Source organism: Deltaproteobacteria bacterium (genome assembly GCA_020848745.1).
Lineage (GTDB): Bacteria > Desulfobacterota > Binatia > UTPRO1 > UTPRO1 > UTPRO1.
On the sequence record JADLHM010000056.1, the window covers coordinates 1 to 57,671 of the forward strand.

Below are 57,671 nucleotides of genomic sequence, written 5' to 3' on the forward strand. Positions count from 1 at the left end.
AATCCGGCGCGGCTCCCGCCACTGTGAGTCGGAACGAACGCGCACGCAGGCCACTGCCCCTTCGGGTGGGAAGGCGGCGCAAGTAGGTCGCCGACGAGCCAGGAGACCTAGCCCTCGAGGCAGCTCGTTCAACCGTCCCTCGGGAAAGTGGGGCCGGGAGCCATGACCGACGAACGAACGCACATCCACTGGACGATCGGGCACGACGCCCGCTCGTCGACCGCGCGCCGGCCCGCCGCCGCGCCCCGCGCTCCGTTCTCGGCTCCGCGTTCCGCGCCCCCGTCGCGAGGGCCCAATGCGACGTCACGGGTAGTGGCGTCGAGGAGGACCTCATGCGTCGCTTCTCCCTCGTCTTGTCCGCTCTCCTGGCCGTTGCGATCGCGCGCTCGGCGCCGGCGGCGATCGTAGCCGATCCGGCCTACGTCGTCGGTACGATTCCGCTCCCGATCGTGAACGCGGCCGACGTCGCCGTCGTCGGCGCGTCGATCGCCATCGGGCAGGGCTCGTTCGGCGCGGGTGGCCAGTCGATCATCCGACTCGACCCGAACGGGGGGGTGTTCACGATCGTCTCGAACCTGAACGCGATCGGCGCGATCGTGTACGATGCCGCGAACGATCGCCTGCTCTTCACCGACAACGCGGGCGAGCTCCCGGGCGCGACCAACGGCGACACGATCTATGCGTTGGCGGATCCGCGCTCGGTCGTGTCGCCGATCGACGCCGCCACGCTGACGCTGCTGCCGAGCGGATCGATCCCGGCGGCACAGGCCGTGCTGCCCCTCCCGGGCGGCGACGTGCTCGTCGGGGACGCCGCCGGGCCGGGTAGCGGGCGGGTGGTGCGGATCTCCTCCGGGGTGCCGAGCGACCTCGTCACCGGGCTCGACTACACCTCCGGCGTTTCGTTGAGCCTCTCGGGCGGCGAGCTCCTGATCGGCAACGTCGACGCGTTCTTCAGCGGCAACGTCATCCGCTACTCGCTCGCCGGGGTCGCCATCGCGCCGCTTGCGACCGGGCTCAGCGGATCGTACGACCAGGCGGTCGACGCGGACGGCGACCTGCTCCTGACGGGCGGATTCACCGGCGATTTCTCGAGCTCGACCGTGATCGCCATCGCGCCGAACGGCGCCGTCGACGAGATCGCGTCGGGGTTCGGCTTCTCGAGCGGCCTCACGATCGATGGGCCGAGCCGCCAAGTGATGGTCCTCGACTTCGGCACGACCCGCATCGACACCCTGACGCCGGTCGACGCGCTGACGCCGGGGGGCGGCGGCTCCAAGGAATGTCACGTCGAGACGTTCGGCGGCGCGCCGGTCCGCTCGTCGTCCGGGAAGCCCAAGAATCGCTGGGAGTGTACCGACGGAGATCCGGCGTGCGACCGCGACGGGGTTGCGAACGGCGCCTGCGTCTTCTGGGTCGGCGCGTGCCTCGCGATCGCCGACGCGCGCGCGCCCAAGTGCGCGCCGGTCGGGATCGACGCGGTCACCGTGACCAGCAAGCGTCTCGCGACCGCCGCCGCTGCGATCGCGTCGGCCGTGTCGGCGGCGCTTCCGGCCGCCGGCCCGACGTGCAGCGGCACGACGATCGTGCCGGTCACGGCCGACGGCAAGGGGCGGACGATCGTGTTCGACGCGTCCTGGGCGGGGAAGCGCCGCGACAAGGACGTGCTGTCGTTGCGGTGCCGGCCGTAAGCGCGGCCCGCCCGGCGATGATCCGGAGGAGGGCGAGAGCCATGACGACATCGATCGCCGTCTCGGCGCGGCTGCGGAGCGGAATGGTGGGAATGGCTCTCGCTCTCGCGTGCCTCGCGCCGGCGCCGGCGGCCGCCGATCCCTGCCTCGACGACGTGGTGTCCTACACCATGGGGCAGAACGGGGGCTTCAACGCGGGTGAGGGCGGCACCGAGAACCTCCTTCCCGACGTCGTGCTCGGCGCGCCGCGCGGGCTCGGGCAGAGCGCCGGTTCGCTCGACGTGGTCTCGCTCGGGAACGGTGGCGGCATCACGGTCGCCTTCACGGACAACCGCATCGTCGACGGTCCCGGCCCCGACGTCACGATCTTCGAGAACGCCTTCAACTCGCCGGGGCTCGGCATCTTCACCGAGGTGGCGGTGGTGGCGGCGAGCGCGGACGGTGTGACCTTCGTCGAGTTCCCGCACGGCGCGGGCGGACAGGATCTCTCCGGGATGGCGGGACGCACGCCGGTGTACGCCAACGTGGACACGAACGTGATCGATCCGCGCGATCCCGCGGTCTCGGGCGGCGACCAGTTCGACCTCGCGACGATCGGGCTCGCGAGCGCGCGCTGGCTCCGCATCACCGACCCGGGCGCCGCAATCGACGACGTCGGCAACCACTTCCCCACGCCGGGCGTCGGCAAGTCGGGATTCGACCTCGACGCGGCGATCGCGATCCATTCGGAAGGCACCTGTGCGGCGTGCTGCGACGCCGACGGCAACGGCAGCGTGAAGCCGAACGACGTCCTGCTGCTCCTCCGCGAGGTGTCCGAGTTGCCGAACGCGGTGAACCTCTGCGGGCCGGCGTCCTGCGGCGGCCGCTCGTGCGGGGACGCGAACGGCGATTGCCGGCTCGCCGCCGCCGACGTGTTGCTCTGCCTGCGCCTCGCGTCGGGGCTCACGGCGCCGTTTACGCTCTGCGAGTGATCGCGATCCTCCATGGACGTGCGGGTCTCGCGGCCATGCTCTCCCTCTCGGCGATGATCGCCGCGACGGCCTTCGCGGAGGACCCGCTACTCGGCACGATCGAGGTACGGAGCGCGTCCGAGGCCGCGCCCGCGCCGAGGGACGAGAGCGCCTTCGCGACGGTCGTGCCGATCGCCGACCAGCCCGCCGAGATCGACACGCTCGCCGACGTGCTCGACGAGACGGTCGGCGTGTCGGTGCGGCGCTTCGGGGGCCTCGGCGACTTCGCGACGGTCTCGATCCGCGGCAGCACGCCGGGGCAGGTCGGCGTCTTCTTCGACGGCGTCGCGCTCACGCGCGCCCGCAGCGAGACCGTGAACCTCGCCGACTTGCCGCTCGACCAGCTCGGCGCCGTCGAGGTGTACCGCGGGGTGTCGCCGCTCGCGCTCTCGGCGTCCGCGCTCGCGGGCGCGGTGAACCTCGTCTCGCGCGCCCCCGACGGCGTGCCGCGCTTCTCGCTCCTCGCGGGGGGCGGTTCGTTCGGGACGCGCAAGGCGAGCGTCGCCGGCTCGACGGTGCGCGGGCCGGTGTCGGGTTTCCTCTCCGCCACGTATCTCGGCAGCGACGGCGATTTCACGTTCGAGGACGACAACGGCACGCTCCAGAACCCCGACGACGACCGTGAGGCGAAGCGCCGCAACAATGCCTTCGATTCCGCCGAGGTGCTCGCCAAGGTGCGCTGGGCGCTCGCGTCGGGGGGCGCCGTCACCGGTCTCACGGAATTCTTCGCGAACCACCAGGGCGTGCCGGGGATCGGCGCGTTCCAGGCGGACGACGCGTCGCTCCGTGATCTCCGGAGCCTGAGCTACGTGCGCTTCGAGCGGCCCGGCCTCGCGGGGCTCCCCGTCGACCTCAGCAGCACGGGGTCCTTCGTCTTCGAGCGCGAGCGCTTCCGCGACGCCGAGGGCGAGATCGGGCTCGGCAACGTCGCGACCGACAACCGCACGTATACCGGCGCGCTCGACAACCTCCTCTCGACCCGGATCGGCCGGCATGCGCTCGAGGCGCGCGCCGACGTCGGCGGCCAGGTCTTCACGCCCGCGGACACGCTCGCCGCCGATCCGAACGGCCCCGACCAGAGTCGGATCCGCTTCGATCTCGCGGCCGGCGACACGATCGGCTTCTTCGACGACCGCCTGCTCGTGCAGCCGACGTTCCGCTGGGAGCACCTGCACGACGACTTCAGCGATCCGGGCGAGGCGTCCGGGCGGATCACGCGCGCGAGCCGGGGCGGCAGCCACGACCTGCTGACGCCGCGTCTCGGCCTGCGGTTCGACGCCGCGGATGGCGTCGCGTTCAAGGCGAACGTCGCCCGCGTCGAGCGCGCGCCGAACTTCACCGAGCTCTTCGGCAACCGCGGCTCGATCCTCGGCAACCCGAACCTCGACCCCGAGCGCGGCCTGAACGCCGACCTCGGTGTCGTGCTGACGCGCGACCGCCTCGGGTGGGCGCGGCGTCTCCGCCTCGAGGCCGTCGGCTTCGTCGCCGTCGTCGACGACCTGATCGTGCTCGTGCAGAACTCGCAACGGACGTCGATCTTCCGGAATGTCGACCGCGCGCGCACGGTCGGCTGCGAGCTCGCCGCCGGCGCCGACGTCTCCGAGCACCTGCGGCTCGGGCTCAACTACACCTACCAGGACGCGCGCGACGAGAGCGGCATCCCGGCCCGCGACGGGAACCAGCTTCCCGGCCGGCCGCGCCACGAGCTCTACCACCGCACCGAGTACCGGCGTGACGAAGGACGGCTGTTCTACGAGCTCGGCTTCGTCGCCGAGAACTTCCTCGACCAGGCGAACTTCCTGGTCGTGAACGCGCGCGCGATCCATACGGTCGGCGTCGAGGCCGACCTCGCGGCGCTCGGCCGCCGCTTTCGGAGGGGCGCGCTCGCGCGCATCCCGCTCCTCGTGACCTTCGAGGTCCGGAACTTCACCGACAACCAGGTCGAGGACGTCGCCGGTTATCCGCTGCCGGGACGCGCGTTCTTTGGGACGGTGCGCTGGGCGTGGGAAGGGCAGGGGCCGCGTGGCTGACGGGTACCGGTGCGCGTGCGCCCTCCTGCTGCTCGCGGCCGCGCTCGCGGCGTGCAGCTCGGGCGGGGTCGAAGACCGCACGCCGGGCGACACGCCGCCGCCGCTCGCGGGCACGAGCGCGTTCGTCGTGACGACCGATTTCCAGACCGGCTCCTTCGCGGTCTTCCCGGTCCTCCAGCCCGACGCCGTCGCGAAGAACGTCGAGCGCATCCACTCCGACGCGGTGGCGCGCGTCCACGACGGCCTCGTGTACGTCGTGAACCGGCTCGGCGGCGACAACATCCAGGCGATCGACCCGGCGGCGGGCTACGCGACCCGCTGGCAGTGCTCGGTCGACAACGGCGCGAACCCGCACGACATCGCCTTCGCCGCGCCCGACAAGGCCTACGTGACGCGCTACGAGCGGACGACGCTCCTGATCGTCGATCCGACCACGGGGGCCGACTGCGCCCGCTTCGCGCGCGGCACGATCGACCTCGCGGCGCTCGCCGACGGCGACGGCCTTCCCGAGATGGACCAGGCCGTCGTGATCGGGGGCACGCTCTACGTGACCCTCCAGCGCCTCGACCGCCGGAACTTCTTCCGTCCGAGCGACCGCAGCACGATCGCCGTGATCGACGTCGCGACCGACAGGCTGGTCGGCGCGATCGACCTCACCGGGACGAACCCGTTCACGGAATCGGCCGGGCTCACGCCCGATCCGGCGACGGGGAAGCTCGTGCTGAACGAGGTCGGCGAGCTCGGCCGGCTCGACGACGGCGGCGTCGAGCGCGTCGACCCGACGACCATGCGCGCCGAGGGCTTCTTCGTCACCGAGCAGGACCTCGGCGGCAACGTGACCGACGTCGTGCTGATCGACGACCACCACGCCTACGCGATCCTTCTCGACGAGACGGCGCGGAGCCGGGTCGTGCGTTTCGACCCGACGACGCGCCAGGTCATCCGGACCCTCGCGGCGGGCGACGAGTTCCTGGTCGACGTCGCGCTCGGGCCGGACCGCGCGACCCTCTACCTCACCGACCGGACCTTGAAGCGGCCCGGCGTGCGGCGCTTCGCGATCGCCGACGACGCGGAGCTGGCGCCGTCGCCGATCGACACCGGGCTCGCCCCCTTCGACGTCGTGTTCGTGACGGGACCATGAACGGGACCATGAGAAGGAGGGGAGGGATGCGAGGCACGGAAGGGCGTGGGGCGCGGCTGCGGCGCTGGGTCGGGGTGCTCGTCGTGGCCGGTGTCGTCGCTGCGCCGCTCGCGGCGGCAGCGGGAGCCGACCCCGTGCTCGCGTGCCGGCGGGCGATCGTGCGCGACGCCGCGAAGCTCGCGCGGGCGCGGCTCGCCGCGCTCCGCAAGTGCGAGGACGCGAAGCGCAAGGGGAAGCTTCCGGCGCTCACCGCCTGCCGCGACGAGCCGGCGATCGGCGCGGCGTTCGCGACTGCGACCGGGAAGCTCGCGGCGGTGGTCGCTCGCGCCTGCGGCGGCGCCGACGGACGCTGCGGCACCGCCGACGACCCGTCGCTCGCGGCGATCGCGTGGCCGGGCGCGTGCCCGGAGCTCGAGGGCAGCGGCTGCACGGCGGCGCTCGCGGGCTGCGGCGACGTCCCGGCTTGCGTCGCCTGCCTCGCCGACGCCGCGATCGGCCGCGGCGTCGCGCTCGCATACGCGCCGTTCGCCGCCGCCGACGCGAAGACGCAGAAGGCGGTCGTGCGCTGTCAGAAGGCGGTGGCCGGCGCCGCGACGGCGCTCGCGGCCGCCCGGCTCGCGGCCGGCGCGCGTTGCCTCGACGGCCGCCTCGCCGGCACGCATTCGGCGCCGTGCCCGCTTCCGGGCAACGGCAAGGCGGCGGCGAAGCTCGCGAAGGCGCGGGCCAAGGCGGAGGCCGCCGTCTGCAAGGCGTGCGGCGGCGTCGACAAGCGCTGCGGCGGCGGCGACGATCTCGCGCGTGAGCTCGTCGGCACCGCGCCCGCGTGTCCGGAGGTCGGTCTCTGCGACACCGCGATCGCGAGCTTCGTCGACGTGGTCGCGTGCTTCGACTGCAGCGCGGCAGCCCGCATCGATTGCGCGCTCGCGGGCGCTGCGCCGGGCGTCGCCGACTATCCGGCGGCGTGCGCCGCCGTGCCGCCGACGCCGACGCCCACCTCGACCCCGACCCCGACCGCCACGCCGAGCGCCTCGCCGACCTTCACGCCGTCGCCGACTCCGACCGCGACGCCGGTCTTCTGCCCGCGCGACGCGGCGCGCGTCTCGCGGGTGACGATCGGGCTCGTGACCGGCGGCCCGCTGCTCGGGGCCGCGAGCGCCGTGCTCGACTACGATCCCGAACGGGTGCGGCTCGACGGCGCCGGCGACGATCCCGCCGTGCGTGCCGCCGTGACCGATCTCACCGGCGGCGCGCTGCTCGGCAGGGGCGCCCCCAACAACCAGGACCACGACGGCGACCTGGCGCCCGATCGGCTGCGCTTCACGCTGGTCGCCGCGAGCGGGGTCGCGGGCGACGTGCTGCGCGTGGCGTTCGCGCTCTGCGCGGACGCGCCGCTGCCGGCGATCGGCGACTACGCGTGCACGCTCGTTCCGGGAAGCGCGATTGCCGCGGACGCGGTGACGCCGCTGCCGAACGCCGCCTGCGTGATCGCCGTCGAGAACGTGACCCCAGGAGGAGATCCATGACGACGATGCGGACGGCGATTGCCATGACGATGCTGGTGCTCGGCGCGACGGCGGCGTCCGCCGCCGACCTCTGCGGCGACGCCGACGGCAGCGGCGCGATCAGCGTGACCGACGGTGTGCAAACGCTGCGTGCCGCGGCCGGCCTCGGCAGCAGCTGCACGCCCGGGCGCTGCGATCTCGACGGCAGCGGCAGCGTTTCGGTGAGCGACGGGGTGAACGTGCTGCGTGCCGCCGCGGGCCTCACGGTGAAGCTCGCGTGCCCGGGCGGAGTGCCGGCCTGCGCGAGCGCCGACGTCACGGTGACGCTCGTGACCCCGGCGCCGATCGGCGCCGCGACGCTCGATCTGGCGTATGCCGCGGAGGCGGTCGTCCTGCCCGGGAGCGGCGACGCCGCGGCCGAGCGGGTGACGATCCTGACGGCGGCGTCGCTCCTCGCGAACGGGGCGCCGAACGACCTCGACGACCGGCTGCGCTTCACGCTCGTTGCCGGGGACGGGCTCGAGGGCGGCGCGCTCCTGCGAGTGCGCTTCGATTGTCTCGGCCCGGCGCCGAGCGCGGGTGCGTTCGCGTGCACGCTCGCCGACGTCACCGGCACTGACGGCCTCACGGAGATCGACGGTGCGACCTGCGGCGTCGCGGTCGCGACCGAATAGATAGATAGGGAGGCGCATTGGCGGCGACGGCGGACGGCTGGAGCGAGCGGATCGGAGACGACGGTCGGCGCACGCGCGTGCTCGTCGCCTTCGCGCTCTCACTCGCGTGCCACGCGCTCGTGCTCGCGCTCGCGCGCGGCTGGCGCGCTGCCGATCCGGCGCCGGCGCGCCTGCTCGTGGTGACGGTGATGGGGCGCGGCGGCGGTGCGTCGGATCCCGGTGCGGCAGGTGCCGTGGGAGGAGCTGCCGTCGCGGACGCCGCGAGTCCGGTCGCGCCGGCAGCGCCGGGCGCGGTCGCGGCGGCGCCGCCGGCGGCCGTTGCCGAGCGCCCGCGTCCGGCGCTGCCTCGCCGGGCCGCGCGCGTCGCGGCGCGGCCGCCGCCCCGGATCGCCGAGCGTCGCCCGGCCGCCGGCGCCGACGCGCCTCCCGGCGTGATCGACGTGAGCTCCGCCACGACCGGCGCACCGCCCGCGGCAAGGGAGGCAGCGCCTTCCGCCGCCGATGCGGCTCTCGTCGCGACCGGTCTCGCGGCGGCCGCGCTGGGGCCGGGAGCCGCGCGCGGCGACGACCCGGCGGCGCCGGGCGGCGCGGGCGCGGCCGGCGGCGGTTCGGATCGCGGTTCGGGTCACGGTGCGGGTGGCGGGGAGGGCGAAAGGGGCGACGGCCTCCGTGCCTTCTGCGCCAGTTGTCCCATTCCCGACTATCCACCGCGCGCGCGGCGGCAGGGCTGGCAGGGCACCGTCGACGTGGCGCTCGCGATCGGCGGCGACGGCAGCGTCACCGAGGCGCGCGTCGGCCGCTCCTCGGGGTATCCCGCGCTCGACGAGGTCGCGCTCGGCGTCGCGCGCCGCAGCCGTTTCCGCGTGCCGGGGGGCGGCCGGGAGCTCCGCGGCCAGCTCCGCTACCGCTTCGTGCTCGACGCCAGCGCGGCGCGGCGGTAGGACCGGCGCGCCCATGACCCCGCATCGCCTCGCGGCGGCCGCCGCGCTCGTGGTGTCGCTCGCGACGCGCGCAGCGGCCGTCGATCCGGCCCCGGGCGCGCCGCGTCCGTCGTCCGCCCCGCCGCCCGCGCGCATCGTCTCGCTCGCTCCCTCGGTGACCGAGACGCTCTTCGCGCTTGGCGTCGGCGCGCGGCTCGTCGCGGTGTCGGATCATTGCGACTACCCGCCCGAGGCGGCGGCGCTGCCGCGCGTCGGCACGTTCAACGCGCCGAGCGTCGAAGCGGTGATCGCGGCGCGGCCGGATGTCGTGATCGGTCTCCCGAGCCCCGGCAACCACGAGAACGTGCTCACGATGGAGCGGCTCGGCGTGCGGGTCGAACTCGTCGATCCCGAGCGTCTCGCGGACCTTCCCGCCGTCACGCGCAGGATCGCCGCCGTCGCCGGCGTCCCGGAGGCGGGCGAGCGCCTCGTCGCCGCCATGCAGCGCGACATGGACGCCGTCCGCCGCAAGATCGCCGGCGCCCCGACGCCGCGGACGCTCATGCTGGTCGGGCGGGAGCCGCTGATCGCGGTCGGTCCCGAGAGCTTCCTCGGCGAGATGCTGGTCGCGGCGGGCGCCGTGAACGTCGCGCCCGCGCAGGGCGCGTGGCCACGCCTCAACCTCGAGGTCGTGATCGCCGCGGACCCGGAGGTGATCGTCGATTGCAGCATGGGGACGGAGGCTTCGACCGCCGCGCTCGCCTTCTGGGAACGCTTTCCGTCGCTTGCCGCCGTGCGGAACGGGCGCGTGCACCCGTTCCGCTCCTTCGAGGCGCTGCGACCGGGTCCGCGCCTCGCGCTCGCACTCGCGGAGCTCGCGCGCGTGCTCCATCCCGACCGGTTCTGACGTGTCGGTTCCGCATCTCACCTGGGCGCGGCTCGCGCGCGTGAACGGACTCCTGCTGGCGCTCCTCGTCGCGAGCCTCGTCGTGGCGGTGACGCTCGGCCCCGTCGCGCTCTCGTGGAGCCGCGTGTTCGCCGCCGGCGGTGGTCCGAACCCCGACGCGGTGATCCTCTTCCGGACGCGCCTCCCGCGCGTGCTGCTCGCGGCGATCGTCGGCGGCGCGCTCGGGATCTCGGGCGCGGCGCTCCAGGCGCTGCTGCGCAATCCGCTCGCCGAGCCGCATCTGGTCGGCATCTCGAGCGGCGCCGCGCTCGCGGCGGCGCTCGCGCTCGTGACGATGCCGGTCGTGCTCGGGCAGGCGATCGTCGCGCCGGTTGCGGCCTTCGCCGGCGCGCTCGTGAGCATCTGGATCGTCGTGCGGCTCGCGTTCGTCGGCGCGCGCGTCGAGCCGACGACGCTGCTCCTCATCGGCGTCATCTACAACGCCTTTACCGGCGCCCTCCTGATGTTCCTGAACAGCATCGCCGACCTCTACCAGGTCCACGGCGTGCTCTTCTGGCTGATGGGACACCTCGGGGCGCGCGATTACCCGACGCTGGCGGCGCTCGCGCTCTACAGTCTCGCCGGCCTCGGCTTGCTGCTCCGGCACGCCCGCGACCTCGACTGTCTGAGCCTCGGCGACGAGCGGGCCGCCGAGCTCGGCGTCGACGTCGAGCGCGCGCGCCGCATGGTGTTCGTCGCGGCGGCGCTCCTGGTCGGCGCCGTCGTGTCGGTGAGCGGCCTCATCGGCTTCGTCGGGCTCGTCGTGCCGCATCTCGTGCGGCTCGTGTTCGGCGCCGACCATCGCCTGTTGCTGCCGGCGTCGTATCTCGCCGGCGCGATCTTCCTCGTGTGGGCGGACACCGTGGCGCGGACGGTGCTCGGCGTCACCGAGATCCCGGTCGGCGTGGTGACCGCGCTCTGCGGGGCTCCGGTGTTCGCGTATCTGCTGCGCCGCGAGCGCACGCTGGTGGGGTGGTGAGCACCGCGCCGCCGGTCGCGCCGGAGGGGGGCGCCGCCGGGTCCCGCGTGCCCGCGCGGAGGGGAGCGTCCGACGTGCCCGCGCTCGCCGTCGAGCACGTCGCGTTCGCGTACGGCGCGCGCCCGGTGCTCCGCGACGTCGGCCTCGTGGTCGCGCGCGGTGCCATGGTGGCGCTCGCCGGGCCGAACGGCTCGGGGAAGTCGACGCTCCTGGCGCTCCTCGCCGGGACGCGCCGCGCCGCCGCCGGCACGATCACCATCGCCGGCCGCCCGATCGGCGAGTGGGAGCGACGCGCGCTCGCGCGCACGGTCGCCGTCGTGCCGCAGGAGACGAGCGTGACGTTCCCGTACAGCGTCGCCGAGATGGTGCTCATGGGACGCGCCCCGCACCGGCCGCCGCTCGGCCTCGAGGGCGCGCGCGACGTCGCGATCGCGGAGCGCGTGATGGGCGAGACCGGCATCTTCCACCTCGCCGGCCGCCGCATGACCGAGCTCTCGGGTGGCGAGCGGCAGCGGGTGGTCGTCGCGCGCGCGCTCGCGCAGGAGCCCGAGATCCTCCTCCTCGACGAGCCGACGACGCACCTCGACGTGCGCCACGCGATCGAGATCCTCGACCTGGTGGCCGCCGTGAACCGCACACGCGGCGTGACCGTGGTCGCCGTCCTGCACGACCTCACGAGCGCCGCGCTCTACTTCGAGCGAATCGCGTTCCTGCGCGACGGCGCGCTCGTCGCCGACGGCGCCCCCGCCGCGATCGTCACCGCCACGACCATCGCCCGCGTCTTCGACGCCGACGTGCGGGTCGACGTCGACGCCGAGGGCATCCCGGCGATCCGTCCGCGCCGCCGGTCGTGACCGGCGCCACGGCGCCGGCGCGTCATCCCGGGATCGGGAGGGGAATCGTCACCCGCACCACGACGTCGGCTCGGACGCGTAGCGTCCCGAGCATCGCGCTGTACGGCCGGATGCCGAAATCCGGCTGATGGAGGCGGGCCTCGGCGACCCAGCTGGGGCTCTCGCGGTGCGCCATCACGGTGACGTCGCGGGTGTGGCCGTGGAGATCGAGCCGGCCGCGGACCGCCAGCACGTCGCCGCGCCCCGTCGCCGCTTCCGACACGAAGCGGATCTCGGGGTAGCGGCTCGCGTCGAGCACGTCGCGGACGATGGTGCCCTCGATCGTCCGCTGGTCGCTCGCGGAGAGCTCACGCGGGTCGACGACCCCGTCCCGCACCGCGCCGACCACCCGCAGCGACGTCGCGTCGAAGCGGGCCTCGACCCGCCACGCCGTCTCGTCGATCGTGATCGTGAAGGCCGTGACGCGGATCTCGAGGTCGTGCGCCACCGCCGAGAGCAGGCCCTCCTTGTACGTGAGGACCCGGCACTCGGCGGTGGTCGCGTCGACGCGCATGCTGCGACGCCGACCATGGCGCTTCTCGCGGCGGAGGGATAGTCCCGGATCACTTCACGACGACCCGGCGCGATGCCGGGACCGGCGGGGTTTTCGCCCCGAGCCGCGGGACCAGCATCGGGACGCGGCGGCGGTACTCGGCGTACGGAGCGCCGTGCAGATCTTCGAGGTCGCGTTCCTCGAAGCGGATCGCGATCAGGATGTAGGCGGTCGTCGCCGCCGCGAAGAAGAGGTGAGCGGCGGTCATCGTCGGCGTCGCCCAGAAGGCGAGGAGCCACCCGACGTAGAGAGGATGGCGAACGTGGCGGTAGGGGCCGGGCGTCGCGAAGCGCAGGTGCGTGTAGGCGCGGCCGTTCAGGAAGAGCCAGACCTGACGCAGACCGAAGAGGTCGAAGTGGTTGATGAGGAAGGTCGTCGCGAGGACGGTCGCCCAGCCGGTCGCGAATACCACCTCCATCGCCGTGCGGGCCGCCGGGCTCTCGAGCGCCCACACCGTGCCGCCGATCGGCCGCCATTGCCAGAAGAGGAGGAGCAGGGCGACGCTCGACGCGAGGACGTAGAGGCTCCGTTCGGCGGCGCTCGGGACGACGCGCGTGACGAGCACCTTGAACCGTGGCCGCGCCATGACGCTGTGCTGGAGTGCGAAGATCGCCAGCAGGAGGCCGTCGACGACGAGCGCCGCCACGACGCCGTCCGTCGCCGGTCCGTCGAGCACGGTCGGGACGCCGAAGCCGCCGACGAAGCCGATCGCGTAGAGGAAGCTCACCAGGAAGAGCGCGTAGGAGACGCACCCGAAGAGGAAGACTACCCATCGCTTGATCATGAGATGCTCCTTTCAGTGGTTGTCATGCCAACCGAGGATTCCGGCGGCGCGCGGTACCGACAAGGCGCCGCCGCGCCGGATCTCTTGTCCGAGCGGCCGGAACTTGTCCGTGACGCCGACCTGCTTGCTCGAGCGTCGCCGGAGTGGTGGAACGGAGCCGGATGGACGTCGTCGCCGACGTGTTGCGGGCGGTCCGCCTCTCGGGGCTCGTCATCTTCCACACCGAGCTCACCGCGCCGTGGGGGCTCGCCGTCCCGCCGGCTGCCGTGCTCGCCGGGCTCTTCGGCCTCGGGACGCGGCGGTTGATCCCGTTCCACGCCGTCGCGAAGGGGCGCTGCGTGTCGGTGCTCGACGGCGTCGAGGCGCTCGGCGAGGGCGACGTCGTCATGTACCCGCACGGCGACGCCCACGTGCTCGCGAGCGACGCGGCGGTCGTGCCGACGCCGGTCGGCGGCCTGCTCCCGCCGCTCAAGCCCGAGCAGCTCGCCGTCGTCCGCTACGGCGGTGGCGGCGCGCTCACCCGCCTCGTCTGCGGCTTCGCCCATTGCGACGAGGCCGTCTTCAACCCGCTGGCGGCCTGCCTCCCGAGGGTGCTCTGCGGTCGCGGGAACGGCGGCGCCGGCGCCACGGCGCTGCACGGCTTGCTGCAGCTCGCGCTCTCCGAGGCCGCGACGCCGCGTGCCGGCACCACGACGCTCCTCACGCGCCTCACCGAACTCATGTTCGTCGAGGTGCTGCGGACGCACATAGAGGCACTACCCGCCGAACAGACCGGGTGGTTCGCGGGCCTCCGCGATCCCCTCGTTGGCCGCGCCCTGCAACACCTGCACGCCGAGCCCGCGCGCGACTGGAGCGTCGACGAGCTCGGCCGCACCGTCGGCCTGTCGCGCTCGGCGCTCGTCGACCGCTTCAACGCGCTCGTCGGCCAACCGCCGATGACCTACCTCACCCACTGGCGCATCCAGCTCGCGACCCAGCTGCTCCGCGACTCGCACGCGAGCGTCGCGACCATCGCGGAGCAGGTCGGCTACGCGAGCGAGGCCGCGTTCAATCGCGCCTTCCGCCGCGTCGTGGGGAAGCCGCCCGCGGCGTGGCGGCGCGCGGCGGCGCTCGGGTAAACGCCGCGGACCCGCGGCAAGGCGGACAGGATTTCCGCGCTCGGCGCCGAGTTCCGACTTGAAAGGAGATATTGTCAAAAGGTGTGGATCGTGTGAGGGGGGACTTGAGGGGAAATCGGAGCACCCCGGATTCCGTTGCTTGCATCGACGCGGCGGTGTGAGGCACGTTGAGTCTCGGTTCCCGCCCTCAGTGTCGTAACCACACGGGACAGCCGATCGGATGCCCGACAGCACACTCCTCACCGCCGCCCAGGCTCGCCATTTGCTGCGCCACACCGGATTCGGCGCACGTGTCGATGAGGTCGCGACCTTCGCATCGCTGACGCGGGGCGCCGCCGCCGACCGGCTTCTGGCGTTCAAGCCGCAGGGGTTCAAGCCCGGTGGTGTCGAGCCCGATATCATCCACAACAAGTGGATCAGCTTCATGGTGAGGACCAAGCAGCCGCTGCAGGAGAAGCTCGTGCTCTTCTGGCACGATCACTTCGCGACCGCCTTTTCCAAGGTGCAGGACGCGCGGCTCATGACCAAGCAGAACCAGCTGCTGCGCCGCAACTGCAAGGGCAACTTCCGCGATCTCGTGAAGGCTATCAACAAGGACCCCGCGATGATGCGGTTTCTCGATACGACGCGAAACCAGAAGGAGAGCCCGAACGAGAACTACGCCCGCGAGCTATTGGAGCTCTTCACGCTCGGTCCCAAGGACAACGCGGGCAACGACAACTACGCCCAAGCGGACATCGTCCAGATCGCTCGTGCCTTCACTGGCTGGGAGTTCGACGCTGGCAAGGACGCCGCGCTCGCCACGTCGTTGCACGATTTCACGGCCGCGTTCCCCGCTCGCGGAGCGAAAGTGATCTTCGCGTCTACCGGAGGCTTTCTCCCACCAGGCAGCGGGCGCTCGTTCACGGTCGGCGGGGAAGGCGCGAACGAGATCGACGAGGTGATCGACATCGTTCTTCAGCACACCGACAGCGACGGCAAGAACACTGTGGCGCGTCGGATCGCGCGCCGGCTGATCGAGTATTTCGCCCACCCGAGCCCGGATCTGTCCTTCGTAGACGATGTCGTGGGGACGGGGCCGAGTGCCTTCGATGCGACGTGGGACATCGCCGCGCTCCTACGACGGCTATTCGTTCACGACGCGTTCTACGACACAGCGGAACCTCTCGGCCCGACCAGCAAGCGGTCGGTCAAGTGGCCCGTCGACTACGTCGTCGGCACGCTCCGCGTGCTGCGCATGCGGCTGAAGGGCACCCAGCAGTTCGTCGACGGCGGGAGCTACGAACCGATCATGAATCAGCTCGCCAACATGGGACAGGTGCTCTTCAATCCCCCGAGCGTCTTCGGCTGGGACTGGGAAATGAATTGGATTAGCAGCTCGACGCTCCTTGCTCGCTACGCCTTTGCCCGTGACCTCACGGCCGCGCGCGGCGGCGGCGCCAAGGGGTTCCACCCCGAGTACTTCGTCGACTCAGCCCTGACGGACGCAGCCGCCATCGTCGACGCGGTGACCCATGTCCTCGGGATCACGGACGAGCTGACGTCACCCGAGCGCGACACCCTGGTGGCCTACCTGACCAAGGACGGCACTCTCACCCCTGATCTCACCAACTACGACTACCGCGACGAGAAGCTCAGGGGACTCTTCGCGCTCGCCCTGCAGTTGCCGGCGTACCAGCTGCACTAGGACGAGGAGCCCGGGTGGCGATCACGCGACGACAGTTTCTCGAGCTCGCGAGCGGCGCCGCGGCCGGCAGCCTCCTCGGGCCAGGGGTGTTCGGCAGTCCGTTCGTCCGTCGCGCCTTGGCCGAGACGATCGGCGATCGCTATCTGGTGGTGCTCTTCCTCGATGGGGGCAACGATGGTCTCAACACCGTCGTTCCCGTCGACAACGCTGGCGGGCTGCGCGCCCTCTATGACGTCGCCCGTCCGAGCCTTGGCCTGGCACCCGACGCGCTTGCGATGACCCTGCTCGGGAGTGATCCGGGCACGGGCGAGCAGCTCGCGTTCCATCCGGGCCTGCGGGGGTTCGGTCCGGGCACGCCGGGTTTCGGAGGACTGAAAAGCCTCTACGACCTCGGCAAGGTCGCCGTCATCCAGGGCTGCGGCTATCCCGAGCACGACCTCTCGCACGAGATCTCGCGGGTCGCCTGGCAGACGGGCGATCCGCTCGGCAGCGGATCCGGGGCGGGCTGGGTCGCGCGCCACCTCGCGCTGGAGTACGCAGGCTCCGCCATCCCTGCCGTGAACATCGCCGACGCGATCGTGGGCGAGTTCCGGCAGAGCGGGACGGGCGTGCTCACCCTGCGGAGTCTCGCCGATTTCGACTTTCCCTACGACCCGACGCACGCCGGGGACGACGTTCGGCGTCGCGACGCTTTTCTTGCACTCCATGCCGCAGCGAGCGGGTCGACGCAGCCGTTCCTGCGTGCGGTCGCCGACACCGGAACAGCCACGCTGCTCAGCAGCGAAAAGTACCCGCTCGTGGCGCAGGCGTACGACGCCGATCCGGATCGCGCCGTCTTCGCGGATCTGTACGAGGGCGTCGGACGCGACCTGGCGAGGAGCCTTCGCGAAGTTTCCAAGGTCATCTACGGCGTGAGCAACGGTCTCTATCCCGGCACCGTCGCGGCGCGCTTCTTTCAAGTGAACAACAACGGCTACGACACGCACGCGGACCAAGGTGGCGCTGAGCCGACGGGACAACACTTTACCCTGCATGCCGAGGTCGGGGCCGCCCTCAAGATCTTCTACGATGATCTCGACGACATGGGCGTCGCGGACAAGGTCTGTGTGCTGGTGTGGAGCGAGTTCGGCCGCCGGATCCCGCAAAATGACAACGGGACCGATCACGGCTCGCAGGGGCCGATGTTCGTCATCGGTGGTGCGGTGAACGGCGGGTTATACGGCAACCATCCCAACATCAGCCCGCTCGCGCTCGACGGTGAGGGGAACACGGTCTACTCGCAAGATGCCAACGCGTTCCGCTCGACGGATTTTCGCGACGTCTACGGCACCGTCTTCAAGCACTGGCTCAACATGCCGGCGGCAGCGATTACCGGAGTCGGCGGAATACTGCCTCCCGATGGCGGCGATCCAGCGTCCTATTGGACCGCGCCCGATCTCGACCTCGCCTTCCTCCCGTAGCTGCCACGGGGTGGTTCTTTGCCATCCCGCCGCCTTTTGTCCGAATCCGATGTTCAGCCGCGTGCACCGTCTTCCAGCTTTCGGCGCTTTCGCGGTAGCCATCCTCGACGGCGATCAGCTCCTTCGTGCCGTCGGCCCGCGCGCCGATCATCACGAGCGTGCAGAGGCGGTCGTCTTCCAGGCGGACGTTGAAGTGGACGCCATCGACCCAGACGTACACGTAGTCGCAGTCGGCGAGGCTCCGCTGCTGGAAGGCGCGGTACTCCGTCTCCCATTCGTTGGTGAGCCGCGCGATGTTCGTGGCGGACAACCCGGCGGCATCGTCCCCGAGCAGCGCCGCGAGCGCCTCGCGGAAGTCGCCCGTGGAGAGGCCGCGCAAGTAGAGCACCGCCAACACCTCGGCGACCTTCGGGGAACGGCGCATGTACGGCGGCAGGATGCGGCTCGTGAAGCGGCGCCGTTCACCATGGTAATCGGTCCGCCGGTCGTTCACACGGGGCGCGCTCACGGGGATCGTCCCAGCTCCGAGCGTGATCTTTCGGGTACGACCCTTGCCGTTCCGGACCACCAAGGCGTGGCCCTCGTCGTCGCGTTCGTCGCGGTGCGCGTCCAGATAGGCGGCGACCTCGGTCTCCAGCGCCGCCACGAGCATCCGCCGGGCTCCCTCGCGGGCAATCTCGTCGAGCAGGGATCGCCCGTCCACCTCGTCATGCGCCGACTCGCTTCCCGCGACCCTCAGCATGGATGCCGCCTCCTTCCCGCCGCGTGCGAGAGAGCGGCGGCCGGTCAGGTGGGAAGATCCGCCGCCGGGGTCAAGGGCTCCACGATCCACAACTTCCGGGCATATCTCACTTGAAAGTCTCTGCCTTACTATGATTGTTTTTGGGTAAGGAGCTAGGCGCGCATGATCGTGAAGATCACCAGCAAGCGGCAAGTCACCTTTCCGGCCCGCGTCCTGAAGGCGTTGGGGGTCGGCCCCGGCGACCGTTTGGAGCTCGAAGAGGCGGCTCAGGGCTTCGTGCTGCGAGCACGCCGTATCGACCCGTCGCGGTTGGCGCCGCTCCGTTCGAAGCTGCGCACCCGAAGGCCCCCATTCGATCTGAAGACGTTCCGCGAGGAGAAGCGTGACCCCGCACTTCGGGATTGATACCTCGATTCTCGTGCGGTTGCTGACGGGTGATCCACCGAAGGCCTTCGAGCGCTGTGTTCGGGTGCTCATGCGGCTCATCGAGCAAGAGGAAGCAGAGATCGTTGCTTCGAATCAGGTCATCGGAGAGGCGTACGTCGCACTCCAGCATCACTACGGAGTCTCGAAGGGCGATGCGCGGCTCGCACTAGAGACCGTCCTACGCAGCGGTATGGTCGCGCCGTTGAACGGTGCCGAAGTGTTCGCCGCCCTCAGAACGCAGGGCGGCTGCGGCCTCGTCGATCGTCTGATCGCCGACGACTATCAGCGTCGAGACGTCGAGACGCTGACGGTCGATGCTCGGATGGCTCGCTTGCTGCACGCCCGCAGGCTGTAAGCGCGCGGGCGCGCACGCTCGGCACGGAGCGCCGGTCGCTCGCGACGGCGCTCGGCGCGTGCGCCGCACTCGATCCTCCGGCCGTCCGCATCCGGTAGCGTCCAACCGGCGGCCTGGCCGCGGCTGCCCCCCTCGTGCTACAGCCGCGCCCGGGGGGTGGTGCATGGCGCAGGTTCCGGCGACCGTCGCGGGCGGAGCGAACGTCACGCGGCTGATCTGGCTCGGGGTGGTCGTGGCGGCCTTCGGGGTCGCCTACAGCTCGTGCACGACCTACGTCGCGCCGAACGAGGTCGGCATCCTCGAGAGCCGGCTCGTCGGGCCGACGGGCATTCGCGAGAAGATGTACCCGGGCGGACGGCTCTATTTCCTGATGATCGGGCAGACGATGCACCGCTTCCCGACCGATCTGCAGGTGCTCGAGCTCACGAGCTACCGTGACGAGTCGAACGCGCGCAACGCGCGGGTCGAGGCGCCGGTCGAGGTCAACACGTCCGACGGCTCGAAGGTCGTCCTCGACGTGACCGTGCTCTACCGCATCGAGGACCCGTTCTCGGTGATGCAGCAAGCGGGGCCGGGCCGCCTCTTCGAGTCGACGGCCGTCATCCCGAAGACGATCGCCGCCCTCAAGAAGAACCTCGGCGAGATGGTGGCGGAGGATTTCTACAACGTGAAGGTGCGCTCGCAGCGGGCCGAGAAGGCGCTCGCGCAGGTGCACATGGAGCTCAAGGAGAAGGGCATCGCCGTCGACCATGTGCTTCTGCGCCAGTACTACTACAACCACGACTACCAGCAGCAGATCGAGGAGAAGAAGGTCCAGGACCAGCTGAAGTTCACGCGCGCGTCCGAGGCCGAAGCGGCAAAGGAGCTCGCGAAGAAGCAGGAGATCGAAGCGACCGGCCGCGCCAAGGTCGAGGTCGAGACCCAGCGCGGCAACGCCGAGGTGACCAAGATCCAGGCCGAGGCCGACGCCTATCGGCGCAAGCGGGTCGCCGACGCCGACCTCCTGGTGCAGCTCGCCAACGCGCAGGGCGCGGAGCTCGAGAACCGCGCCTATCAGGGCGGCGGCTCCGAGAACCTGGTCGGCATGAAGATGGCGGAGGTGCTGGAGGGCGTCGAGACGGTGCTGGTGCCGTCGGGAGGGAAGGGCGGCATGAACCCGCTCGATCTGAACCAGGCGCTCCGGCTCTTCGACGTCGCGCCGGAGGCCGGCGCGCAGGGGGTGAAGCCGTGAGCGGCCGCACGCACGGTACGGACGCGGGCGTCGCGCGCGCTCCGGCCACGTGCCGGCGGCAGGGCGCTTCCCCCCGGGCGCGGGCGCTGGCGCTCGGCGTGGTCGCGCTCGTCGCGAGCGGCTGCTACCGCTCGACGGGCTCGACCGAGGTCGGCATCAAGATCGGCAAGCTCTTCGGCGCCGACGAGGTCGTGGCGCCGGGCCGTACGGTGATCGTCATCCCGGTCGTCCACGACTGGTACGTCTTCGACACCAAGACGCAGACGGTCCAGATGAAGGAGCAGGGCAAGGGCAGCGGGGAAGACGACGCCCTCGACTTCAAGACCCGCGACGGCAACGACGTGAGCGTCGACGTGACGGTGCTCTATCACGTCGATCCGGTGAAGGCGCCGCACGTCCTGCGGCACGTCGCCTATGACGTCGACGAGGTGCGGACCGTGCTCGTGCGCCCGCTCGCGCGCTCGATCCCGCGCGACTCGCTGAACGAGCTCTCGTCCGAGGAGTTCTACGATTCCGACCTCCGCGCCGCGAAAGAAGAACAAGCCCTCGCCAATCTCAGGCGCGCGCTCGAGCCGTACGGGCTCATCTGCGAGCGGGTGGTCCTCGGCAACTATCGCTTCCACAAGAACTACCAGGCGGCCATCGACCAGAAGAAGGTCGCCGACCAGACCGTCAACAAGAACCGCTCCGCCGCCGAAGCGGCGGTGAAGGAGTGGGAGCGCGAGCTCGAGACGACCAAAGGGCTGGTGGGGCAGCTGCTCGCGACCGAGCGCGGCAAGGCACAGCAAGTGACGTTGCAGACCGATGCCTACTACGAGGCGAAGAAGCTCGAGGCCGAGGCCATCGTCGCCGAGAAGGCCGCGAAAGCACAGGGCATCACCAAGATGAAGGAGGCGATGGCCGGGGCCGGCGGCCGGACGATGGTGAAGCTCCGCATCGCCGACGCGCTCAAGGGGAAGCGCATCGTCCAGTTCCCGACCTCGGACTCGGCGATCAACCTCCAGCAGACCGACGTGAACCGTTTCCTCGAATCGGCGGGGATGCGTCCGGGGCAGTAGGGCACGTCGGCGAGGACGGGGCGCGCATCGGCGGGCCGCGGCCGCCGCCGCGTGAAAGTTCCGTGACGCGGCGCATTCCGGCTTCACGGCCCACCGGCGTTCCTGTAGGCATCTGGAGCCATGGACGCCGTCGACCGCCTCTGTCTCGGACGCATGCAGAACCCCGTCCGCGGCTTTCTGCACGGGTCGGCGGCGATGCTTTCGATGGCCGGTGGCGCGGTCCTGTGGCGCGCCTCCGAGGGCGACGTCGCGATGCGGCTGGCGCTCCTCGTCTTCGCGGCGAGCCTCGTCGGGCTCTACACCGTGAGCAGCCTCTACCATTCGTTTCCGTGGCGGGCGGAGTGGAAGCGGCGCATGCAGCGGCTCGACCATTCGATGATCTACGTGCTCGTCGCCGGCACCTACACGCCGATCGCGCTCGCCATCCTCGACGGGTGGCTGCTCGCGGCGGCGCTCGCGGCGACCTGGGGCATCACGATCGTCGGCGTTGCGCAGAAGGTCTTCTGGCCGCAGGTGCCGCACGGTGTGTCGATTACGCTGCAGATCGTCCAGGGCTGGCTCGCGCTCCCCTTCATCGGCGAGGTCGCCCGGACGCTGCCGCCGGGCGCCCTCTGGCTCGTGGTGCTCGGCGGCCTCTCGTACACCGTGGGCGCGGTTTTCTTCGTGACGCGCCGGCCGCGCCTCTGGCCGCACGTGTTCTCGTACCACGAGGTCTTCCACGTCTGCGTCGTCGCCGGGAGCGCGCTCCACTACGCGGCGATCCTCGGCTACGTGGCGCGCTTTCCGGGCGCGTGAGCCGTCGTCGGCGCGGACGTGCGGCGGCGGTGCCGGGTGCGAGTAGCGGCTGACCGGAAGGTGCTGGCCGTGCTAGACCTCCGGCCGTGAAGCCCGCCCGCAAGCCGGCCCGCTACGACGACCTCCTCGACGTTCCCGACACCAAGGTCGGGGAGATCATCGACGGCGAGCTGATCGTGTCGCCGCGGCCGGCGTCGCCTCACGCGCGCGCGGCGTCCGTGATGGGCGGGGACCTGAGCGGGGCGTTCGACCGGCCCCCGGGCGATCGGGGAAATCCGGGGGGATGGTGGCTCCTGGACGAGCCGGAGCTGCATTTCGGAGACGACGTGCTCGTGCCCGACCAGGCGGGCTGGCGCCGCGAGCGCATGCCGAAGCTGCCGAACGTCGCGGCCTTCACCGAGGCTCCCGACTGGGTCTGCGAAGTGATTTCGCCGAGCACGGGCAGGATCGACCGTGGCCACAAGATGCGCGTCTACGCGCGCGAGGGCGTCGGGCACCTCTGGCTCGTCGATCCCTTGCTCCGCTCGATCGAGGTCTATCGCCTGCGCGACGGCGGGTGGGTGATCGCCACCGTCCACGCGGGTGACGCGCCGGCGCGCCTCGCGCCCTTCGACGCGATCGAGCTCGACGTCTCCCGCTGGTGGCTCGAGACCGCGTGAGCACGGCTCGAGCCCTTTTCCTCGCCGCCGCCCTTTCGTGCGTGAGCGGAGCGGCGGCCGCCTTCCGGTGCGCCGGCGGCGTCGCGTGGGCCGAGCCGCGCGCCTACGGCTCGCTCAGCCGCGACGAGCAGGCGCTCTGCGACCAGTACGCGATCCAGGCGGAGCGCATCGCGCGCGGTCGCGAGGCCGGGTTCTCGGTGTACTCGCCGTTGAACGCGCTCCGCGACGCGTGCGGCGAGCACCCCTCGGACGAGAAGGTCTGCAAGGGATTCCCGCCGCTCGCGCGCACGATCCATCGCGAGAAATGGACCGCCGCCGAGGCCGGAGCGAAGGTCCGCGGCGACTGCCTGCGCTGGATCTATCCCTGAGTTGCCTCGTCGGCGGGTCTCTTGTTAGATCGCGCGAGCCGTGTACTTCCACTTCGCGAACGTCCTCGTCTTCCTCGCGCTCGGCTTCGTCCTCGCGGCGATGATGCTCGGACTCGGGTGGCTCGTACGCCCGCAGAACCCCGGAGCGGCGAAGCTCTCGAGCTACGAGTGCGGCGAGCCGGCGACCGGTAGCGCCTGGATCAACTTCAACATCCGCTTCTATCTCGTGGCGCTCGTGTTCGTGGTCTTCGACGTGGAGCTGGCGTTCATGTACCCCGTCATGGCCGTCTTCAAGCGCTGGGTCGCCGACGGGCGCGGTCTCGCGGCGCTCGGCGAGATTCTCCTCTTCGTCGGGGTCCTCGCGGTCGGTCTCGTCTACGTCTGGGCCAAGCGCGACCTCGAGTGGGTGAAGGGGTCGCCCGCCGAGCCGGGCTCCGGCACGGACTTCCGGCGCGCGGCTTGAGCAGGTAAGGATCGACCGATGTCGCTGATGAACACGATGCCCGAGTTCATGGTCACGACGCAGGTCGACGCCATGCTCAACTGGACCCGGAAATCGTCGCTCTGGTACATGCTCTTCGGGCTCGCCTGTTGCGCGATCGAGCTGATGCAGACGGGTGGCCCGCGCGCCGACCTCGACCGCTTCGGCGCCGTGCCGCGCGCGACCCCGCGGCAATCGGATCTCATGATCATCGCCGGCACGCTCACCTTGAAGATGGCGCTCCGCACGAAGCTCCTCTACGACCAGATGCCCGATCCGAAGTACGTCATCTCGATGGGCAGCTGCTCGAATTGCGGCGGCCTCTTCCAGCTCGCGTACTCCGTGTGCGACGGCGTGGACAAGGTGTTGCCGGTCGATGTCTACGTGCCGGGCTGCCCGCCGCGCCCCGAGGCTCTCACGCAGGGCATCCTGCTCCTGCAGGAGAAGATGATGGGCGAGAAGTGGCTCGTCCGCGGCGAAGCCCTCGGGACCCGGGCCTGAATCCGAGCGTCGTGGACGCGACCGCGATACACGAGGCGCTCGTCGCCTGCTTTCCGGGCGCCATCGGGGGGCTCGAGACGGCCGGCGACCCCGCGGTGCGGGTGCGACCGGCCGACGTCCTCGCCGTTGCGACCCACCTCAAGGCCGATCCGGCCCTCGCGTTCGACTGCCTCTCGAACCAGAGCGGCGTCGATCAGCCCAAGCGCGACCAGATCGAGATCGTGTACCACCTCTTTTCGTACGCGCACGGCCACGCGCTCGCGATGAAAGTCGGGGTGCCGCGCGACAACCCGCGGCTCGCCACGGTCTCGACGGTCTGGCGCGCGGCGATCTGGCAGGAGCGCGAGATCTTCGACCTCCTCGGCGTCGACTTCCTCGGCCATCCCGACCTCCGCCGCATCCTGCTGCCGGAGGACTGGGTGGGCCACCCGCTCCGCAAGGACTACGTCGAGCCGACCGAGTACCACGGCATCAGCACCAAGCGGGAGAGCCTCCTGTGAGCACCGGGATCGGCGGCGTCGAGGTCGACGTCGAGCGTGAGGGCGTCGCGACCGAGGAGATGACGCTCAACATGGGGCCGCAGCACCCGAGCACGCACGGCGTGCTGCGCTTCGTGGTGAAGGCCGACGGCGAGGTGATGCGGCAGGCGATCCCCGACGTCGGGTACCTGCACCGCTCGATCGAGAAGATCGCGGAGAAAGTCGGCTACCACGGCTTCATGCCGTACACCGATCGCGTCGACTACGTCGCCGCCATGGCGTGCAACCAGGGCTGGGCGATGGTGTGCGAGAAGCTCGCCGGCATCGAGGTGCCGAAGCGCGGCGAGTACTGCCGCGTGATTGCGGTCGAGCTGAACCGCATCGCGAGCCACCTCGTCGCGGTCGGCACGATGGGCATGGACATCGGCGCCTTCACGCCGTTCACTCACGCGCTCCGCGAGCGCGAGCACATCAACAACCTGCTCGAAGAGCTGTGCGGCGCGCGCCTCACGTTCACCTACATGCGGATCGGCGGCGTCGCCTACGATTTGCCGCCGGGCTGGGCCGCGAAGCTCACGCGCTTCCTCGACCGCTTCGAGCCGCTGATCGAGGAGTACAACGACCTCATCTCCTTCAACAAGATCTACGTCGAGCGGCTCGTGCACGTGGCGGTGATCTCGCGCGAGGATGCGATCGACTACAACCTCACGGGTCCGAACCTGCGCGGGTCGGGCGTGCGCTTCGACGTCCGGAAGGATCTGCCGTACGCGATCTACCCGGAGCTCGACTTCGACGTGCCGGTCGGCACCGGTGAGCGCGGCACGCTCGGCGACTGCTTCGACCGTTACATGGTCCGCATCCGCGAGATGCAGGAGGCGTGTCGCATGCTGCGCCAGTGCCTCGACCGGATGCCCGAGGGGCCCGTGCTCGGGAAGGTGCCGCGCAAGTTCAAGCCGCCCGCGGGCGATGCGTACGTGCGCGTCGAGGGCGCGCGCGGCGACATGGGCTGGTACTGCGTGAGCGACGGCACCGACTACCCGTACCGATTGAAGATCCGGACGGGCTCGTTCTCGGCGATGGCGATCGTCGACCACGTGAGTCGGGGCCTCATGATCGCCGACCTGGTCGCGGTGATCGCGAGCTTCGACGTGGTGGCGCCGGAGGTGGACCGCTAGGGCCGTCTCGGGTGCGCGCAGCGTGCCCTCCTACGAGACGCCCTCCCCGTCGTCGACGTCGGGCTCGGCGGCGGTGCTCATTTATTTGGTTGATGGCATTGCGATCAGACGCTCGGATCGAGCACCCGAAGGTCCGTGAAGTAGTCGCGGTAGAAGCCGCGGTCGCGGGTGAGGAGAGCGTCGCATTGGAGGATCGCATGGGCTCCGACGAGAAAGTCGGGCACGACGCGGAGACGGTCGGCACGGTTCCGGCCGCGCTGCATCTGCCAGAGCGTTCCTGCGAGGGTGGCGCTCGCAGGCGAGACGGGATCGAACTGGACCCCGAGCGTGGTGAGCGCGTCGGCGAACGACCGGTCGTCGCCAAAGGCGGCGCGGACTTCGCTCCACACGATGTCGCACGCGACGAGAGCGCCGCGCCGATAGACGTCGCGGAGCGCTTCGCGTGACCGTTCGCCGAACACGGGATCGGCGGCGAGGACGTCGAGGAGAACCGAGGTGTCGATGGCGGTCTTCATCGTCGCCGCGCTCGACGCTTCGCAATGCGCGCCGGCCGCGGCCCCCGCAGCTCGTCGACCAGCGCGTCGACGCTCTTGGGAAGGGTGAGCGTCCCGAAGACGCGATCGACGGGTTCCCGCGTCTGGCGGTCCTTCCGCAGCACCACTTCACCTTCGCGGACCAGGAATTCGACGGCGGTGCCGGACACGAGGCCGAACCGCTCGCGGATCTCGGCGGGCACGGTGACCTGTCCTTTGGGGGATATCCTACTCCGCATGGTAAACCGCTTTACGTATTACCGATTGAGTAGTCAATCGCAGGTTCCGGGCCCTGCGCGCGGTTGACGCACGCGGTCGCGCGGCTATGCTCCGCGCCCGATGCGGGATCTCGTGCTGCGCCTCACCGACGTCGCGGGGCCGCTCCGCTTCGCGCCCTACGAGCTGGTGGCGCTGGTCGCCATGCTGCTCTTCGGCGCGGTCGTGGTGTTCGGGTTCGTGCTGCCGGTCGCCGGCATCACGAGCTGGCTCGAGCGCCGGGTGTGGGCGCGCATCCAGTCGCGCGTCGGGCCGAACCGCGTCGGACCGCAGGGTTTCCTCCAGTGGCTCGCCGACGGCCTCAAGAACCTCCTGAAGGAAGACATCATCCCGAGCGCGGCCGATCCGTGGCTCTTCGCGGTCGCGCCGTATCTCGTGGTGATCGGCTTCGTCGCGACCTTCGCGGTCGTGCCGTTCGGCGACGTGCTCGTGATCGCCGACCTGAACATCGGCATCCTCTACATCACCGCCGTGACGGGTCTCGTCGTGGTCGGCGTGCTCATGGCCGGCTGGGCGTCCAACAACAAATGGTCGCTCCTCGGCGGCATCCGCTCCGCGGCGCAGATCGTGAGCTACGAGATCCCGTCCGGCCTCTCGATCTTTCCGGTCGTGCTGCTCACGGGGACGCTCAGCATGCAGGAGATCATCCGCGCGCAGGGCTGGGCGCCGTGGCAGTGGTTCCTGTTCGCGAATCCGTTCACCTTCGTTGCCTTCTTTCTCTTCTTCGTGGCGGCGCTGGCGGAGGGGAACCGCACGCCCTTCGACCTCCCGGAGGCCGAGTCCGAGCTCGTCGCCGGCTTCTGCACCGAGTACAGCGGCATGCGGTATCTGCTCTTCTTCCTCGCCGAGTGGGGGAACCTCTACGTGATTGGCGCCATCGTCGCGACGCTCTTCCTCGGGGGCTGGCAGGTGCCGCCGGTGACGGAGCACCCGGTCGCGCTCGCGCTGCTGCAGCTCGCGACGTTCTTCGCCAAGGCCTACTTCTTCGTCTTCGTCGCCATGTGGGTGCGCGCGACGCTGCCGCGCGTCCGCGTCGATCAACTCATGGTCATCTGCTGGAAGTACATGGTGCCGATCGCGCTCGTGAACGTCGTCGGAACGGCGATCTGGATGGTGGTCGTGCCCGCGAGCCTCGGCCGGGTGGTGGCGATCGCCATGACGGTCGGGGGTGCGGGGCTGGTCGTCCTCTTCGTGCGCCGCGTGCGGTTCCACCTCCGACGCGCGCGTCTCGAGCCGGCGGACTACTATTACAGCCCGTTCATCTAGCCCGCATTTCTCACCAGGTCCCTGCTGCGAGCGTCAATCGCACGCCACCTCGGACCGTACTCGCGCCTCGCTCCTCAACGGACTGTCCAGTCCGCCTGCGTCGCTCGGCGCTCCGTTCGGCCCGATCTGGCGCACGCTTGACGCTCTCGCGACGTGGACCCGGTGAGAAATGCGGGCTAGAGCAGGTTGCTGAAGGGCGATCTGCTTCGTTGCCTCGCATCTCATCCTTTGTGAGCAACCTGCCAGGGGTGCCTCGTGCGCATGGTGGGGCGTCGTTTCGCTCGCCCCATCATTTCAGACCGAGCGGGTCAGGTCCTCCGCGCGCCGTGGCGATCGTCGTACCGTCGCGGATGCCCGGCCGGCGCCGCCGGTCGCCGCACCGAGCCGGTCAGTACGGCTCGTGCAGCTTCACCGGCGGTTCGTGCGCGGCGCGCATACGGAGGTTCAGCATCTCGACGAACACCGAGAACGCCATCGCGAAGTAGACGTAGCCCTTCGGGAAGTGCTGGTCGAAGCCCTCCGCGATCAGCGTGACGCCGATGAGCAGCAGGAAGCTCAGCGCCAGCATCTTGATCGTCGGGTGGCGCTCGACGAACGCGCTGATCGAGCCCGCGAACACCATCATGAACGCGACGGCGGAGACGACCGCGGCGATCATGATCGCGATCTCATCGACCATACCGACCGCCGTGATGACCGAATCGAGCGAGAACACGATGTCGAGCAGCATGATCTGCACGAGCGCGCTCCCGTAGGAGGGGTGCGTCGCCTTCCCGGCGTGTCCCGCATCGCCCTCGAGCTTCTGATGGATCTCATGGGTGCTCTTGGCGAGGAGGAAGAGGCCGCCGACGAGCAGGATCAGATCGCGGCCGGAAATGTCGTTCCGGAGCACCGTGAAGAGCGGCGCCGTGAGTCGGATGATCCACGACAGCGACAAGAGCAGCAGGATGCGCGTGATCATCGCGAGCGAGAGGCCGATGAGCCGCGCGCTCCGTTGCTGCGCCGGCGGCAGCTTTCCGGCCAGGATGGAGATGAAGATGATGTTGTCGATGCCGAGGACGATCTCGAGCGACGTCAACGTGACGAAGGCGATCCAGCTCTCGGGGCTCGCGAGGAAGTCGAGGGTCATGGGGCAGGCTCTCTACGCGCCGTCCCTGCCGCGGGCAAACGGGGGCGGGCGCGGGCGTCGTCAGTTGCCGTACTTCACGCCGCAGCCATACGGCGCGGTCGACGCGGTCGAGACGGGCTTGCCGGCGCTCGCCTCCTCGTGGGCCGCGCGCACGTAGTTCTTGGCGGTGGCCGCGTCGGCGGCATCGGCCGACGGGTTGTCGTCGATCGCGCCCGCGTAGACGAGCACGCCCTTGTCGTCGATCACGAACATGTGCGGCGTCGTCTTGGCGCCGTACGCGCGTCCGACGATGCCTTCGGGGTCGAAGAGGACCGTCGTCGGCGCGGCGTGCTTGGCGGCGAGGTACTGCTTTTCCTCGGCCGCCGTCACGTAGCCCTGCTTGCCGGGCGCCGACGAGATGATCGAGAGCCATACGGCGCCCTTGCCGGTCAGCTCCTTCTGGAGGCGCTGCATGTTGCCGCTGTCGTAGTGCTTCTTCACGAAGGGGCAGCCCCGGTTGTGCCACTCGAGGACGACGTACCTGCCTTTGAACTCCGAGAGGGTGCGCGTCTTGCCGTCGAGGTCGGTCGCGCTGAAGGCCGGTGCGGGCTCGCCGACCTTCGGGGCCCCGGCGCCGGCGGCGCCGGCCCCGGCCAGCCACATGGCCGCCGCGAGCGCCGCGACCAGCGGGGTCCGCTTCCGGACGGACGTCTTCATGTGCTCCTCCTCGGCGGCATCGGTTCGAGCTTTTCGAGCTCGGCGATGACGATCGTGGGTGTCAAGATCTGCGGCAGGATGCGCGGCGGATCGCTTTCGCGGCCGCTGTACAGGACGTAGAGCGGGACGCCGTCGCGCCCGAACTCCTGGAGCGCGCGGGTGATCGCGGCGTCGGGGCGCGTCCAGTCGGCGCGGACGGCGACCACGCCGAGTTGCTTCATCTTGGCGATCACCTCGGCGGTCTCGAGCGCGACCTTCTTGTTCACCTGACAGGTGACGCACCAGGCGGCGGTGAAGTCGACGAAGACCGGACGGCCCTGGGCGCGGAGCTCGGCGATGCGCGCGGTCGAGAAGGGCTCCCACGCGAAGTCGGCGGCGCCGGGCGTCGCCGGCGCCGGCGCGTCGAGCGTCCGGATCGTGACGGCGAGCGCCAGCGCGCTCACGACGGCGGCGGCGGCGATCAGGCGTCCGCCGGCACCGCGCCAGTGCGCGCTGACCCAGGCCGCGAAGCCGACCAGCACGAGCCCCATCAGGATCGCGCCGACCGCGGGCGGTCCCGCCTGGAAGCTCGCCACCCACACGAGCCACACGACGGTCGCGAGCAGCGGAAAGGCGAGGAGCTGCTTCAGCGTCTGCATCCACGCGCCCGGGCGTGGCAGGCGCGACGCGAGGGCGGGGACCCAGGTCACGAGCACGTAGGGGAAGGCGAGGCCGAGCCCGAGGCTCGTGAAGACCGCGAACGCGACCACGGCGGGCTGGCCGAGCGCGTAGCCGACCGCGGTGCCCATGAAGGGCGCCGTGCACGGAGTCGCGACGACGGTTGCGAGCACGCCCGTGAAGAACGCGGCGCGATCCCCCCCGCCGGCGGTCAGGTGCTGGCCGACGCCCATGATCGAGCCGCCGACCGAGACCACGTCGAGCAGCACGAGCGCCATCCAGAAGAAGAGCATCGCGAGCGCCGCGATGACGGCCGGATGCTGGAGCTGGAAGCCCCAGCCGAGCTCGGCGCCGCCGGCGCGCGCCGCGATGAGAACGCCCGCGAGCAGCCAGAACGACGCGACGATGCCCGCCAGGTAGACGATGCCGTGCCGGCGGACGCGCCGGCGCTCCTCGCCGCCGAGCCCGACGAGCGCCAGGGCCTTGATCGCCAGCACCGGGAACACGCACGGCATGAGGTTCAGGAGGAGGCCGCCCGCGAAGGCGAGCGCGAGCGGCGTCGCCGAGAGCGGCGCGATCGGCGGCCCGACGGGGGCGTCGATGCCGTACGCGCGGTCGCCGACGCGGAGCACGCCGGTGAGCCTCGTCGGCGCGGCGGCGCGCGGGGTGAGGGCGAGCGCGAAGCCGTCGGCGCGCTGCGTGAACGGCTGCGGCGCCGACGCGTCGAGGGCGCCGCGCTCGGCCGCGAAGAAGAAGGGGGTCGTCCCGAGCGCGACCGACGCGCCGTCGACTTCGAGCGTAACGTGCTCGCGGTCGATCCTCGCGGCAACGCGCCAGCTCGCGGGCGGCTTTTCCGGAAGCGCGCGCGCCGCGAACAGCCGCGCCATCTCGGGCGCGACCGCCGCGCCCTCGCCGACCGGCAGCGTCAGCGCGAGCGTGGCGCCTCCCGGGATGCACTCGTCGTCGTTGCAGACGAGCCACTTCGCCTGCGCGCGCAGCGGTAGCGGCGCGCCGGCGGCGACGTCGCGCGCGACCGCGACCGGCGCCGCGAGCAGCACCTCGCCCGGGTAGCCGAAGGCCGCCAGCGGACCGACCGGGATGCGCTCGGGCGTCGGCCACTCGAGGGCGCCCGCCGTGAGCCCGGCCGGCAGCATCCACTCGATGCGCGGCGGTTCGCCGGAGTCGCCGGGGTTCCGCCAGTAGACGTGCCAGCCCTTCTCGGGCACGAAGCGCACCCCGAGCCGGAAGGTGCCGCCCGGCGCCGCGGCCGCGACGTCGCTCACGAGCTCGACGTCGAGGTGCTTCGCCGACACCATGACGGCCGTGGCGGGGCGGATCGGCGCGAGAAGGAGGAGGGCCGAAGCCGCCGCCGTCAGCACCCGCCCGCGGGTCGGCGCTCGGCCGTGCGGCGAGCGCTCGTCACGGAGGACGCGACGCATGGCCCTCATCAGTAACGAAACGCCGGCCGTCGTCCAGTCCCCCTCGCCGGGGGGTAGTGGGTCAGTTCGATGGGGGCGACGCGGGACGAAGCCGATCCGTCTTCGTCGCCGGCCCGGCGCGCCCGAACTCGCTCGCTCCGCTCGCTCGAACAGCGGGCGCGCTGATCGGGCCGGCTCCTCGCCGGATACCTCGGCTCTCGTCCCGACGTCGCCCCCATCGAACTGACCCACTACCCCCCGGGGCGCGCTCGTCTCGTGTGCGTCGGCCCGGGGGCGACGATGCGGGGCGAACCATCCGGCGTCGCTATGCCGCCCCGCGATAGAACGCCGACGATTTGTACTGCTGGATCGCGAACCGGGCGACGACGCCGATCGCCGCGCACGCCGGGACGGATGCCAGTATGCCTGCGAAGCCGAAGAGCGCCGCGCCGGCGAAGAACGCGAACAACACCCAGAGCGGGTGGACGCCGATGCGGTCGCCGACCACGCGCGGCGTGACGATGTAGTCGGACACGAGGTTGCCGACGACGAAGATGGCCCCGACCAGCACCACGCGGGTCCAGTCGGGCCAGAACTGGACGAGCGCCATGCCGACCGAAACGCCGAAACCGACCGTCGCGCCCAGATAGGGAACGAACGAGAGCGCGCCGGCGACGATGCCGATCAGCAGGCCGAAGTCGAGCCCGGCCAACGACAGCGCCGCACCGTAGAAGACGGCGAGTCCCGCGGACACGAGCGCCGCTCCGCGGGCAAAGCCGGCGAGCACGCGATCCATCTCCCGCGCCTGGGCGCGGATGGTGTCGGCGTAGTCGCGCGGCAACCAGCCGTCGATGTGCGCGAGGATCCGCGGCCAATCACGCAGCAGGTAGAAGGCGACGAGCGGCGTCACCGCGAGGAGACCGAGCAGATTGACGAGGGCGATGCCGCGCCCGAGGAGTGTCGCCGCCCACATGGCCAGCATCTCCTCCACCCGGTGCTCCGCCTGCACGAGGATGGACGGCACCTCGCCGCGCGGCCCGACGCCGACGACCCGGAGGAAGCGCTCCGCGACGGCCGTGGTGCTCTGGGAGATCGCCGTCAGGATCTCCGGCGCGCGCGCGAGCAGCGCCCTGGCTTGCTCGATCAACACCGGGCCGAAGACCAGCAGCGTCGCGAGCCCGACCGCGAGCGAGACGCCGACCAGCAGCCCCGCGGCCATGCCGCGGGAGAGCCCGCGACGCGCGAACCACACGACCACCGGGTCGACGACGTAAGCGATCGCCATGCCGAGCAGGAACGGCAACAGAATGTCGCCGAAGATCCACAGCAGCGCCGCGAAGCTCGCCAGGATGGCGAACCAGACGGCGACGTCACGGCGGACGGCGGGACGAGCGACGACCATGGGCGAACCGGAGCATACCGCATTGCGGCCGTTTCCTCTGCGCCGCGCAATGGTGCTATGCGCGCCGGCGTGAACACGCTCGGCTTCTTCCACGGCTTCCTGCTCGCCATGACCGCCCTCGCCGTCGTGGTGTTCACCGCGCTGTTCTTCATCGACGCGGGCTACGGGCAATACCTCGATCGCAAGTGGGGGAAAGCGATCGACAATCGCCTCGGCTGGGTGCTGATGGAAGTTCCGGTCGTGATCGTGTTCGCCCTCTACTGGTGGCTGTCCTCCCGGAGGTTCGCGCCGACCCCGCTCGCGTTTTTCGTGCTCTTCAACCTGCACTACCTGCAGCGGACGTTCGTGTTCCCGCTGCTGATTCGCGGCCGTGACACGATGCCGTTGTCGATCATTCTCTTCGGGATGATCTTCAATACCGCCAACGCCTACATGCAGGGAGTCTGGATCTTCTGGCTCGCTCCGGAGGATCGCTACACGGCGGCCTGGCTCGGGACGCCGCAGTTCCTCGCCGGGCTCGCGATCTTCCTCGCCGGGTTCGCGATCAATCTCCACTCCGACCACGTCATCCGGACGCTGCGCGCGCCCGGCGACACGACCTTCCACATCCCGCGCGGCGGCCTCTTCGAGTACGTGACCGCGGCCAACTATTTCGGCGAGCTCGTCGAGTGGGTCGGGTGGGCGGTGATGACGCTCTCCTGGTCCGGCCTGGTGTTCGCGCTCTGGACCTTCGCGAACCTGGGTCCGCGCGCGCACCGCCATCACGTGTGGTATCGCGCGACGTTCGGCGACGCCTACCCGCCGGCGCGCCGGCGCATGATCCCGTTCGTGTACTGAAGCGGCCGCCGAGGGCGGCGACGGCCGGCATCGCCGCCGCTGGTTGCCCGGGCTCGGGTCTCGGGTTAGCTAGGTTCTTCCGGTGAGCGGCTACTTCGCGAACATTCGAGAGACCGTCACCTCGATCTTCGAGGGCATGGCGGTGACGTTCTCGCACTTCGTGCGCCGGCCTTTCACCGTGCAGTATCCGGACCGGGTGCCGATCCGGGTGCAGGACACGCTGCCGTTCCGCTACCGCGGCATCCTCGCGGTCGACCTCGAGATCTGCACCGGGTGTCTGGCGTGCGAACGCGCCTGTCCGATCGACTGCATCGTGATCGACGCGCCGAAGGACAAAGAGACGCGGCAGATGATCCTGAAGCGTTTCGACATCGACATCGCGAAGTGCATGTACTGCGGTCTCTGCAGCGAGGTCTGCCCGACGGGGTCGATCCATCACACGTCGGAGTTCGAGGGCGCCGACTACACGTTGAAGAGCATGCTGCGGCGCTACGTGCCGGAGCCGGTGGCGGCCTACAAGCCGAAGAAGGGTCCCGAGACCGATCCCATCCTCGGCCCGATCCTCGAGCGCGGCATGACCTACGTCGAGGATTTCGCGCCGCCGACCGCGGCCCCGGCGCCCGCGAGCGCCGCCGCGACGTCGGCCGCGGCGGAAGCGAAGCCAACCGCGCCGGCCGCGCCCGCGACCGACGACTAGCCGCTCCGGAACGCGACGTCGGCGATACGCATGGCTCTCCGCGCGCTGCTCGTCGCCAATCGGGGAGAGATCGCGATCCGCGTGCTGCGCGCGGCGGCGGACCTCGGGCTCCGTACGGTCGCGGTGCACGGCGAGGACGACGCCGCGTCGCTGCACGCGCGCATGGCGGACGAGGCGCGCCCGCTGCCGGGCGCGGGGCCGGCGGCGTATCTCGACGTCGAGGCGGTCGTCGCGGCGGCGCGGACGACCGGGTGCGACGCCGTCCACCCGGGCTACGGGTTCCTCGCCGAGCGCGCCGACTTCGCGACGCGCGCGGCCGAGGCGGGTCTCGTCTTCGTGGGGCCGTCTCCCGAGACCCTCGCGATCTTCGGCGACAAGGCGCGGGCGCGGGCGCTCGCCGCCGCGCACGACGTGCCGCTCCTCGCCGGCACGAGCGGGCCGACCTCGCGCGGCGAGGCGGCGGCGTTCCTCGCCGCCGCCGGCGGCGCGCCGATCGCGCTGAAGGCGATCGCGGGCGGCGGTGGCCGGGGGATGCGCATCGTGCGCGACGCGGCGGCGCTCGCCGAGGCGTGGGAGCGCTGCCGCTCCGAGGCGACCGCCGCCTTCGGGAACGGCGACCTCTACGCCGAGCGCTGGCTCGCGCGAGCCCGCCACATCGAGGTGCAGGTCGTCGGCGACGGCAGCGGCGCGGTCGCGGCGCTCGGGGAGCGCGAGTGCTCGTTGCAGCGCCGTCATCAGAAGCTCGTCGAGATCGCGCCGAGCCCGGGCCTCGCGCCGGCGCTCCGCGCCCGGCTCGTCGCGGCCGCGCTCCGCATGGCGGCGGCGGTGCGCTACGCGAGCCTCGGCACCTTCGAGTTCCTGGTCGATGCCGCAGGCGGCGCCGACACGGCCTTCTACTTCCTCGAGGCGAACCCGCGCCTCCAGGTCGAGCACACCGTGACCGAGGTCGTGACCGGCGTCGACCTGGTCGCGACGCAGCTCCGCCTCGCCGGAGGCGCGACGCTCGCCGACGTCGGGCTCGCGAGCGGCGACGGTCCGGCGCCGCGCGGTCACGCGATCGAGCTCCGCATCAACATGGAGACGATGCGCGCCGACGCGGACGCGGTGCCGGGCGGCGGAACGATCACCGCCTACGAGCCGGCGTCGGGGCCGGGGGTGCGCGTCGACGGCTGCGGCTACGCCGGGTACACGACCAATCCGCGCTTCGACTCGCTGCTCGCGAAGCTCGTCGTGCACGCGCCGACGGGCGGCTTGCCGACGCTCCTCGCGCGCGCGGCGCGCGCGCTCGCCGAGTGCCGCATCGAGGGCGTGCCGACGAACCTCGATTTCCTGCACGCGCTCGTGACGCACCCCGACGTCGTCGCCGACCGGGTCGACACCGGATTCGTCGGCCGCTACGCGCCCGATCTCGTTGCCGCGGCGGCGGCGCGCGTGCGGCGGCGCCCGCAGGCGTCCGGGGCCGAGGCCGCGCCGCTCGCGGGAGCGCGCGTCGACCGGGGCGACCCGCTGGCGGTGCTCGCGCACGGGAAGAGCGGCGGTCGGCGCGCGGGCGCGACGGCCCGGGCCGACGCGGACGCGACGCTCGGCGACGACGCGCTCGCGGTCCGTGCCCACATGCAGGGCACGGTCGTGAGCGTCGACGTGGCGGAGGGCGACACGGTGGCGGCCGGGGACACGCTCCTCGTGATGGAAGCAATGAAGATGGAGCACGTCGTCGCGGCCGAGCGCGCCGGCGTCGTTCGCCGCCTCGCGGTCGCGGCGGGCGACACCGTCTTCGAAGGGCACCTGCTGGTGTTGCTGGCACCCACCGACGCCGGCGGCCGGGCGAGCGAGGCGGGCGACGACCTCGACCTCGAGCACGTGCGTGCCGACCTCGCCGAGGCGTTCGAGCGACACGCGGTCGGACTCGATGCCGCCCGCCCCGAAGCGGTCGCGCGCCGGCGCGCCGCCGGCCAGCGGACGGCGCGCGAGAACGTCGGCGATCTCTGCGACCCGGGGAGCTTCGTCGAGTACGGCGCGCTGGTGATCGCGGCGCAGCGCCAGCGCCGCTCGGTCGAGGATCTGATCGCGAAGACGCCCGCCGACGGGCTGGTCGCCGGGATCGGCACGGTAAACGCCGCGACCGCGCGGGACCGCGCTTCCTGCGTCGTGCTCGCCTACGACTACACCGTGCTCGCCGGGACCCAGGGCGCGCAGAACCACCGCAAGAAGGACCGCATGCTCGAGGTCGCCGCGCGCGAGCGCCTGCCGGTCGTGCTCTTCAGCGAGGGCGGCGGCGGCCGTCCCGGCGACACCGACGCCCTCGGCATCGCCGGCCTCGACGTGCCGACGTTCCAGGCGTTCGCGCGCCTCTCGGGGCTGGTGCCGCTCGTCGGCATCAACTCCGGCTTCTGCTTCGCGGGCAACGCCGCGCTCCTCGGCTGCTGCGACGTCGTGATCGCGACGGCGGGCTCCAACATCGGCATGGGCGGTCCCGCGATGGTCGAGGGCGGCGGGCTCGGCGTTTTCCGGCCCGAGGAGATCGGGCCGATGGCGGTGCAGTCGGGGAACGGCGTCGTCGACGTCGCGGTCGCCGACGAGGCCGAGGCGGTGCGGGTCGCGAAGCGATATCTCGGATTCTTCCAGGGGCCGCTCGCCGAGTGGTCGTCGGCCGATCAGCGCCGTTTGCGCGCGCTCGTCCCGGAGAATCGGCTCCGCGTCTACGACGTGCGGAAGGTCGTGACGACGCTCGCCGACGCGGGCTCGGTCCTCGAGCTGCGGCGCCCGTTCGGTCGCGGCATGGTGACGGCGCTCGCGCGTATCGAAGGCCGTCCGGTCGGGATCGTCGCCAACGATCCGACCCATCTGGCCGGCGCGATCGACGCCGACGGCGCCGACAAGGCTGCGCGCTTCCTCCAGCTCTGCGACGCCTTCGATGTGCCGGTCGTCTTTCTCTGCGACACGCCCGGCATCATGGTCGGGCCGGAGATCGAGAAGCGCGCCCTCGTCCGACATGCCGCGCGCCTCTTCCTCGTCGGCGCGAGCCTGACGACGCCGTTCTGCACGATCGTGCTCCGCAAGGGCTACGGCCTCGGCGCGATGGCGATGGCGGGGGGCAGCTTCAAGGCCGGGCTCTTCACGATGGCATGGCCGACCGGCGAGTTCGGCGGCATGGGGCTCGAGGGGGCGGTGAAGCTCGGGTTCCGCAAGGAGCTCGCCGCGCTCACCGACCCGGCCGAGCGCCGGGCGCTCTACGACGGGATGGTCGAGCGTCTCTACCGCCACGGCAAGGGCGTGAGCGCCGCGTCGCACTTCGAGATCGACGACGTGATCGACCCCGCTGACACCCGCCGCGTGATCGCATCCGCTTTCGCCGCCACCCCCGCCGCGCCTCCGCGCCACGACAAGAAACGCCCCTGCATCGACGCCTGGTGACGCACGCGCCCCGCCACCGACGCTCGCGAGCGAAGCCGAAGCCGAGCGCCCCGGAGCGCCGGATCGGCAACCGGAAGCGCGGTGGCAGCAGGCGGGCGGGTCGGGGGTGCCTCCTACGGTCGCGGGTTCCTGACACCCAGCGCATGAAGCCCGCCGCAGCCACGCCGTGTTTCGGTCAAGCGAGCTGCCGCTCCCCGGAGCCACCCCCGACCCACCCGCCTGCTGCAGCCATCGGGTTCGATGCCGACCGCGTTCGGAGCGCAGCTACCCGCGCAGCGACGTGAGCGGCGCGTCCGCGAGCGCATCCGTCGAGCCGTGTGTGAGCCGAATCGCCGGCGGGTGGGTCCGGGATCGCTCCGGGGAGCGGCACCTCGCGTAGTGCGCAGGACGGAGAGGCTCCGGCGGGCTTTATGCGCTGGGTGTCAGGAACCCAGCGACCGTAGGAGCGATCCCGGACCCACCCGCCGGCGACACCGCACGAAAGACGGTTTGCGGCAGCTGGCCGCGGGGCCGTTTGCGGCCGCCGGACGGTTTTGTTACTCCCTCCCGACCTCTGGCCGGCGACGCGGCAACCAGCCGTCGTCGTTGACGAAACGGTCGCCACTCTCACTCGGGGGAAACCAACGCGTTGTCGTTGTCCGTCGCTCTCTTCTACGCCTTCGCCGCGTTTACCGTGATCTGCGCGGCCGGCGTCGCGTTCTCCCGCAACATCGTCTACTCGGCCTTCGCCCTCCTCGGCACGCTCTTCGGCGTCGCCGCTCTCTACGTCTTCCTGGCGGCGGACTTCGTCGCCGGCGCCCAGTTCCTCATCTACATCGGCGGCGTCCTGGTGCTGATCCTCTTCGCCGTGATGCTGACGCATCGGATCGCCGACGTCGCGGTGTCGAACCGGGCGGCCGGGCGGCCGGCGGCGCTCGTCGCGGTCGGGCTCGCGGCCGCGGTGCTCGGGCGCGCCGTCTTCAAGACGCGCTGGCCGGTCGCGGACGCGCTTGCGGACGCGCCGACGACGCACGCGATCGGCAACGGCTTCCTCGGGCCGTACGTGCTGCCGTTCGAGCTCGCGTCGTTCGTGCTGCTCGCGGTGCTGGTCGGCGCGATCGTGGTGTCGCGCAAAGAGCTGCGGAGCTGAGGGGGCGATGCCGGGGGTTCCGCTGCAGCACGTCCTTCTCGTCGGCCTGGTCCTCTTCGCGCTCGGACTCTACACCGTGCTCACCCGGCGCAACGCGATCGGCATCCTGATGGGCATCGAGCTGCTGCTCAACGCCGCCAACGTCAACTACGTCGCCTTCGCGCGCTACTCGGGTGCGCCCACCGACGGCCAGATCTTCGCGATCTTCGTCATCATGCTCGCGGCGGCGGAGGCGGCGGTCGGCCTCGCGATCGTGCTCGGCATCTACCGCAACTTCGAGAGCATCGACGTCGACGCGACGCGCTTGCTCAGGCACTGATGGATCCGATCGCCGCCACGTCGCTTCGTTGGATCCCGCTGCTGCCGCTCCTGGGCGCGATCGTGAACGGCCTCGCCGGCAAGGCGATCCAGCGCCGGATGGGGAAGGGTGCCGTCGCGGCGATCGCGGTCGCGCCGGTGGTCGCGGCGTTTGCGCTGTCGCTGGCGGTGTTCGTCCGGTTGCTCGGGCTCGAGCCGGAACGCCGCGCGCTGCTCGACGTCGTATGGCGTTGGCTCGCCGTCGGCTCGCTGCGCGTCGACGTCGCGCTCCTCGCCGACCCGCTCTCGACGACGCTGCTCCTGGTCGTGACCGGGATCGGCGGGCTCATCCATCTCTACTCGACCGCCTACATGCGGGACGACGACGCGTACTGGCGCTTCTTCGCGTACCTGAACCTCTTCACCTTCGCGATGCTCGTGCTGGTGCTCGCCGACAACCTGTTGCTGATGTTCGTCGGCTGGGAAGGCGTCGGATTCTGCTCGTGGGCGCTGATCGGCTTCTGGTGGCGCGAGCCGGTGAACACGACCGCCGGCAACAAGGCCTTCATCGTGAACCGCATCGGTGACGCCGCCTTCGTCCTTGGCGTCTTCACGCTCTTCTGGGCGCTCGCCGCGGCGGGGCACGGCACCGTCGTCTTCCGCGAAGTCCAGCAGCACCTGGCGAGCCTCGATGGCCGCATGCTCTGGGGCGCGCCGGTCGCGACGCTCGTCACGCTGCTGCTCTTCGTCGGCGCGACCGGCAAGTCGGCGCAGATTCCCCTGCACGTCTGGCTGCCGGACGCGATGCAGGGCCCGACGCCGGTCTCGGCGTTGATTCACGCCGCGACGATGGTGACGGCGGGCGTGTACATGATCGCGCGGTTGCATTTCTTGTACGCTCTGGCGCCGACCACGCTCGCGGTCGTCGCCGGCATCGGCGCCGCGACCGCGCTCGGCGCCGCGACGATCGGCCTCGTGCAGGACGACATCAAACGCGTGCTCGCGTACTCGACGGTGAGCCAGCTCGGCTACATGTTCCTGGCGCTCGGCGTCGGCGCCTGGACGGCCGGCGTCTTCCATCTCGTCACGCACGCGTTCTTCAAGGCGTGCCTCTTCCTCGGCGCCGGCTCGGTGATCCACGCGCTCCACCACGAGCAGGACATGCGAAAGATGGGGGCGCTCCGGACCACGTTGCCCGTCACGTTCTGGACGTTCCTGATCGCGGCGCTGGCGCTCGCCGGCACGCCGCTCACGGCGGGCTTCTTCTCGAAGGACGAGATCCTCTGGCGGGTCTGGTCGAGCCTGCACGGGAGCGCGCTCCTCTGGACGGTCGGGGTGCTCGGGGCCGGGCTCACCGCCTGCTACGCCTGCCGGCAGGTGGTGCTCGTCTTCTTCGGCGCGTCGCGCGTCGACCACCATCACGCCCCGCACGTGCGCGAGTCGCCGGCCGCCATGACGGGGCCGCTCGCGCTGCTCGCCGCGGGGTCGCTCCTGGTCGGGTTCCTCGGTGTTCCGGAGGGCATGGGCGGAGCGAACCGCTTCGCGGCGTGGCTCGCGCCGGTCTTCGCGGGGGGGCACGTCGAAGGGGCGCATACCGCGCACGCCGCCCACGCCGCGAGCCTCGAGTGGACGCTCATGGCGGTGTCGGTCGCGGCCGCGGCCGGCGGAGCGCTCGTGGCCTATCTGGTCTACCAGCGCCGGTGGGTGTCGGCGGACGCGGTCGCCGCCGTCGCGGGCGGCGCGCCGTACCGGATCGTCCTGCACAAGTACTGGCTCGACGAGATCTATTGGACGGCCTTCGGCCTCGGGGTGCTCCGGCTTGCGCGCCTCGGCGCGTGGTTCGACGCCCGCATCATCGACGGGATCGTCGACGGCAGCGCGACGATCACGCGGGCGATCGCCCGGCTCGAGGGCCGGTTCGACGCGCGGGTCGTCGACGGTCTCGTCAACGGCCTCGCCGAGGCGACCTGGGCGCTCGGCGGGCGCCTCCGGCGTCTGCAGACCGGGAACATCAACGCGTATCTGTACGTCGTCGTCGGCACGATCGCGCTCGTGCTGATCGCGCGTCTGCTCTAGGAGCCTCACGGCATGGATCACGTCCTCACCTGGATGACCTTCCTCCCCCTCCTCGGCGCCGGGGTGGTACTGTGCCTGCCGTCGGGGAGTCCGGGGCTCGTGAAGCGGGCGGCGTTCCTGTTCACGCTGCCGACGTTCGCGCTCGGCGTCTGGCTCTTCGCGGCCTTCGACCGCACGACGACCGCCTATCAGTACGTCGACCGCGTCCCGTGGATCGCCTCCTACGCGATCGACTACTTCGTCGGCGTCGACGGCATCTCGATCACCATGGTGCTGCTGACGGCGCTCCTCTGCCCGCTGTGCGTGCTCGCGAGCTTCGGCATCGACAAGGGCGTGAAGGGATACTTCGCGCTCTTCCTCATGCTCGAGACCGGCATGATGGGCGTCTTCGTCGCCCTCGACTTCTTCCTCTTCTACGTCTTCTGGGAGGTGATGCTGCTGCCGATGTACTTTCTCATCGGCATCTGGGGCGGGCCGCGCCGCGAGTACGCCGCGATCAAGTTCTTCCTCTACACGTTCGCGGGCAGCGTGCTCCTGTTGATCGCGATGCTGGTCCTGTACTTCGGCGCGACGCCGCACACCTTCGCGATTCCGGAGCTCATGCAGCGGAGCGCGGTCTTCGACCCGCGCACCCAGCAGCTCCTCTGGCTCGCGCTGTTCGTCGCGTTCGCGATCAAGATCCCGGCGTTCCCGTTCCACACCTGGCTGCCCGACGCCCACGTCGAGGCGCCGACGGCGATCTCGGTGATCCTCGCCGGCGTGCTCCTCAAGATGGGCACCTACGGTCTTCTGCGAATCAACTACGGCATCCTGCCGGCGGCGACGCTCGACCTCGCGTTCTGGGCACTCGCCGGGCTCGGCACCTTCAACATCGTCTACGGCGCGCTCTGCGCGCTCGCGCAGACGGACCTGAAGAAGCTCGTCGCCTACTCGTCGATCAGCCACATGGGCTACGTGATGCTCGGCATGGCGGCGTTCACGCCCCAGGGCATCAACGGCGCGGTGCTGCAGATGTTCAACCACGGCACCATCACGGCGATGCTCTTCCTCCTGGTCGGGGTGATCTACGACCGGGCGCATCACCGCGAGATCGCCGGCTTCGGCGGCCTCGCGGGCGTGATGCCGGTCTACACGGGCATGACCGCGCTCGCTTTCTTCGCGGCGATGGGGCTGCCCGGGCTCTCGGCGTTCATTTCCGAGGTGCTGGTGCTGCTCGGCGCCTGGCAGCGCCATCCCGGGCTCACGATCGTGGCCGCGAGCGCCATCGTGCTGACCGCGGGATATCTCCTCTGGACGCTGCAACGGGTGTGGCTCGGCCGCCTCGACGAACGGTACGCCGGCTTTCCCGACGTCGACGCGCGCGAGCTCGCGACGCTGGTTCCGCTGGCCGCGATCGTGCTCGTGCTCGGGGTGTACCCCCACGCCGTGCTGGATCTGATCGGCGCGTCGCTCGGGCACCTGAACGAACTCGTCGGGGCGGGCGCGGCGACCGGCGTGGCGCTGCGCTGAGGCGACGGTGGACCTCGGCAACGCCGCGAGCATCGCGTACAGCGCCCCCGAGCTGATCCTGATCGCCGCCGCGATCGGCATCGTCGCGGCCGACCTCGTCGTGCGCGCGAAGGAGCAGCTCGGGGCGGCCGCGCTACTGGCCTGCGCCGCGTCGCTGGTCGCGGCGATCGGCCTCCGGATGCCGTTCAGCGAGCGCTGGCTCGTGCAGGGGCTCCTGCACGGCGGCGAGGGCTGGCTCTGGTCGCGGATGCTGGTCGTCGACGACTTCGCGGTCTTCTTCAAGCTCGTGTTCGCGTTCGCCGCGTTCGTGACGATCTGGATGTCGCTCGGGTCGGCGGAGGTGCAGGACGGCGACGAGGGCGAGTACTACGCGCTTGTCCTCGCTTCGACGGTCGGCCTCTTCTACATGGCGGCGGCCGCGAACCTCTTGACGGCCTACCTCTCGCTCGAGCTCGTGAGCCTGACCTCGTACGTGCTCACCGGCTACCGGCGGCACGACCGCCGCTCGGGCGAGGCGGCGCTCAAGTACCTCATCTACGGCGGCGTCGCGTCGGCCCTCATGATCTACGGCATGAGCTGGCTCTACGGGCTCGCCGGCAGTCTCGAGTACCTGAAGATCCACGACGCGCTCACCCACGGCGCCGCCGACCCGCTGACGGTCTTCGTCGCCGTCGTGCTGGTGCTCGCCGGCTTCGGCTTCAAGATCGCCGCGGTGCCGTTCCACATGTGGGCGCCCGACGTGTACCAGGGGGCGCCGATCCCCGTGACGGCGTTCCTGTCGGTCGGCTCGAAGGCGGCGGGCTTCGCGATCATGATCCGGCTCTTCTACCCGGGGCTTTCGGAGCCGGGCGAGGCCGGCGCGTGGACCGCCCTCGCCGACGTCGATTGGCCGACGCTCATGCTGGTCGTCTGCATGGCGACCATGACGCTCGGGAACCTCGCGGCGCTCGGGCAGCAGAACGTGAAGCGTCTCCTCGCGTATTCGAGCATCGCCCACGCCGGCTACCTGCTCATGGGCTTCGTCGTCCTGAACGACACGGGGCTCCGCGCGATGCTCTTCTACCTCGTGACGTACTATCTGATGAACCTCGGCGCGTTCGTGGTGGTGATGGTGGTCGCCAACGCGACCGGGCGCGAGGACGTCGACGGCTATCGCGGGCTCGCCTGGCGCGGCGGCGCGGTGCCCGCGGTGGCGATGGCGATCTTCCTTTTCTCGCTCGCCGGGATCCCGCCGCTCGCGGGCTTCGTCGGCAAGTTCTACCTCTTCGCGGCGGTCGTGGAACAGCGCCTCTATCTCCTGGCGCTGGTCGGCTTCGCGAACACCCTCGTCGCGCTCTACTACTACGTGCGCATCGTGCGCACGATGTTCCTCGACCAGCCGCGCGGCGACGAGGGCGTCGTCGCGCTCGGCGCGCACGACGCGTTCCTCCTCTGCTTCCTGGTGATCCCGACGATCGCGCTCGGCATCTACTGGGCGCCGGCGATCGCCCTCGCCGAGCGCTCCGTCCGCTTCTTCCTCGGCTGACCGCCGCCATCGGCGCGGGGGCGCCGGCGCTACTGCTCGCCCCACCAGCGCCGCGCGTCGAGCGCGAGCGCGGCGCGTGTCTCGGGATGGCTGCTCGGAGGGCGCGGGGCGCACACGCCATGGCGTCGCCCCGTGCGCCTTCCGGCGGCGGCGACGCACGCACCCTGGATTGTCGCTCTCGCCGCGGCCGTGCTATGGCTCCGCCGCTCCCTCCAAGCCATGTCTCGACGTCCCCTCGTCATCGTGGTCGTGTCGCTCGCGGTCGCTGGCGCGCTCTTCGTGCTCCTCGGACGCCGCGCGCCCGCGCCGCCCCCGCTACCGGTCGCGAAGGCGACCGATACCCCGGAGTCGGTGGCCGAGGTGCAGCCGTCGCCGGGGCCCGAACGCGAGGTCGTGCGCACCGAGACGTATTTCGAGCCCGTCGACGACAGCAAGCTCACGGCCGAGCAGGCGGGCGCGGCCGCGGCGCGCTATCGCAAGGCGGCGCGCTTCCCGCGCACCTCCCGTCCGCTCGAGGACGGGCTCGACCCGATCGCGCGGTCGCGGTCGCCGCAGGTCGACTACGACGGCGACGAGAAGCACCCCGAGCCGCGCCTGCTCGCGTACCCCTCGATCACGAGCTTCGAGGCGCCGGGCGACGTCGTCATCTACGCCGAGGTCGTCGAGCTCCGCATGGCGGAGGCCTACGACGAGCACGGGCGGGCGGGCCGTGAGACGCTCCGCCAGTTCCGTACGGGGGCGCGCGCGATGCGCGGCGTGCTGCAGACGATGGACGGGGCGATGGTGTCGCCGCTCGCCTTCCACGACGACGGCACCCACGGCGACGCGCAGGCGGACGACGACTTCTGGACCGCCACCTACACGCCGGATCCCGACAAGCCGAACGACTTCCGCGGGCAGTATCAGGTCGTGGTGCAGGCCGAGAGCCTCAAGGGCGACACGCTGAACGCGACGACGGCCTTCGTCTACAGCGTGCAGCTCGCGCACCTCACCGGCCAGTACCGCGACGCGATCGTCGACGGCAACCTCCAGATCGAGGCCGAGATCGAGGTCGAGGACGCGGGCAGGTTCCGGGTCGAGGGGACGCTCGTGACGACCGTCGACGCGAAGATGATCGGCTACGCCTACGCCGACGCCGATCTCGAACCCGGACGCCACTGGGTGCCGCTCGTCTACTACGGGCTCATCTTCCACGACATGCGGGCGCCGGGTCCGTACTCGCTCTTCTCGGTGATGCTCTCGACGCTGGGCGGCGCGGTGCCGCAGGAAAGCGACGTCGTGCCGAACGCGTACACGACCAGGGCGTACGCGGTCGACGACTTCGGCGACGCGCCCTTCAACGACCCGGAGTACGTGCGGAAAGCCGACTACTACGACGGCATCCGCCGCACGAAGGGCGGCAAGTAGTCCCGGGGGGCGGTCGCCAAGAGGCGGCGGGCAGGCTACATCGTCCGGCCATGAACGATTTTCGTGGGAAGCTCGCCGTCATCACGGGGGGCGGTACGGGCATGGGGCGCGAGCTCGCGCGCCAGCTCGCCGCCGAGGGGTGTCATCTCGCGCTCTGCGACGTGTCGGTCGCGACGATGACCGAGACGAAGGCGCTCTGCGAAGCCGAGGCGCCGGCCGGGACGCGCGTCAGCATCCAGTGCTGCGACGTCTCCGCCGAGGAGCAGGTGCTCGCGTTCCGCGCCGCCGTCCAGGCGGCGCACGCGACCGACCGCATCCAGCTACTCTTCAACAACGCCGGCATCGGCGGCGGCGGCAGCATGATCGCCGACGATCGCGCCGAGTGGGACAAGACCTTCGGCGTTTGCTGGGGCGGCGTCTACTTCTGCACCCGCGCGTTCCTGCCCATGCTGATCGCCAGCGACGAGGCCGTGATCGTCAACACGAGCAGCGTGAACGGTTTCTGGGCCTGCCTCGGGCCGCGCACCGCGCACACCGCCTACAGCGCCGCGAAGTTCGCCGTGAAGGGCTTTTCCGAGGCGCTCATCACGGATCTCCGGCTGCACGCCCCGCACGTGAAGGTCTCCGTCGTCATGCCGGGCCATATCGGGACGTCGATCGTGATGAACACCAACCGGGTGCTCCGCAACGGCGACATCGGGTCGATGTCGGCGGAAGACGTCGCGCGCCTGCGCGGCATGCTGAGCCTGCGCGGCCTCCCCGTGGATGCCATGAGCGACGACGAGCTCCGCGCCGCCATGGAGCAGATCGCGATCATGTTCCGCGACCACGCGCCGACGACCGCCGCGCGCGCGGCGACGATCATCCTCGACGGCGTGCGCGCGGGGGAGTGGCGCATTCTCGTCGGCGAGGACGCGGTGGCGCTCGACCGCGCGGTCCGCGCCGAACCGGCGATCGCGTACGAGGAGCGGTTCGCGCAGGCGCTCCAAGCCGAAGGGCACATGCGGCTGATCGGCTGATGACGACGCCGGCGGGCGGACGGTCCTTCGCGCCTCCGCGCTAACGACGCGCTGGCGGCGCGACGCTGACGCGCGTGAGGGCGCGTCCGCGCCGGATCACCCACGCGATGCGCGGGCGGCCGTTCGCGGTCTCGAACTCGGGGCCCCACAGGACCTCGTCGAAGGTGCCGACGCGGTGCGCGCCGATGCCGAGCGTGCCGCGTCCGCCCTCGACGCGCTGGGCTTGCCACGCCACCGTCGCGCCGTCGTCGGAGACGCGCGGCCGCCAGGTGGCGGAGAAGGCGGCGGCGCGCACCGTGCCGTCGACGTAGATCGCCCACGGGCGCGGGGTCGGCGCGCCGCCGAGCGTCGCGCCGTAGGTGACGTGCGTCCCGTCCCGTGACAGGGCGACGCCCCAGATCTCCTGATACGGGCCGTAGCGCTTGCCGTCGTGCACGACGAACGAGGTCGTGAGGTTCGCTTCGTCGCGGAGCCGACATGCGTACGCCGTATGCATGCCGTCGGCGCTGATCTCGGGCGCCTGGCGGCTCCAGGGCTCGCTGCAGGTGAGGTCGTCGAGCGGGCCGCCGTCCTTCGCGATCCGCCAGAGGCGCGCGTGCTCCGAGTCGCCGGCGGCGCGTTCCCACCAGACGATGGTCGCCGCGTCCTCGGCCGCCCGCAGCGACCCGGGTGCGATCACCGTTCCGAACCGGCACGCCTCGTCGACCAGCTCGGCACGGTTGATGTCGTAGGCCGCCAGGCGCGTCTCGTCGCGGTAGACGCTCCAGCCGTCGCGGTCGCGCGTCAGCAGCAGCAGCGCGCCGCCGGCGAGCCAGCGGAGCGTGTGGCGTGCCGGGAGGTCGGGACGCGTCGCCCGCTCCATCGCGGCGCGCGCGCAGGGCGCCGTCGGCGGCTCGAAGGTGCGGACGGGCCGTCCGTCGACGAAGAGCCGCACGCCCTCCGCGTCCGCGCCGAGCCACGCCACGCGTCCGTCGGGGCGAAAGGCCGGTAGTCCGACGTCGCGCCAGCGCCCGGCGTCGCGACCGTCGAGGAAGAGCGTGAAGTCGCCGACCTCGCCGCTCGTGGTGCCCGAGACGCCGATGGCTCCCCAGTGCCCGCCGTCGTCCGCAAAGGCGAAGGCCCCGGCGGCGACGGCCTCGGTCGGGATCGCGCGCCCGTCGGCGACGATCCCGACGCGCTGCGTCCCCTCGGCCTCGTCGACGGTCCAATAGAAGAGGCGATGCGTCCGGGGCGCGAACGCGACGCGAGGGCATCGCGTATGCGGCTCGCCCGCGCCGTCGCGGGTGACGACGCGCTCGCCCGCGGGGGTCTGGTCGACGAACGCGAACGTGCGGCCGTCGTCGGCGACGAGGATGCTGCCGTCCTTGTACGTGGCCGGTAGGCGGGTGAGCGTCGTCTTCTCGAAGGCGGGCTCGCGCGTCAGGCAGCCGGCGGCACACAGGCTCAGCGTCGCGAGCGCGAGTCGGAGGCGACGCGGCGTCCGCGGCGGGAGGACGGTCGGGTGCATGCGATCGCTCGGGATGAATCATCGGGCGCGGAAGGCGTCAAGGCGATCGGTCCGCCGCGCGCGCCGCCGGGCGCGACCGTGCGCGCGAGGGCGCAGGCGTCAGCCGCCGGGGAGTGACGCCGGGATGCCCGGGAAGTCCGCCGGGGGGCCGGGGCGGGCTCCGGCGATGCGGGGGTCTTCCGTCGATCTTCGTTGACGCCCGGACCGTTGGTCGTGGTAGACCGAGCGCGATGTCCGGCTCCCAGGCGGCCCGGCGAGATGTCTCGCGGCCGCCGCGCTTGACCACCCCGACCGTCGTCGCTTCGGGCCTCTCCGTCGCCCCGCACCCGCGTGCGCGCGCCGAGCGCGATGGCGCGCTCCGCGCGTTGACCTGGGCGGTCGCGGCCTCGACGCTGCATCGCGTCCGCCGCGGGGAGGGCGCGCTCCTCGCCATCAACCTCTCGCTGATCACGTGGCACGGCGACGCGGCGGCGATGCGCGGCGTCTGGCAGGCCCTGGTGTCGGTCCTGGCGATTCTCGTGATGTACGCGTTCAACGATCTCTACGACGCGCCCGTCGACTGGAACAATCCGAAGAAGGACCGCGCGCTGATCCGCGCCTGGATCGAGCACCGGCGCGCCGGTGTGGTCGCGACGCTCTGCCTGAAGCTCGTGACGCTCGCGATCGCGTCGGCGACGCTCGGGGCGGGGCCCACCGTCGCGGCGGCCGCCGTGATGGCGGTGAACCTCGTGTACTCGACGCGGCTCAAGGGCGTACCGGTCGCCGACATCGTCGCGGTCTGGGCGTGGGGCTCGCTCTACGCGGCGATCGTCGATCCATCGTTCGCGGTCGTCTTCCTCGTCGGTGTGATGACGGGCATCTGCCACCTCTTCCAGACGCTCGACGACCGCGCGCCCGACGCTGCGAACGGGATCGCCACGACCGCCGTGCGGTCGCCGACGTTGTCGCGGAGCGTGCTGGCGGCCCTCGTGCTCGTGCTCTTCGGCTCGCTTCACGGCCTGCTCGGCGTCGCCGCCGCCTGCACGGCGGTCGCGCCGCTCGTGATCTCCGCGGCGGTCGCCGACGCGGGGGCGGGCTGGCTCCTCACCAAGGCCTACTTTGCCGTCGTCTGGCTCGCGTTCCTCGGAACCACCCGTGCGGCTGGGTGAGAAGTTCGCGCTCGGGTACGCGTACGGCACGAGCCTCCTCGCGTACCTGGTGGACGGCGCGCCGCGGCCGTTCTCGGCCACCTGGGCGGTGACGAACCGCTGCAACCTGCGCTGCGGCTACTGCAACTGTCCCTTCATCGACCCGAGCCACCTCGACTTGCCGCGGGTGGCGATCATGTTCGAGCGCCTGAAGGCGATGGGCGTCCGCCGCCTCGGCCTCGCGGGCGGCGAGCCGATGATGCGGAGGGACATCGGCGAGATCATCGGGATGGCGAAGGACCACGGCTTCTGGGTGAGCGTCAACTCGAACCTCACCCTCTACGCGCGCCACCCCGAGCGCCTGCACCTCGCCGACCTCGTCTACACGAGCCTCGACGGCGAGCGCGGGGCGCACGAGGGCGCGCGCGGCGAGGGCTCCTACGAGGGCGTGCTCGCCGGCGTCGCCGATCTCGTGCGAATCGGGAAGCCGGTGATCGCGATCTGCGTCGTCACCGAGCACAGCCTCGACCAGGCCGACGCGATCCTGCGGCGCGCCGAGTCGATGGGCTTCCGCGTCCACTTCCAGCCCCAGTGCACCGAGACCGACATCGTGCGCGGCCGGGTGCCGGCGTCGGTCGCCAACGAGGAGTTCCGCGCCTTCTGGCGGAGATTGCTCGAGGAGAAGCGCCGCGGGCGTCCGATCGTGAGCTCGACGGCGTTCCTCGAGTACCTCGCCGGCTGGGCCGACTTCGCGGTGTCGGCGGTGGACGCGCCGGGCGGACGCTGCGCCGCCGGCCACGGTTTCTTCTACGTCGATCCCCTCGGGCGCGCGTATCCGTGCGCCTACACGAAGGGCAAGACGGCCCCGGTCGATCTGCTGGCGGCCGCCTGGCGGACGGCATGGGACCGCGCCACGCCCTGCAATCGCTGCATCGTCGGGCCGATGCTCGAGTTCAATCTGCTCTTCCAGCGCCCGTTCGCGGCCGCCGTCGAAAGCGCCCGGACCTATGCGTAGCGGCTGCAGAGCCGCGCAAGGGTCCGCGGGGTCCGGGGCGGCGACGCCGGTCGCCGCGCGGCTCGTGGCCGGGAGCGCGACGTTCGTCCTGATGCTCGCCGTCACGCTGGCGGTCTACGCCCGGGCGCTCCATGCCCCCTTCGTCTTCGACGACCGGCCGGCGATCGTCGAGAATCCGTCGATCCGCCGCCTCGTCCCGCCGATCGGCGACGCGACGCTCCGCGGCCCGCTCAATCCGCCGCCGCTGGCGCCGACGGCGCGCCGTCCGTTCTCGAACCTCTCGCTGGCGCTCGACTACCACTGGTGGGGGCTCGACCCGGCGGGTTTTCGCCGCACGGCTCTCGTGCTGCACGCGCTCACCGCGACGGTGCTGGCGCTCCTCGTGCGCGGCACCGTGCTCCTTCCGTACTTCGGCGGCGCGTTCGCGGGCGCGGCCGACGTCCTCGGAATCGCCGTCGCGCTCGTCTGGCTCGTACACCCGCTCGGCAGCGAGACGGTCGTCTATCTGACGCAGCGAACGGAGCTGATCGCGGCGCTCGCGTACCTCGCGACCCTCTGGTGCGCGCTTCGCCACTGGACGGCGCCGACGCCGGCACGCGCGACGACCTGGGGTGTCGCGGCCGTCGCCGCGTGCATTGCCGGCATGGCGTCGAAGGAGATCGTCGCGTCGCTGCCGGTCGCGGTGTGGCTCTACGAGCGGACCTTCGTCGGCGGCGCGCGGCGTGCGACGCGTCTGTACGCCGGGCTCGCGCTCGGCTGGGTCGTGCTGTTCGCCTTGAACGTCGGCGGGGCGAGCGGATTCAGCGACGCCAAGCACGACGTTTCGCCGCTCGTCTGGTGGATGACGCAGGCGAAGGTCCTGTTCCTCTACCTGAAGCTCGTCGTCTGGCCGTGGCCGCTCACGATTCACTACGCGCCGGCCTACCTCGGGAGCGCGGCGGCGTGGCCGTGGCTGCTCGCGTGCGCGGCGCTCGCGGCGGGAACGGCGGCGCTCGTACGTCGGCGGCCCGCGGCGCGTTTCGCCGTCGTCGCGATCGCGCTCGTGCTGGCTCCGACGATGCTCGTTCCGATCGTGAAGATGATGGCGGCGGAGCGCCGGATGTACCTTCCGCTCGCCGGCCTCGTGACGCTCGCGGTGGTCGGAGGCTGCGCGGTGCTCGCCCGTGGCGGGAGGCGCCTGCGGCCCGGACCCGTGCTCGCCGCCGCGACCGCGCTCGCCCTCGTGCTCGCCGTCGTCACCGTCCGGCGCCTCGTCGCCTACGAGTCGGCGGTGACGCTCTGGGCCGACGCCGTTCACACCCAGCCGACCGACGCCATGGCGCATTACAACCTCGGCGTCGCGCTCTTCGAGGCCGGCCGGCCGGACGCGCAGTCGATGGCGCGCTTCGAGGAGGCGCTCCGGCTCGATCCCGGGCACGCGGGGGCGCTCGACAACCTCGGACTCGTACTGTTCCGCCAGCGCCGGTACGACGACGCGCGCGGCCTCTTCGAGCGCGCGCTCGCCGCCGACCCGGAGAATGCCGTCGCCGCGAACAACCTCGGCGCCCTCGAGCTCGAGCTCCTCCGACCGGCCGCGGCGCTTGCGCCCCTCGAGCGGGCGCTCGCGAGCGAGCCCGACCTGCCGAAAGCGGTCGTGCACCGGAACCTCGGGAAGGCGCTCGTCGGCGTCGGCCGCGCCGATGACGGGCTCGCGCACCTCGAGCGGGCCGTGCGCCTCGATCCGGCCGATGCCGAGGCGCACAACGGCCGCGGCGCCGCGCTCATGGCACTCGGACGAGCGGCCGACGCCGTGCCGTCCTTCGCGGCCGCACTCCGCCTCGCACCCGACGATGCGGGGATCGAGAACAACCTCGCGACCGCGCTCCTCCAGAGCGGCCACGTCGACGAGGCCGTCGGCCACCTCGAACGCGTGCTCGCGCGCGCTCCCGCGAACCTCGGCGCCCGCAACAACTACGGGACGGCGCTCCGTACGCTCGGGCGCACGGCGGACGCGATCACGCAGTTCACCGGGGTGCTCGCGCGCGACTCCGCGCACGCGACCGCCCACTACAACCTCGGAAGCGCGCTCCTCGACAGCGGGCGCCCCGGGGAAGCGATCGAGCATCTCGAGGAGGCGCGCCGGCTCGGGCTCGACGATCCGCAGGTCCGTTTCCGCACGGCGATCGCGTACGTCCACGCCGGCCGCCGCCGCGACGGCGTCGCGACCGCGCGCGGCGCGCTCGCCGACGCGCGCGCGCGCGGTGCGACCGTCCTCGGCGACGACATCGAGCGCTGGCTCAGCGCGTATCAGTGACGTCCGCGGGGGCGGAGCCGCCCGGCGGCGGCAGGACGAGGTCGGGCTCCGGGAACGCGGGCCCGCCGCCGCGCTCGATGTACCCGAGGCTCTCGAGCCTGCTGCGGACGTTGCGGGGGAGCGTCGAGGTCCGGTGCTCTGCGGCGCGGCGCGCGAGCACCGTGTCGTACTCCCGCCGGAAGGCCGCGAGGGCGGCGCGCGCGGCTGGCTCGTCGAAGTCGGCCGAGTAGCCGGCGAGGGGCTCGTCGGGCGCGCGCGCGAGGTCGATCCAGCGAACGGTCTCGCGCGCGTATTGCGCCGCGGCCTCGCGTCCGAGGATCGCCGCGACGTCGGTGGCGAGCCCGGCCTGGAACTGCGGCCAGCTCCGCCGGCGCAGGATCTTGATCGGGCCCTGCCGGAAGCCATCCTGCACGACGACCTGGCGGAGCGCGACCGGAGCGCCGGCGTCGACGCGCACCTCGCCGCCGAACATCATGACCGTGCGCAGGAGGAGCGGCCGATCGACCCGGCCCTTCCGCAGCGCCGCGAGGAAGCTCGCGGCCCCGTCCACCGTCGGCGCGGGCGGGAGCCCGAGGATCTCGAGGACGGTCGGGAGGAGGTCGGTCAGGGACACCGGGCCGTCGACCGTCGCGCCGGCGGGCAATACGCCGGGCAAACGCAGCACCATCGGGATCCGCACGACTTCCTCGTAGAGCGTGCGGCGGTGCCCGAGCCCGGCGTGCTCGAAGAACTCCTCGCCGTGGTCCGACACGACGACGACGAGCGTCGTCGCCGCCATGCCGGTGCGGTCGAGCGCTCGCAGGATCGTGCCGAGGTGGTCGTCGACCCAGCCGACCTCGCCCTCGTAGAGCGCGTAGGCGTGCTGCAGGTCGCGCTCGCCGATCGTGCGCAAGAGCGCGCCGGGCTCGTTCGGGTCGGGTGTGCCGACCGCGGGTCCGCCCATGCAGTTCTTGCCGTCGAAGGTGCCGCCGTAGTCGGGGTCGAAGCGGCGATTCCAGGGCGGCGGCGGGACGTAGTCGCAGTGCGCGTCGAAGAAGTGCGCGAAGAGGAACCACGGACGGCCCTCGCGCGCGAGCGCGTCGAGCTCGGCGACGGCCGCGGCGGCGACCTCGGCCGACGTTACTACCGTCTGCGAGCGGTCGTTCAGCGCGCGCTCCGCCTCGGCCTGGCGCCGTTTCGCGTCATCGTAGCGCGTCCAGTCGGCGGCGGCCGCGGCTTCTTCGCTCGCGCGGCGGAGCGCCGCGACGTGCTCCGCCGCCGCGTTCGCCTCGCCGCCGTAGACGGCCGTGTAGGTGGCGAACCCACGCCCGAACCCCCAGTGCGGATCGAGGAAGGGCGCCGAGTAGATGCCGGCGGTGCGGTAGCCGTGATCCGCCAGGATCTCGGCCATCGTCGCGATTGCCGGATCGAGCACGCCGCTCTCCGACTCGACCCCGTGCGCGAGCGGCGCCATGCCGGTGAACATCGAGAGATGCGACGGCAGCGTCCACGAGCTCGACGAGTACGCGTCCGCCATGCGGACGCCTTCGCGCGCCAACCGGTCGAGCGCCGGGCTCGTGGAGGCGTCGGGTGCGAAGCGCGGCCGGTGGCCGTACGTGCCGAGGACGTCCTGGCGGACGGTGTCGAGCGAGACGAAGAGCACGTTGTAGGGCTGGCGCGCCTGAGGCGGCGTCCGCTGGCAGGCGAGCGGCGTCGCGACGAGGACGGCCAGCGCGACGGCGCGGAGGCGGAGCGACATGGCGGCGCTCCTAGCCCGCATTTCCTGCCAGGTCCACGCCGCTCGCGGCGCGCGCCTCGGTGCGCGGCGCGCGCTTCACGACCCGCCGTCCGCGCCGGCAGCGCGGCGGCGCGCCAGGAGCTCGTCGAGCGCCGCGCGGATCTCGGCGAAGTCGGGCGCCAGACGGAGCGCTTCGCGATAGGCGGCGATCGCCTCGTCCGTGCGGCCGCGACTCGCGAGCAACGCCGCCTGGTTGGCGTGCGCGCGCGGCTCGCCGGGCGCCAGGCGGACGGCCGCGGCGTAGTGGGCGAGAGCCTCGTCGCCGCGTCCGAGCCCTTCGAGGGCGACCGCGAGGTTGTTGTGGGCGGCGGTGAGGCCCGGCTCGATCGCGAGCGCGCGCTCGTAGGCGGCGACGGCGTCGGTGAGCGCGTCGGGCGTGCCCTTGGCGGCGAGCGCCCAGCCGAGGTTGTTCCACGCCCGCGCGTAGAGCGGATCGCGGTCGAGGGCGCGGCGGTACCAGCCGATCGCTTCGTCGAGCTCGCCGCGCTCCGCGAGCAGGAGCCCGAGGTCGTAGGCGGCGAGCGCCGAGTCGGGGTCGAGGCGGACGGCCTCCCGGTACTCGGCCTCGGCGGCGTCGAGGCGGCCCGTTCGCGCGAGCGCGTTCCCGAGGTTGAGCCGCGACTTCGCGAAGTCCGGCTGGAGCGCCACGGCCCGCTCGAAGTGCGCCATCGCCTCGGCGTGGCGGCCGAGCGCGTCGAGGGCGATGCCGAGGTTGCCGTGCGCGAGGTAGTTGCCGGGGTCGACGGCGAGCGCGTGCGTGAAGAGGCTCGCGCTGTCGCGCCAGTGGGCGAGCTGCCGCGCCGTCGCGACGAGACAGGCGGCGAGCGCGAGCGCGCCCGCCGCGGTGGCGAGCGCGGCGGGAACGCGTACGCGGCGCGCGCCGGCGCCGGATGCGGGCGGGCGCGCGGGCTGGTCGATGACGGGCGCGCTCGCGAGCTGGTCGATGACGAGCGCTCTCGCGCTCCAGGCGATCATCACGAAGAGGCCGATCGACGGGAGGTACGTGAAGCGGTCGGCCATGGCCTGGTCGCCATGGCGTACGAGGCCGATCACGGGGACCAGCGTACCGAGGTACCAGAGCCAGCCGACCAGGAGGTACGGCGCGCGCCGCGCGGCGCGTCCGACCAGGATCGTCACGGCGGCGAGCAGCGCCGCCGCCGCGAGCGCGGTCCAGGCGGAGAGGTTCTCGCGCGCCGGGTAGAAGACGGCGAGGTCGCTCGGCCAGAGGGTCTTCCGGAGGTAGGCCACGTAGGAGACGAGCGCGTTGCCGACGCGATAGGCGAGGGGCGCCGTCGCGAGCGTCGTGAGAGCGCCCGCGCTCCGCTGCGCGACGACGGTCGCGGCGCTCACCGCGGCGGCGAAGGCGAAGAGCGGCAATTTCTCGCGGACGAGCGCGAGCCATGTCGCCGGCGCGCCGCCGGTCGCCGGTACGCGCGCGAGCGGCCAGACGTCGAGCAGCAGGAGCACGAACGGCAGGGTGACCAGCATCGGCTTCGCGAGGAGCCCGAGCGCGAAGACGGCCGCGACCGCGAGCCAGCGGCCCCACGTCGGGCGGCGCGCGTAGCCGACGTACGCCGCGAGCGTCAGCATCCAGAAGAGGCCGGAGAGGACGTCCTTTCGTTCCGACACCCACGCGACCGATTCGACGTGCAGCGGGTGCCACGCGAAGGCCGCGGCGACGAAGGCGCTCGGCCAGCGGGCGCCCGTCGCCGATCGCAGCACGAGGAAGAGGACGACCGTCGCGAGCGCGTGCAGGACGACGTTCACGAGGAGGTGCGTCCCGGCATCGAGGCCGAAGAGCTGCACGTCGAGGAGGTGCGTCAGGCTGGTGAGGGGGTGCCAGGTCGCCTGGTGGACGCCCGTGAGCGCCCAGGCGACGCCGGTGCGCGTGAGCCCCGCGCGCACCCGCGGGTTCTCGGTCACGTACTCGTTGTCGTCGTAGTTGAGGAACGCGTGGTGGCGGACGGGCGCGTAGAGGGCGAGCGTGACGAGAAGGAGCGCGGCCGCGACGGCGAGGTCGGCGGCGCGCACGGGAGGGCTGCTGTCGTCGCTGGTATGCGCGCGCGTCGGGGTCACGGCGTCGCGGCCGGGCGAGAGGCGTCGCCGCGGGCGCGTTCCGCGGCGGCGAGGTTGCTCCGCGCCTCGGCGTGATCCGGCGCGAGAGAGCGCGCGCGCCGGAACTCGGCGATGGCGGCGTCGAGGTCGCCGCGCCGGGCGAACGCGATGCCGAGGTCGTTGTGGAGGTCGGCGGAATCGGGCTCGAGCTCGAGCGCGCGCGCGTAGACGCCGATCGCCTCGTCGACGCGGCCGGCGCCCGCGAGCGCGGCCGCGAGCTCGTGCTGCGTCCGGACGTGCGCCGGCCGCAGGCGCGCGGCGGTCGCGAGGCGCTCGATCGCGTCGTCCCACGCGCCGCGCGCGGCGAGCTGCGCGCCGAGCCCGCGCGCCCAATCCGCCTGTTCGGGGTCGAGACGGAGCGCGTCGCGATAGTGCGCGATCGCCTCGTCGTTCCGCCCGAGCCGCGTGAGGACGGCGGCGAGGTTCGCGTGCGCCGTCGCGTAGCGCGGGTCGGCGGCGAGCGCGGCCTCGTAGTGGCGGACCGCTTCGTCGAGGGCGCCCTGCTGCGCGCGGACGTTCGCCAGGTTGTTCTGGGCGTCGGCGTAGCCCGGGTCGAGCGCGACGGCGCGCCGATAGTGCGCGACCGCTTCGTCGAGGCGGCCGTCGCGCGCAAGCGCGTTGGCGAGATTGTTCCGGGCGGACGGTGATTCCGGCGCGAGCGCGACGGCGCGCTCGAGGTGGGCGCGGGCTTCCGCGCCGCGCCCGAGCGCGGCGAGCACGATGCCGAGGTCGCCCTCGATCTCGGCGTCGTCGGGCTCGAGGCGGAGCGCCGACGCGAGCATCGCCGCCGCCTCCTCCGAGCGCCCCTCTTGGTGGAGCCACATGCCGAGGTTGATCGGCGCGATCGCGGCGCGCGGGTTCTTCGCCATGACGTCCCGCCAGAGCGTCTCGGGGT

General features: G+C 71.6%; 50 protein-coding genes, 1 pseudogene and 1 riboswitch (1 of these 52 running past the window's edge). Of the genes and pseudogenes, 38 read left to right on the forward strand and 13 right to left on the reverse strand.

The annotated features are described in order from the left end of the window. A riboswitch (cobalamin riboswitch) is annotated at positions 1–130 on the forward strand. This riboswitch is flagged as partial in the annotation. A gap of 202 nt (positions 131–332) precedes the next feature. From IT293_07875 to IT293_07920, 10 genes are all read left to right on the forward strand, one after another. Continuing rightward, positions 333–1,688 carry a hypothetical protein gene (locus IT293_07875; protein MCC6764566.1) on the forward strand — a complete coding sequence of 452 codons (1,356 nt, stop codon included), beginning with the start codon at positions 333–335 and terminating at the stop codon, positions 1,686–1,688. Positions 1,689–1,729: 41 nt separating this feature from the next. Continuing rightward, positions 1,730–2,659 (forward strand): hypothetical protein, encoded by a 930-nt coding sequence (locus tag IT293_07880; GenBank protein ID MCC6764567.1) that lies wholly within the window; start codon positions 1,730–1,732, stop codon positions 2,657–2,659. A gap of 35 nt (positions 2,660–2,694) precedes the next feature. Then, complete coding sequence (locus IT293_07885) at positions 2,695–4,728, forward strand: TonB-dependent receptor (GenBank protein MCC6764568.1); 2,034 nt, start codon at positions 2,695–2,697, stop codon at positions 4,726–4,728. Beyond that, complete coding sequence (locus tag IT293_07890; protein ID MCC6764569.1) at positions 4,721–5,869, forward strand: hypothetical protein; 1,149 nt, start codon at positions 4,721–4,723, stop codon at positions 5,867–5,869. The genes IT293_07885 and IT293_07890 overlap by 8 nt, the downstream gene beginning before the upstream one ends. Positions 5,870–5,895: 26 nt before the next feature. After that, a complete protein-coding gene (locus tag IT293_07895) occupies positions 5,896–7,392 on the forward strand; it encodes a hypothetical protein (protein ID MCC6764570.1) in 1,497 nt (498 codons plus the stop codon). Further along, positions 7,389–8,045, forward strand: coding sequence for a hypothetical protein (locus IT293_07900; GenBank protein MCC6764571.1), 657 nt, complete (start codon positions 7,389–7,391; stop codon positions 8,043–8,045). The genes IT293_07895 and IT293_07900 overlap by 4 nt, the downstream gene beginning before the upstream one ends. A gap of 17 nt (positions 8,046–8,062) precedes the next feature. Further along, positions 8,063–8,986, forward strand: coding sequence for an energy transducer TonB (locus IT293_07905; GenBank protein ID MCC6764572.1), 924 nt, complete (start codon positions 8,063–8,065; stop codon positions 8,984–8,986). A 13-nt stretch (positions 8,987–8,999) separates the two neighbouring features. Further along, positions 9,000–9,872 carry an ABC transporter substrate-binding protein gene (locus tag IT293_07910; protein ID MCC6764573.1) on the forward strand — a complete coding sequence of 291 codons (873 nt, stop codon included), beginning with the start codon at positions 9,000–9,002 and terminating at the stop codon, positions 9,870–9,872. 40 nt (positions 9,873–9,912) lie between these two features. After that, positions 9,913–10,890, forward strand: a complete 978-nt coding sequence (locus tag IT293_07915; protein ID MCC6764574.1) for an iron ABC transporter permease — start codon at positions 9,913–9,915, stop codon at positions 10,888–10,890. Between the two features lie 164 nt (positions 10,891–11,054). Continuing rightward, positions 11,055–11,744: an ABC transporter ATP-binding protein gene (locus IT293_07920; protein ID MCC6764575.1), complete on the forward strand. Its 690-nt coding sequence runs from the start codon at positions 11,055–11,057 to the stop codon at positions 11,742–11,744. A gap of 22 nt (positions 11,745–11,766) precedes the next feature. On the opposite strand, the gene IT293_07925 is transcribed toward IT293_07920, so the two are convergent. Both IT293_07925 and IT293_07930 read right to left on the reverse strand, forming a co-directional pair. After that, the gene (locus tag IT293_07925; protein ID MCC6764576.1) at positions 11,767–12,297 is read right to left on the reverse strand and encodes a YceI family protein; all 531 of its coding nucleotides are present in this window, start codon (positions 12,295–12,297) and stop codon (positions 11,767–11,769) included. Positions 12,298–12,346: 49 nt separating this feature from the next. Continuing rightward, positions 12,347–13,120: an isoprenylcysteine carboxylmethyltransferase family protein gene (locus IT293_07930; protein ID MCC6764577.1), complete on the reverse strand. Its 774-nt coding sequence runs from the start codon at positions 13,118–13,120 to the stop codon at positions 12,347–12,349. A gap of 161 nt (positions 13,121–13,281) precedes the next feature. On the opposite strand from IT293_07930, the pseudogene IT293_07935 reads away from it, so the two are divergent. From IT293_07935 to IT293_07945, 3 genes and pseudogenes are all read left to right on the forward strand, one after another. Beyond that, positions 13,282–14,437: pseudogene (locus IT293_07935) on the forward strand (AraC family transcriptional regulator). Positions 14,438–14,458: 21 nt separating this feature from the next. Next, complete coding sequence (locus IT293_07940; GenBank protein ID MCC6764578.1) at positions 14,459–15,925, forward strand: DUF1800 domain-containing protein; 1,467 nt, start codon at positions 14,459–14,461, stop codon at positions 15,923–15,925. A gap of 14 nt (positions 15,926–15,939) precedes the next feature. Continuing rightward, positions 15,940–17,385: a DUF1501 domain-containing protein gene (locus IT293_07945; protein ID MCC6764579.1), complete on the forward strand. Its 1,446-nt coding sequence runs from the start codon at positions 15,940–15,942 to the stop codon at positions 17,383–17,385. Here the strand turns inward: IT293_07945 and IT293_07950 are convergent. After that, positions 17,294–18,127: a transposase gene (locus IT293_07950; protein ID MCC6764580.1), complete on the reverse strand. Its 834-nt coding sequence runs from the start codon at positions 18,125–18,127 to the stop codon at positions 17,294–17,296. The two genes, IT293_07945 and IT293_07950, sit on opposite strands and share 92 nt — an antisense overlap. 162 nt (positions 18,128–18,289) lie before the next feature. On the opposite strand from IT293_07950, the gene IT293_07955 reads away from it, so the two are divergent. The 11 genes from IT293_07955 to IT293_08005 all read left to right on the forward strand — a co-directional run bounded on the left by IT293_07955 (position 18,290) and on the right by IT293_08005 (position 25,655). Beyond that, positions 18,290–18,532 carry an AbrB/MazE/SpoVT family DNA-binding domain-containing protein gene (locus tag IT293_07955; protein MCC6764581.1) on the forward strand — a complete coding sequence of 81 codons (243 nt, stop codon included), beginning with the start codon at positions 18,290–18,292 and terminating at the stop codon, positions 18,530–18,532. Continuing rightward, positions 18,510–18,908 carry a PIN domain-containing protein gene (locus tag IT293_07960; GenBank protein MCC6764582.1) on the forward strand — a complete coding sequence of 133 codons (399 nt, stop codon included), beginning with the start codon at positions 18,510–18,512 and terminating at the stop codon, positions 18,906–18,908. Before IT293_07955 ends, IT293_07960 begins: the two co-directional genes overlap by 23 nt. Positions 18,909–19,071: 163 nt before the next feature. Beyond that, positions 19,072–20,139, forward strand: coding sequence for an SPFH domain-containing protein (locus tag IT293_07965; GenBank protein MCC6764583.1), 1,068 nt, complete (start codon positions 19,072–19,074; stop codon positions 20,137–20,139). Then, a complete protein-coding gene (locus tag IT293_07970) occupies positions 20,136–21,197 on the forward strand; it encodes a prohibitin family protein (GenBank protein ID MCC6764584.1) in 1,062 nt (353 codons plus the stop codon). The genes IT293_07965 and IT293_07970 overlap by 4 nt, the downstream gene beginning before the upstream one ends. Before the next feature lie 120 nt (positions 21,198–21,317). Next, complete coding sequence (locus IT293_07975) at positions 21,318–21,992, forward strand: hemolysin III family protein (GenBank protein ID MCC6764585.1); 675 nt, start codon at positions 21,318–21,320, stop codon at positions 21,990–21,992. A gap of 86 nt (positions 21,993–22,078) precedes the next feature. Next, positions 22,079–22,651 (forward strand): Uma2 family endonuclease, encoded by a 573-nt coding sequence (locus IT293_07980; protein ID MCC6764586.1) that lies wholly within the window; start codon positions 22,079–22,081, stop codon positions 22,649–22,651. After that, a complete protein-coding gene (locus tag IT293_07985) occupies positions 22,648–23,019 on the forward strand; it encodes a hypothetical protein (GenBank protein MCC6764587.1) in 372 nt (123 codons plus the stop codon). The genes IT293_07980 and IT293_07985 overlap by 4 nt, the downstream gene beginning before the upstream one ends. A gap of 100 nt (positions 23,020–23,119) precedes the next feature. Beyond that, positions 23,120–23,482, forward strand: coding sequence for an NADH-quinone oxidoreductase subunit A (locus IT293_07990; protein ID MCC6764588.1), 363 nt, complete (start codon positions 23,120–23,122; stop codon positions 23,480–23,482). An 18-nt stretch (positions 23,483–23,500) separates the two neighbouring features. Continuing rightward, complete coding sequence (nuoB, locus tag IT293_07995) at positions 23,501–24,001, forward strand: NADH-quinone oxidoreductase subunit NuoB (GenBank protein MCC6764589.1); 501 nt, start codon at positions 23,501–23,503, stop codon at positions 23,999–24,001. A gap of 11 nt (positions 24,002–24,012) precedes the next feature. Then, positions 24,013–24,501 carry an NADH-quinone oxidoreductase subunit C gene (locus tag IT293_08000; GenBank protein ID MCC6764590.1) on the forward strand — a complete coding sequence of 163 codons (489 nt, stop codon included), beginning with the start codon at positions 24,013–24,015 and terminating at the stop codon, positions 24,499–24,501. Positions 24,502–24,560: 59 nt separating this feature from the next. Then, complete coding sequence (locus tag IT293_08005) at positions 24,561–25,655, forward strand: NADH-quinone oxidoreductase subunit D (GenBank protein ID MCC6764591.1); 1,095 nt, start codon at positions 24,561–24,563, stop codon at positions 25,653–25,655. Between the two features lie 104 nt (positions 25,656–25,759). Here IT293_08005 and IT293_08010 read toward each other — a convergent pair whose 3' ends face one another. Beyond that, complete coding sequence (locus IT293_08010) at positions 25,760–26,170, reverse strand: type II toxin-antitoxin system VapC family toxin (protein ID MCC6764592.1); 411 nt, start codon at positions 26,168–26,170, stop codon at positions 25,760–25,762. Then, on the reverse strand, positions 26,167–26,391 hold the full coding sequence (locus tag IT293_08015) for an AbrB/MazE/SpoVT family DNA-binding domain-containing protein (GenBank protein ID MCC6764593.1): 225 nt from the start codon (positions 26,389–26,391) through the stop codon (positions 26,167–26,169). The genes IT293_08010 and IT293_08015 overlap by 4 nt, the downstream gene beginning before the upstream one ends. Positions 26,392–26,527: 136 nt before the next feature. On the opposite strand from IT293_08015, the gene nuoH reads away from it, so the two are divergent. After that, positions 26,528–27,730 (forward strand): NADH-quinone oxidoreductase subunit NuoH, encoded by a 1,203-nt coding sequence (nuoH, locus tag IT293_08020; protein ID MCC6764594.1) that lies wholly within the window; start codon positions 26,528–26,530, stop codon positions 27,728–27,730. A 388-nt stretch (positions 27,731–28,118) separates the two neighbouring features. Here the strand turns inward: nuoH and IT293_08025 are convergent, their stop codons facing one another. The 4 genes from IT293_08025 to IT293_08040 form a co-directional block, all read right to left on the reverse strand. Further along, a complete protein-coding gene (locus IT293_08025) occupies positions 28,119–28,859 on the reverse strand; it encodes a TerC family protein (protein MCC6764595.1) in 741 nt (246 codons plus the stop codon). A 60-nt stretch (positions 28,860–28,919) separates the two neighbouring features. Then, entirely contained in the window at positions 28,920–29,555 is a 636-nt protein-coding gene (locus tag IT293_08030; protein MCC6764596.1) for a thioredoxin family protein, read from the reverse strand. Further along, complete coding sequence (locus IT293_08035; protein MCC6764597.1) at positions 29,552–31,651, reverse strand: thioredoxin family protein; 2,100 nt, start codon at positions 31,649–31,651, stop codon at positions 29,552–29,554. The genes IT293_08030 and IT293_08035 overlap by 4 nt, the downstream gene beginning before the upstream one ends. A gap of 304 nt (positions 31,652–31,955) precedes the next feature. Next, positions 31,956–33,032: an AI-2E family transporter gene (locus IT293_08040; protein MCC6764598.1), complete on the reverse strand. Its 1,077-nt coding sequence runs from the start codon at positions 33,030–33,032 to the stop codon at positions 31,956–31,958. A gap of 108 nt (positions 33,033–33,140) precedes the next feature. On the opposite strand from IT293_08040, the gene IT293_08045 reads away from it, so the two are divergent. The 10 genes from IT293_08045 to IT293_08090 all read left to right on the forward strand — a co-directional run bounded on the left by IT293_08045 (position 33,141) and on the right by IT293_08090 (position 46,942). After that, the gene (locus tag IT293_08045) at positions 33,141–33,869 is read left to right on the forward strand and encodes a DUF1295 domain-containing protein (GenBank protein ID MCC6764599.1); all 729 of its coding nucleotides are present in this window, start codon (positions 33,141–33,143) and stop codon (positions 33,867–33,869) included. An 82-nt stretch (positions 33,870–33,951) separates the two neighbouring features. Next, complete coding sequence (locus IT293_08050) at positions 33,952–34,566, forward strand: NADH-quinone oxidoreductase subunit I (protein ID MCC6764600.1); 615 nt, start codon at positions 33,952–33,954, stop codon at positions 34,564–34,566. A 30-nt stretch (positions 34,567–34,596) separates the two neighbouring features. After that, positions 34,597–37,980 (forward strand): carbamoyl-phosphate synthase large subunit, encoded by a 3,384-nt coding sequence (locus IT293_08055; protein ID MCC6764601.1) that lies wholly within the window; start codon positions 34,597–34,599, stop codon positions 37,978–37,980. A gap of 628 nt (positions 37,981–38,608) precedes the next feature. Continuing rightward, complete coding sequence (locus IT293_08060; protein ID MCC6764602.1) at positions 38,609–39,109, forward strand: NADH-quinone oxidoreductase subunit J; 501 nt, start codon at positions 38,609–38,611, stop codon at positions 39,107–39,109. A gap of 7 nt (positions 39,110–39,116) precedes the next feature. Then, a complete protein-coding gene (gene nuoK / locus IT293_08065; protein ID MCC6764603.1) occupies positions 39,117–39,428 on the forward strand; it encodes an NADH-quinone oxidoreductase subunit NuoK in 312 nt (103 codons plus the stop codon). Continuing rightward, positions 39,428–41,482 carry an NADH-quinone oxidoreductase subunit L gene (gene nuoL / locus IT293_08070; protein ID MCC6764604.1) on the forward strand — a complete coding sequence of 685 codons (2,055 nt, stop codon included), beginning with the start codon at positions 39,428–39,430 and terminating at the stop codon, positions 41,480–41,482. The genes nuoK and nuoL overlap by 1 nt, the downstream gene beginning before the upstream one ends. A 12-nt stretch (positions 41,483–41,494) precedes the next feature. Then, positions 41,495–42,991: an NADH-quinone oxidoreductase subunit M gene (locus IT293_08075; GenBank protein ID MCC6764605.1), complete on the forward strand. Its 1,497-nt coding sequence runs from the start codon at positions 41,495–41,497 to the stop codon at positions 42,989–42,991. A gap of 7 nt (positions 42,992–42,998) precedes the next feature. Then, the gene (locus IT293_08080; protein ID MCC6764606.1) at positions 42,999–44,516 is read left to right on the forward strand and encodes an NADH-quinone oxidoreductase subunit N; all 1,518 of its coding nucleotides are present in this window, start codon (positions 42,999–43,001) and stop codon (positions 44,514–44,516) included. A 219-nt stretch (positions 44,517–44,735) separates the two neighbouring features. Continuing rightward, positions 44,736–45,923 (forward strand): hypothetical protein, encoded by a 1,188-nt coding sequence (locus IT293_08085; protein ID MCC6764607.1) that lies wholly within the window; start codon positions 44,736–44,738, stop codon positions 45,921–45,923. 50 nt (positions 45,924–45,973) lie between these two features. Further along, positions 45,974–46,942 carry an SDR family NAD(P)-dependent oxidoreductase gene (locus IT293_08090; protein ID MCC6764608.1) on the forward strand — a complete coding sequence of 323 codons (969 nt, stop codon included), beginning with the start codon at positions 45,974–45,976 and terminating at the stop codon, positions 46,940–46,942. Positions 46,943–46,982: 40 nt separating this feature from the next. On the opposite strand, the gene IT293_08095 is transcribed toward IT293_08090, so the two are convergent. After that, positions 46,983–48,449, reverse strand: a complete 1,467-nt coding sequence (locus IT293_08095; GenBank protein ID MCC6764609.1) for a hypothetical protein — start codon at positions 48,447–48,449, stop codon at positions 46,983–46,985. Positions 48,450–48,727: 278 nt separating this feature from the next. Between IT293_08095 and IT293_08100 the strand changes: the two genes are divergently transcribed. From IT293_08100 to IT293_08110, 3 genes are all read left to right on the forward strand, one after another. After that, positions 48,728–49,597, forward strand: coding sequence for a UbiA family prenyltransferase (locus tag IT293_08100; protein ID MCC6764610.1), 870 nt, complete (start codon positions 48,728–48,730; stop codon positions 49,595–49,597). Then, positions 49,584–50,591 carry a radical SAM protein gene (locus IT293_08105; GenBank protein MCC6764611.1) on the forward strand — a complete coding sequence of 336 codons (1,008 nt, stop codon included), beginning with the start codon at positions 49,584–49,586 and terminating at the stop codon, positions 50,589–50,591. The genes IT293_08100 and IT293_08105 overlap by 14 nt, the downstream gene beginning before the upstream one ends. Before the next feature lie 64 nt (positions 50,592–50,655). After that, complete coding sequence (locus IT293_08110; GenBank protein ID MCC6764612.1) at positions 50,656–52,884, forward strand: tetratricopeptide repeat protein; 2,229 nt, start codon at positions 50,656–50,658, stop codon at positions 52,882–52,884. Here the strand turns inward: IT293_08110 and IT293_08115 are convergent. The 3 genes from IT293_08115 to IT293_08125 all read right to left on the reverse strand — a co-directional run. Next, positions 52,868–54,622: a sulfatase gene (locus tag IT293_08115; GenBank protein ID MCC6764613.1), complete on the reverse strand. Its 1,755-nt coding sequence runs from the start codon at positions 54,620–54,622 to the stop codon at positions 52,868–52,870. The two genes, IT293_08110 and IT293_08115, sit on opposite strands and share 17 nt — an antisense overlap. A 75-nt stretch (positions 54,623–54,697) precedes the next feature. Next, positions 54,698–56,737: a tetratricopeptide repeat protein gene (locus IT293_08120; GenBank protein ID MCC6764614.1), complete on the reverse strand. Its 2,040-nt coding sequence runs from the start codon at positions 56,735–56,737 to the stop codon at positions 54,698–54,700. Next, positions 56,734–57,671, reverse strand: partial view of a tetratricopeptide repeat protein gene (locus IT293_08125; protein MCC6764615.1) — the end only. Its footprint extends 1,144 nt past the window's final position; 938 of the gene's 2,082 nt are visible here — the last part of the coding sequence; its start codon lies beyond the right edge, outside the window; its stop codon occupies positions 56,734–56,736. Before IT293_08125 ends, IT293_08120 begins: the two co-directional genes overlap by 4 nt.

Coding starts and splice junctions, on each gene's coding strand:
- IT293_08010 (MCC6764592.1), bottom strand. CDS start 26,170: ATGAAGACCGCCATCGACACCTCGGTTCTCCTCGACGTCCTCGCCGCC.
- IT293_08045 (MCC6764599.1), top strand. CDS start 33,141: ATGACCGCCCTCGCCGTCGTGGTGTTCACCGCGCTGTTCTTCATCGAC.
- IT293_08055 (MCC6764601.1), top strand. CDS start 34,597: ATGGCTCTCCGCGCGCTGCTCGTCGCCAATCGGGGAGAGATCGCGATC.
- IT293_08005 (MCC6764591.1), top strand. CDS start 24,561: ATGACGCTCAACATGGGGCCGCAGCACCCGAGCACGCACGGCGTGCTG.
- IT293_07965 (MCC6764583.1), top strand. CDS start 19,072: ATGGCGCAGGTTCCGGCGACCGTCGCGGGCGGAGCGAACGTCACGCGG.
- IT293_07990 (MCC6764588.1), top strand. CDS start 23,120: ATGATGCTCGGACTCGGGTGGCTCGTACGCCCGCAGAACCCCGGAGCG.
- IT293_07940 (MCC6764578.1), top strand. CDS start 14,459: ATGCCCGACAGCACACTCCTCACCGCCGCCCAGGCTCGCCATTTGCTG.
- IT293_08025 (MCC6764595.1), bottom strand. CDS start 28,859: ATGACCCTCGACTTCCTCGCGAGCCCCGAGAGCTGGATCGCCTTCGTC.
- IT293_07895 (MCC6764570.1), top strand. CDS start 5,896: ATGCGAGGCACGGAAGGGCGTGGGGCGCGGCTGCGGCGCTGGGTCGGG.
- IT293_08040 (MCC6764598.1), bottom strand. CDS start 33,032: ATGGTCGTCGCTCGTCCCGCCGTCCGCCGTGACGTCGCCGTCTGGTTC.
- IT293_08115 (MCC6764613.1), bottom strand. CDS start 54,622: ATGTCGCTCCGCCTCCGCGCCGTCGCGCTGGCCGTCCTCGTCGCGACG.
- IT293_07880 (MCC6764567.1), top strand. CDS start 1,730: ATGACGACATCGATCGCCGTCTCGGCGCGGCTGCGGAGCGGAATGGTG.
- nuoH (MCC6764594.1), top strand. CDS start 26,528: ATGCGGGATCTCGTGCTGCGCCTCACCGACGTCGCGGGGCCGCTCCGC.
- IT293_07910 (MCC6764573.1), top strand. CDS start 9,000: ATGACCCCGCATCGCCTCGCGGCGGCCGCCGCGCTCGTGGTGTCGCTC.
- IT293_07900 (MCC6764571.1), top strand. CDS start 7,389: ATGACGACGATGCGGACGGCGATTGCCATGACGATGCTGGTGCTCGGC.
- nuoK (MCC6764603.1), top strand. CDS start 39,117: ATGCCGGGGGTTCCGCTGCAGCACGTCCTTCTCGTCGGCCTGGTCCTC.
- IT293_07975 (MCC6764585.1), top strand. CDS start 21,318: ATGGACGCCGTCGACCGCCTCTGTCTCGGACGCATGCAGAACCCCGTC.
- IT293_07955 (MCC6764581.1), top strand. CDS start 18,290: ATGATCGTGAAGATCACCAGCAAGCGGCAAGTCACCTTTCCGGCCCGC.
- IT293_07950 (MCC6764580.1), bottom strand. CDS start 18,127: ATGCTGAGGGTCGCGGGAAGCGAGTCGGCGCATGACGAGGTGGACGGG.
- IT293_08030 (MCC6764596.1), bottom strand. CDS start 29,555: ATGAAGACGTCCGTCCGGAAGCGGACCCCGCTGGTCGCGGCGCTCGCG.
- nuoB (MCC6764589.1), top strand. CDS start 23,501: ATGTCGCTGATGAACACGATGCCCGAGTTCATGGTCACGACGCAGGTC.
- IT293_07885 (MCC6764568.1), top strand. CDS start 2,695: ATGCTCTCCCTCTCGGCGATGATCGCCGCGACGGCCTTCGCGGAGGAC.
- IT293_08035 (MCC6764597.1), bottom strand. CDS start 31,651: ATGCGTCGCGTCCTCCGTGACGAGCGCTCGCCGCACGGCCGAGCGCCG.
- IT293_08075 (MCC6764605.1), top strand. CDS start 41,495: ATGGATCACGTCCTCACCTGGATGACCTTCCTCCCCCTCCTCGGCGCC.
- IT293_08095 (MCC6764609.1), bottom strand. CDS start 48,449: ATGCACCCGACCGTCCTCCCGCCGCGGACGCCGCGTCGCCTCCGACTC.
- IT293_07930 (MCC6764577.1), bottom strand. CDS start 13,120: ATGATCAAGCGATGGGTAGTCTTCCTCTTCGGGTGCGTCTCCTACGCG.
- IT293_07920 (MCC6764575.1), top strand. CDS start 11,055: ATGGTGGCGCTCGCCGGGCCGAACGGCTCGGGGAAGTCGACGCTCCTG.
- IT293_07925 (MCC6764576.1), bottom strand. CDS start 12,297: ATGCGCGTCGACGCGACCACCGCCGAGTGCCGGGTCCTCACGTACAAG.
- IT293_08090 (MCC6764608.1), top strand. CDS start 45,974: ATGAACGATTTTCGTGGGAAGCTCGCCGTCATCACGGGGGGCGGTACG.
- IT293_08085 (MCC6764607.1), top strand. CDS start 44,736: ATGTCTCGACGTCCCCTCGTCATCGTGGTCGTGTCGCTCGCGGTCGCT.
- nuoL (MCC6764604.1), top strand. CDS start 39,428: ATGGATCCGATCGCCGCCACGTCGCTTCGTTGGATCCCGCTGCTGCCG.
- IT293_07875 (MCC6764566.1), top strand. CDS start 333: ATGCGTCGCTTCTCCCTCGTCTTGTCCGCTCTCCTGGCCGTTGCGATC.